This is a genomic window from Frateuria flava (assembly GCF_017837635.1).
Taxonomy (GTDB): domain Bacteria; phylum Pseudomonadota; class Gammaproteobacteria; order Xanthomonadales; family Rhodanobacteraceae; genus Frateuria_A; species Frateuria_A flava.
The window spans coordinates 170433-219743 of sequence record NZ_JAGJRS010000022.1 but is presented as its reverse complement, the minus strand read 5'-3'; the positions used below and the strand labels follow the sequence as shown (position 1 = coordinate 219743).

Annotated in this window: 52 protein-coding genes and 2 pseudogenes (1 of these 54 cut by a window edge); 35 read left to right on the top strand and 19 right to left on the bottom strand. The window is 67.8% G+C overall.

What is annotated here, in order from left to right; all coding sequences use genetic code 11:
- Positions 1–105: 105 nt before the first annotated feature.
- From merC to J7I44_RS17045, 6 genes are all read left to right on the top strand, one after another.
- Positions 106–504: an organomercurial transporter MerC gene (gene merC / locus J7I44_RS12980; protein ID WP_209621525.1), complete on the top strand. Its 399-nt coding sequence runs from the start codon at positions 106–108 to the stop codon at positions 502–504.
- Entirely contained in the window at positions 486–707 is a 222-nt protein-coding gene (locus J7I44_RS16895) for a GDCCVxC domain-containing (seleno)protein (protein WP_342451983.1), read from the top strand. Before merC ends, J7I44_RS16895 begins: the two co-directional genes overlap by 19 nt.
- Positions 708–1917: 1210 nt before the next feature.
- The gene (locus J7I44_RS12975) at positions 1918–2316 is read left to right on the top strand and encodes an Imm10 family immunity protein (protein WP_209621521.1); all 399 of its coding nucleotides are present in this window, start codon (positions 1918–1920) and stop codon (positions 2314–2316) included.
- 60 nt (positions 2317–2376) lie between these two features.
- Complete coding sequence (locus J7I44_RS12970) at positions 2377–2724, top strand: hypothetical protein (RefSeq protein WP_209621517.1); 348 nt, start codon at positions 2377–2379, stop codon at positions 2722–2724.
- A 68-nt stretch (positions 2725–2792) separates the two neighbouring features.
- On the top strand, positions 2793–3272 hold the full coding sequence (locus J7I44_RS17050) for a HEAT repeat domain-containing protein (protein ID WP_209621514.1): 480 nt from the start codon (positions 2793–2795) through the stop codon (positions 3270–3272).
- Entirely contained in the window at positions 3199–3624 is a 426-nt protein-coding gene (locus J7I44_RS17045) for a DUF1871 family protein (RefSeq protein ID WP_425599757.1), read from the top strand. Before J7I44_RS17050 ends, J7I44_RS17045 begins: the two co-directional genes overlap by 74 nt.
- A gap of 271 nt (positions 3625–3895) precedes the next feature.
- Here the strand turns inward: J7I44_RS17045 and J7I44_RS12955 are convergent.
- Positions 3896–4138 (bottom strand): annotated as a pseudogene (locus J7I44_RS12955) (transposase); the annotation flags it as partial.
- Between the two features lie 351 nt (positions 4139–4489).
- On the opposite strand from J7I44_RS12955, the gene J7I44_RS12950 reads away from it, so the two are divergent.
- The 5 genes from J7I44_RS12950 to J7I44_RS12930 all read left to right on the top strand — a co-directional run bounded on the left by J7I44_RS12950 (position 4490) and on the right by J7I44_RS12930 (position 7113).
- The gene (locus tag J7I44_RS12950) at positions 4490–5089 is read left to right on the top strand and encodes a hypothetical protein (RefSeq protein ID WP_209621508.1); all 600 of its coding nucleotides are present in this window, start codon (positions 4490–4492) and stop codon (positions 5087–5089) included.
- 64 nt (positions 5090–5153) lie between these two features.
- On the top strand, positions 5154–5459 hold the full coding sequence (locus J7I44_RS12945; protein WP_209621504.1) for a winged helix-turn-helix domain-containing protein: 306 nt from the start codon (positions 5154–5156) through the stop codon (positions 5457–5459).
- Between the two features lie 57 nt (positions 5460–5516).
- On the top strand, positions 5517–6251 hold the full coding sequence (locus J7I44_RS12940; RefSeq protein ID WP_209621501.1) for a di-trans,poly-cis-decaprenylcistransferase: 735 nt from the start codon (positions 5517–5519) through the stop codon (positions 6249–6251).
- A 60-nt stretch (positions 6252–6311) separates the two neighbouring features.
- Entirely contained in the window at positions 6312–6662 is a 351-nt protein-coding gene (locus J7I44_RS12935; protein ID WP_209621499.1) for a hypothetical protein, read from the top strand.
- Entirely contained in the window at positions 6649–7113 is a 465-nt protein-coding gene (locus tag J7I44_RS12930) for a hypothetical protein (protein WP_209621497.1), read from the top strand. The genes J7I44_RS12935 and J7I44_RS12930 overlap by 14 nt, the downstream gene beginning before the upstream one ends.
- Positions 7114–7159: 46 nt before the next feature.
- Here J7I44_RS12930 and J7I44_RS12925 read toward each other — a convergent pair whose 3' ends face one another.
- Positions 7160–8152 (bottom strand): LLM class flavin-dependent oxidoreductase, encoded by a 993-nt coding sequence (locus J7I44_RS12925; protein WP_209621494.1) that lies wholly within the window; start codon positions 8150–8152, stop codon positions 7160–7162.
- Positions 8153–8432: 280 nt separating this feature from the next.
- On the opposite strand from J7I44_RS12925, the gene J7I44_RS12920 reads away from it, so the two are divergent.
- Complete coding sequence (locus tag J7I44_RS12920) at positions 8433–9362, top strand: HDOD domain-containing protein (RefSeq protein WP_209621491.1); 930 nt, start codon at positions 8433–8435, stop codon at positions 9360–9362.
- 6 nt (positions 9363–9368) lie between these two features.
- On the opposite strand, the gene J7I44_RS12915 is transcribed toward J7I44_RS12920, so the two are convergent.
- The 3 genes from J7I44_RS12915 to J7I44_RS12905 form a co-directional block, all read right to left on the bottom strand.
- The gene (locus tag J7I44_RS12915; protein WP_209621488.1) at positions 9369–9887 is read right to left on the bottom strand and encodes a hypothetical protein; all 519 of its coding nucleotides are present in this window, start codon (positions 9885–9887) and stop codon (positions 9369–9371) included.
- A 205-nt stretch (positions 9888–10092) separates the two neighbouring features.
- Positions 10093–11205 (bottom strand): FAD-dependent oxidoreductase, encoded by a 1113-nt coding sequence (locus J7I44_RS12910; protein ID WP_209621484.1) that lies wholly within the window; start codon positions 11203–11205, stop codon positions 10093–10095.
- A 65-nt stretch (positions 11206–11270) separates the two neighbouring features.
- Complete coding sequence (locus tag J7I44_RS12905) at positions 11271–11417, bottom strand: oxidoreductase-like domain-containing protein (protein ID WP_209621480.1); 147 nt, start codon at positions 11415–11417, stop codon at positions 11271–11273.
- Between the two features lie 160 nt (positions 11418–11577).
- Here J7I44_RS12905 and J7I44_RS12900 point away from each other — a divergent pair, with 160 nt between their 5' ends.
- From J7I44_RS12900 to J7I44_RS12860, 9 genes are all read left to right on the top strand, one after another.
- The gene (locus J7I44_RS12900) at positions 11578–12075 is read left to right on the top strand and encodes a hypothetical protein (RefSeq protein ID WP_209621477.1); all 498 of its coding nucleotides are present in this window, start codon (positions 11578–11580) and stop codon (positions 12073–12075) included.
- A gap of 309 nt (positions 12076–12384) precedes the next feature.
- Complete coding sequence (locus J7I44_RS12895; protein ID WP_209621474.1) at positions 12385–12804, top strand: CBS domain-containing protein; 420 nt, start codon at positions 12385–12387, stop codon at positions 12802–12804.
- 24 nt (positions 12805–12828) lie between these two features.
- On the top strand, positions 12829–13101 hold the full coding sequence (locus J7I44_RS12890) for a hypothetical protein (RefSeq protein WP_209621471.1): 273 nt from the start codon (positions 12829–12831) through the stop codon (positions 13099–13101).
- A 207-nt stretch (positions 13102–13308) separates the two neighbouring features.
- The gene (locus tag J7I44_RS12885; RefSeq protein WP_209621468.1) at positions 13309–14085 is read left to right on the top strand and encodes a class I SAM-dependent methyltransferase; all 777 of its coding nucleotides are present in this window, start codon (positions 13309–13311) and stop codon (positions 14083–14085) included.
- Positions 14086–14222: 137 nt separating this feature from the next.
- Complete coding sequence (locus tag J7I44_RS12880) at positions 14223–14954, top strand: DUF72 domain-containing protein (protein ID WP_209621465.1); 732 nt, start codon at positions 14223–14225, stop codon at positions 14952–14954.
- Positions 14955–15192: 238 nt separating this feature from the next.
- On the top strand, positions 15193–15930 hold the full coding sequence (locus J7I44_RS12875; RefSeq protein WP_209621462.1) for a DNA-formamidopyrimidine glycosylase family protein: 738 nt from the start codon (positions 15193–15195) through the stop codon (positions 15928–15930).
- Between the two features lie 2 nt (positions 15931–15932).
- Complete coding sequence (locus tag J7I44_RS12870; protein WP_209621459.1) at positions 15933–16898, top strand: cation diffusion facilitator family transporter; 966 nt, start codon at positions 15933–15935, stop codon at positions 16896–16898.
- A 7-nt stretch (positions 16899–16905) separates the two neighbouring features.
- Complete coding sequence (locus tag J7I44_RS12865; RefSeq protein ID WP_209621456.1) at positions 16906–17487, top strand: alpha-ketoglutarate-dependent dioxygenase AlkB; 582 nt, start codon at positions 16906–16908, stop codon at positions 17485–17487.
- A gap of 123 nt (positions 17488–17610) precedes the next feature.
- Entirely contained in the window at positions 17611–18963 is a 1353-nt protein-coding gene (locus tag J7I44_RS12860) for a hypothetical protein (protein WP_209621453.1), read from the top strand.
- Between the two features lie 140 nt (positions 18964–19103).
- On the opposite strand, the gene J7I44_RS12855 is transcribed toward J7I44_RS12860, so the two are convergent.
- The 4 genes from J7I44_RS12855 to J7I44_RS12840 form a co-directional block, all read right to left on the bottom strand.
- Entirely contained in the window at positions 19104–20771 is a 1668-nt protein-coding gene (locus tag J7I44_RS12855) for a M28 family metallopeptidase (RefSeq protein ID WP_209621450.1), read from the bottom strand.
- Positions 20772–20962: 191 nt separating this feature from the next.
- Positions 20963–23755: a PAS domain-containing hybrid sensor histidine kinase/response regulator gene (locus J7I44_RS12850; protein ID WP_209621447.1), complete on the bottom strand. Its 2793-nt coding sequence runs from the start codon at positions 23753–23755 to the stop codon at positions 20963–20965.
- Positions 23756–23886: 131 nt separating this feature from the next.
- Positions 23887–25821: a hybrid sensor histidine kinase/response regulator gene (locus J7I44_RS12845; RefSeq protein ID WP_209621444.1), complete on the bottom strand. Its 1935-nt coding sequence runs from the start codon at positions 25819–25821 to the stop codon at positions 23887–23889.
- An 85-nt stretch (positions 25822–25906) separates the two neighbouring features.
- A complete protein-coding gene (locus J7I44_RS12840) occupies positions 25907–26515 on the bottom strand; it encodes a class I SAM-dependent DNA methyltransferase (protein WP_209621442.1) in 609 nt (202 codons plus the stop codon).
- Positions 26516–26620: 105 nt separating this feature from the next.
- Between J7I44_RS12840 and J7I44_RS12835 the strand changes: the two genes are divergently transcribed.
- Complete coding sequence (locus J7I44_RS12835; RefSeq protein WP_209621439.1) at positions 26621–26914, top strand: hypothetical protein; 294 nt, start codon at positions 26621–26623, stop codon at positions 26912–26914.
- Between the two features lie 135 nt (positions 26915–27049).
- Here J7I44_RS12835 and J7I44_RS12830 read toward each other — a convergent pair whose 3' ends face one another.
- The 3 genes from J7I44_RS12830 to J7I44_RS12820 all read right to left on the bottom strand — a co-directional run bounded on the left by J7I44_RS12830 (position 27050) and on the right by J7I44_RS12820 (position 30308).
- A complete protein-coding gene (locus tag J7I44_RS12830; RefSeq protein WP_209621435.1) occupies positions 27050–27964 on the bottom strand; it encodes a sensor domain-containing protein in 915 nt (304 codons plus the stop codon).
- Entirely contained in the window at positions 27964–28326 is a 363-nt protein-coding gene (locus J7I44_RS12825; protein ID WP_209621432.1) for a PadR family transcriptional regulator, read from the bottom strand. Before J7I44_RS12825 ends, J7I44_RS12830 begins: the two co-directional genes overlap by 1 nt.
- Positions 28327–28445: 119 nt before the next feature.
- Positions 28446–30308, bottom strand: a complete 1863-nt coding sequence (locus J7I44_RS12820; RefSeq protein WP_209621428.1) for a PAS domain-containing protein — start codon at positions 30306–30308, stop codon at positions 28446–28448.
- A gap of 248 nt (positions 30309–30556) precedes the next feature.
- Here J7I44_RS12820 and J7I44_RS12815 point away from each other — a divergent pair, with 248 nt between their 5' ends.
- A complete protein-coding gene (locus tag J7I44_RS12815; RefSeq protein WP_209621426.1) occupies positions 30557–31513 on the top strand; it encodes a hypothetical protein in 957 nt (318 codons plus the stop codon).
- 25 nt (positions 31514–31538) lie between these two features.
- Here the strand turns inward: J7I44_RS12815 and J7I44_RS12810 are convergent, their stop codons facing one another.
- The 6 genes from J7I44_RS12810 to J7I44_RS12785 form a co-directional block, all read right to left on the bottom strand.
- Entirely contained in the window at positions 31539–31916 is a 378-nt protein-coding gene (locus J7I44_RS12810; protein WP_209621423.1) for a response regulator, read from the bottom strand.
- Entirely contained in the window at positions 31916–33403 is a 1488-nt protein-coding gene (locus tag J7I44_RS17040; RefSeq protein WP_209621419.1) for a sensor histidine kinase, read from the bottom strand. The genes J7I44_RS12810 and J7I44_RS17040 overlap by 1 nt, the downstream gene beginning before the upstream one ends.
- Positions 33400–34026, bottom strand: coding sequence for a TOL_0243 family YfiR-like periplasmic protein (locus tag J7I44_RS12800; protein WP_209621418.1), 627 nt, complete (start codon positions 34024–34026; stop codon positions 33400–33402). The genes J7I44_RS17040 and J7I44_RS12800 overlap by 4 nt, the downstream gene beginning before the upstream one ends.
- 23 nt (positions 34027–34049) lie before the next feature.
- Positions 34050–35939 (bottom strand): TOL_0244 family TonB-dependent receptor, encoded by a 1890-nt coding sequence (locus J7I44_RS12795; RefSeq protein ID WP_209621415.1) that lies wholly within the window; start codon positions 35937–35939, stop codon positions 34050–34052.
- Between the two features lie 255 nt (positions 35940–36194).
- On the bottom strand, positions 36195–36638 hold the full coding sequence (locus J7I44_RS12790; RefSeq protein ID WP_209621412.1) for a DNA-3-methyladenine glycosylase I: 444 nt from the start codon (positions 36636–36638) through the stop codon (positions 36195–36197).
- A 50-nt stretch (positions 36639–36688) separates the two neighbouring features.
- Positions 36689–37741 carry an NAD(P)-dependent alcohol dehydrogenase gene (locus tag J7I44_RS12785; protein WP_209621409.1) on the bottom strand — a complete coding sequence of 351 codons (1053 nt, stop codon included), beginning with the start codon at positions 37739–37741 and terminating at the stop codon, positions 36689–36691.
- 369 nt (positions 37742–38110) lie between these two features.
- On the opposite strand from J7I44_RS12785, the gene J7I44_RS12780 reads away from it, so the two are divergent.
- The 8 genes and pseudogenes from J7I44_RS12780 to J7I44_RS12745 all read left to right on the top strand — a co-directional run.
- A complete protein-coding gene (locus J7I44_RS12780; protein ID WP_209621407.1) occupies positions 38111–38446 on the top strand; it encodes an ArsR/SmtB family transcription factor in 336 nt (111 codons plus the stop codon).
- Positions 38447–38450: 4 nt separating this feature from the next.
- Entirely contained in the window at positions 38451–38939 is a 489-nt protein-coding gene (locus tag J7I44_RS12775) for an ArsI/CadI family heavy metal resistance metalloenzyme (RefSeq protein WP_209621405.1), read from the top strand.
- A 16-nt stretch (positions 38940–38955) separates the two neighbouring features.
- Complete coding sequence (locus J7I44_RS12770) at positions 38956–39342, top strand: arsenate reductase ArsC (protein WP_209621403.1); 387 nt, start codon at positions 38956–38958, stop codon at positions 39340–39342.
- A gap of 2 nt (positions 39343–39344) precedes the next feature.
- Positions 39345–40004 carry an aquaporin gene (locus J7I44_RS12765; protein ID WP_209621401.1) on the top strand — a complete coding sequence of 220 codons (660 nt, stop codon included), beginning with the start codon at positions 39345–39347 and terminating at the stop codon, positions 40002–40004.
- A 461-nt stretch (positions 40005–40465) separates the two neighbouring features.
- Positions 40466–41464, top strand: coding sequence for a sulfate ABC transporter substrate-binding protein (locus J7I44_RS12760; RefSeq protein WP_209621399.1), 999 nt, complete (start codon positions 40466–40468; stop codon positions 41462–41464).
- A gap of 1 nt (position 41465) precedes the next feature.
- Entirely contained in the window at positions 41466–42290 is an 825-nt protein-coding gene (gene cysT, locus J7I44_RS12755) for a sulfate ABC transporter permease subunit CysT (RefSeq protein ID WP_209621397.1), read from the top strand.
- The gene (gene cysW / locus J7I44_RS12750) at positions 42287–43147 is read left to right on the top strand and encodes a sulfate ABC transporter permease subunit CysW (RefSeq protein WP_209621395.1); all 861 of its coding nucleotides are present in this window, start codon (positions 42287–42289) and stop codon (positions 43145–43147) included. Before cysT ends, cysW begins: the two co-directional genes overlap by 4 nt.
- 184 nt (positions 43148–43331) lie before the next feature.
- A pseudogene (locus J7I44_RS12745) lies at positions 43332–44378 on the top strand (sulfate/molybdate ABC transporter ATP-binding protein); the annotation flags it as partial.
- Between the two features lie 90 nt (positions 44379–44468).
- Here the strand turns inward: J7I44_RS12745 and J7I44_RS12740 are convergent.
- Positions 44469–45611 (bottom strand): OprO/OprP family phosphate-selective porin, encoded by a 1143-nt coding sequence (locus J7I44_RS12740; protein ID WP_209621388.1) that lies wholly within the window; start codon positions 45609–45611, stop codon positions 44469–44471.
- Positions 45612–45854: 243 nt separating this feature from the next.
- Between J7I44_RS12740 and J7I44_RS12735 the strand changes: the two genes are divergently transcribed.
- From J7I44_RS12735 to J7I44_RS12720, 4 genes are all read left to right on the top strand, one after another.
- Entirely contained in the window at positions 45855–46769 is a 915-nt protein-coding gene (locus tag J7I44_RS12735) for a peptidylprolyl isomerase (RefSeq protein WP_209621385.1), read from the top strand.
- Between the two features lie 418 nt (positions 46770–47187).
- Positions 47188–48114, top strand: a complete 927-nt coding sequence (locus tag J7I44_RS12730; protein ID WP_209621382.1) for an EamA family transporter — start codon at positions 47188–47190, stop codon at positions 48112–48114.
- Between the two features lie 114 nt (positions 48115–48228).
- The gene (locus J7I44_RS12725; protein WP_209621378.1) at positions 48229–49149 is read left to right on the top strand and encodes a 23S rRNA (adenine(2030)-N(6))-methyltransferase RlmJ; all 921 of its coding nucleotides are present in this window, start codon (positions 48229–48231) and stop codon (positions 49147–49149) included.
- Between the two features lie 63 nt (positions 49150–49212).
- A protein-coding gene (locus J7I44_RS12720) for a Slp family lipoprotein (protein ID WP_209621376.1) crosses the window boundary here: on the top strand, positions 49213–49311 show its start. Its footprint extends 417 nt past the window's final position; only the first 99 of its 516 coding nucleotides appear in the window; it begins with the start codon at positions 49213–49215; its stop codon lies off the right edge, out of view.

Here is a 49311-nt window from a genome sequence, read left to right as displayed (position 1 = left end):
GTCAGCCGGGGCCTAACAATTCGTCCAAGCCGACGCCGCTTCGCGGCGCGGCTTAACTCAGGTGTTATGCGCCTAAAAAACAACTTCGCAAATTGAGGTCATGAATTGAGCGTCACACGTGTACTCGACAAGACCAGCAGCTTGGGTGCGCTGGTTTCTGCAATGTCCTGCGCCGGCTGCTTTCCCGCGTTGGGGTCGTTGGGCGCTGCCATCGGCCTCGGCTTCCTCGGGCAGTACGAGGGTTTTCTGTTCCACAAGTTGCTGCCCGGCTTGGCGGTACTCGCGCTCTTGGTAAACGCCTGGGCGTGGTATCGGCATCGCCAGCTCGCACGCGGCTTGCTCTCTGTGCTTGGCCCAGTCGCTGTATTGGTTGCGCTGCTGGTGGTCTGGAGCCAAGGCTGGAGCATCTACCTATTCTACGCAGGTATTGCGCTCATGCTGTTCATGTCAGTCCTAGATCTGCTTCGCCCCGTCAAGGTGCCAACGTGTCGCGTGTCGAGCTAAATTCAGTTCTTACCTGCCCGGAGTGTGGTGCCAGCGCGCAAGAGACCATGCCAACCAATGCGTGCCAGTGGTTCTACGAGTGCAAGGCGTGTCACGCTTTGCTCAAGCCGCTCCCCGGAGACTGCTGTGTTTTCTGTTCGTACGGTTCGGTCAAGTGCCCGCCCATCCAACAGGGCAGTTCATGCTGTGGTAGCGGCGCATAACAACTCGGTCAACCGGACGCAAACCCGCTGCGCGGGTTGCGCCGGTTACCTCGGGCGTTAGCTTCCACATGCAGAGACTCCTCGCCCTTATCCTCGCAATCGCCATCGGTGGGTGTTCGACCCAAGGGGTACGCTCGTACGGCACTGTGAGCAGCAAAGCGCAAAACGTGTCTGTGCAAGAGCTGCTGGGTAACCCGCGGCTCTTTAATGGCAAAGAGGTTCGCGTTGTCGGAGTCGGCGATTTTGACCTCGGCTTCGAGGGCGTGTCGGCGGTCTATACGAGCAGAGATGACCTCCGACATAGGACGTTTAGCTACATAAGCATCAGCTCCCTCAAACCAGGCTTGCGCGCAAATAAGGAAGCCATCGAAGGGCTGTCAGGAAAATTCGTCCTCGTCGAGGGCGTCTTTCACCTCGAGCCGAAGTATTGGAGTACCACCTTGTGTTTTGGTGCCTGCTCTCCAGCAGGTCGGCTAAGCAACGTCAACCGCATTCAAGCCTGGTAACACAGGCAAGCTAACCAATCTTTCAAGCGGACGGCCTCGCCGCCGCTTAACTCCAGCGTTAGGTCGTAATGTCACCAGAGTTATTCGCTGACATCTATTTGCTTCCCACCGAAGTTGGCGGCAGGCAGGGACCGTTAGTTTCTGGCGAGTGGCGTACGGTCCTTGGCATCAACAACGAGCACTGGTCTGCTTGCCTCACCTTTGAGGGGCAGCCGGCACCTGGTGAATCCTTCTACGCGGGTGTGCAACTTCTGTTTCCTGAGCTGGCTTTGCCATACTTCAGTGTCGGTGCCAAGTTCACAGTTTGGGAGGGTGGCACCAAAGGCACTGGGCGGGTTGTGTCGCTAGCAACCTAACTACTTGTTCAAGGCGGACGGCTTCGCCGCCGCTTAACTCCAGCGTTAGGCCCGTCAGGAAAGATAATGGCGATTGGCAAGAACAGCAGCATAGAACTGAAAGACTGCCCCGCTTGTCGCGGCAGCGGTAAAGTCAAATGCCCTGACTGCCACGGCAAGGGAAAGCCTTACGACTGCCAAACCTGCTGGGGCACATCTAGTGAGCCACGAGAGGGCCGTAGTGTTCCTTGCTCTAGGTGCAAAGGCGCAGGCCATGTCACGCGCATTTGATCTGGCAGACGGGCCTAACAATTCATTCAAGCCGACACCGTTTCACGGTGCGGCTTAATTCAGGCGTTAGGCATTGGAATGACTGTCCTCGCATTTGAAGCATCAAAAATCGCAACAGTTGACCCGGATGGACATTGCCATCTCGTTGGCTTTGCCAGTAACAGCGCTGACCCGCAAAACTACCTCATGCTCCAGAGATCTTTTTCGCATGACGAGCGTGATTGGACATCCGGCCAAGACACTTACTATTTTGAGCTTTCGCAGCATGATCATGCTCGCTACGGAGGTATCGCGGCACTCCACCTTTCACGAAAGCAAATTGAAGTTTCGTTTGAACCAGAAACAATCAAACTGTTAGGCGGAATTGCTCAAGTTGTCGTCACTTTCAGTGTGCCTGACAGCGAATATGTTGCGCTCAGTCAAGAATTGCAGACAATTTTTGCAGGCACTGGCAGGTTAGTCGCGTCCAATGCCTAACAATTCATTCAAGCCGACGCCGCTTCGCGGCGCGGCTTAATTCAGGCGTTAGGTGTGCTTGTGAGCAATTCGCTGCTGACAAAACTCGAAGCTGCTCTAGCGGACACATCTGGCGTCTACGTCAATACCGGCGTTGATGCGCAGGCATATCTCTCTGGCTTGGCTGCGGATATTCGGGCACATGTCTGCACGCCCTTCCCGCTTACCGCGACGGTCATGCCTCCCGGCTTTCCGGACGTGGATGTTGGTACCGCCATTTCCGGCCAGTGTGTTGCCCACAATTCCTCCGGCTACTGGCTGGTGTATCGGCCAGAACAAGATCAGTTCTATTGCTTCTGGGGCACAGACCGCGGCAATCTCGGGGCGCATGGTGTGTTCGGTAGTCCGCTCTACTGTTGGTCAGCGTGAGCACACCTAACAATTCATTCAAGCCGACACCGCTTCGCGGCGCGGCTTAACTCAAGCGTTAGAACTCCATGTCGCTTCCAACAGTCGATGAGCTCATTGCGCTCTATAGCGAAGCCAAGGGTAGCGACCTTGGCCGAGCAGAGCATCGCCTGTTTCAACAGTACGGACTTGAGTCGCTCGTCCCGTTGCTTGCTAGTGCCTATCCACACATCCGCCGCTCCCATGGTCGGGCGAGCATTTTGTTTTGGCTCCCTCGATATGCTCGGGCACGCCAAGATGTAGTCTCACTGGCGCTATCTGCGCTCGCTGACCGCTCAACAATCGTGCGCGAGTACGCTTGCTCAATCCTGGCCTATTCGCTGCGTCATGACGTCATTCCTCAGCTCACGTCGCTGCTGGCGCATCAAGACCCTAAAACACGTGCATCGGCAGCTGCCGCCATAGACGCCATCTCAAACAAAAACCATCACTACTATGTCGACCGAAGCCACTCCGGTAGTACATTCTGGGGCGTCAATCCAGGCGACGTTCCCGGTCGGTCGTTCTAACCACTCATCCAAGCGGACGGCTTCGCCGCCGCTTAATTCCAGCGTTAGGCCTTTCATGCGAACACGCGAAGACTTTGATGCGGCTCTTCTTATCGTCGCGTCGGTTGTGCGGTCGTGGGACCCATACCGCCTTGGAGGTTCAGGCGCACCACCCGATGAGTTCGACGCGGAGATCGCCAAGGTGGTTTCCTGCATTCCTCGCATTTCAAACGCCGCGACAGCAGCGGCAGCTTTGTCATCGGTCTTCTCGGCATCCTTCGAGCCAGAGCTTTTTTCTCCTGCTAAATGTGTGGCTCCTGGGCAAGAGCTCTTTGCTAAGCTGTCGGCAGCGGGCCTTGTGGCATCGGCCTAACAGTGCGTTCAAGGCGGACGGCTTCGCCGCCGCTTAACTCCAGCGTTAGGGAGCAGGTGAAAGGTGATGGCTAGTTCGAGATTCTTGTTCCTCGCTGTTTTTGTGTTCCTGCCGTCGATTTCCGCGGCTAGAACAACCGCAGAGCAGGCGCGAACCATGCCCATGCGGCAGCGACGTCCCCCCGCTTTCAGTAGCGGTCGGGTTTAGAGTCCGGGGTTGATCGTATCCGTGTTTGCCAAGCGTTGTGCATAGGCCGCTGGCGTCATGCCACCCAGGGCAGCCTGCGGCCTCGCTTGGGCGCCCGCTTCTCGGCGCCGATGTAGCCGGCATCGCCGAACACGTGCCGCTCCTTGCCGTGCAAGAGGTTCGCTACCTCGGTCACGGCCGCCACGTTCGCCGCAGTGCTCACCACCGAGTGCACCTGTCCGGTGCACTCGTCCACACCGATGTGCGCCTTCATCCCGAAGTACCACTGCTGGCCCTTCTTCGTCTGGTGCATTTCCGGGTTTTGCTGCCTGGCGCGTGCCAGATCGATCCGCCCTGCAACGGCAGTCAGACTGCATTTCCGAAAGCGGTCTTGGGATGGGTCTGATGCGGACATGGGGATGAACCGCCTCCGGCGATCTCATTCAACGATCGGATCAGCCAGCACCGGGGAGCTCAACGGCTTTCTCGTATGAAGCGCGCCCGCATGATCGGTTGCGCGGGGCGCCACGCCCGCGTTGATCCGCCGATTCGCCATATCGCACACTTGCTTGACTGATCGAGAATGCTTGCAGCCGGACCACCGGGCATCCGCCGTCGACGGCCGACTTTTCACTACAAAGTGCTTGACGATAGCATCCGACAGGCCTAGTTTCGGGCCATGGAGAACCGCCGCCTTCGAAGCACGGTTTCGCTCCATGAGCATGCCGCGGAGAATCTTCTCTTTATCCGCGACGCCATGGAGCGCGCCAGTTCCTTCACCGCCGTGCCCGGTTGGGGCGGCGTCGTCATGGGTTTGGCGGGTCTGGCGGCCGCGATCATCGCGCCGGTGCAGCACAGCCGGCTCGCATGGTTGCTGACCTGGCTGGCGACGGCGGCGGTGGCCGTGGGCGTGGGCTTGCTCGGGGTGCTGTTCAAGGCGCGCAACGAGGGTGTTCCCCTGTTGTCCCGTCCGGCGCGCCAGTTTGCGCTGGGCTTCGTGCCGGCGATCTTCGTGGCCGCGCTGCTCACGATCGTGTTGTACCGCGCGGGGCTGGATGCGCTGCTGCCGGGCATGTGGCTGCTGCTCTATGGCACGGCCGTGATTGCCGGCGGCACGTTCTCGATCCGCATCGTGCCGTTGATGGGGGTACTGTTCCTTTTCCTGGGCGCTGTCGCGCTCTTTACCGCTCCGCCGGTACCTGCCATCTGCCTGGGCCTGGGGTTCGGTGGACTGCATGTGGTGTTCGGCGTGCTCATTGCGAGAAAGTACGGTGGTTAAGCGATCGACCGCGAGATGGGAAACCCGGCACGCCCGCCCGGCATTGGTGCCGGTGGAGGGCGCGGTGGAGCGCACGGTGGATCTTGATCGGCTCATCCACGAGCGGCTGCGGCTGGGAATCGTCAGCGCCCTGGCGGTAAACGACCGGCTTGGGTTTACCGATCTGAAGAGCCTGCTCAACACGACCGACGGCAACTTGAGCGTGCACGCGCGCAAGCTCGAGGACGCCGGTTATGTGGCCTGCCACAAGGGATTCGACGGGCGCATCCCGCGCACCGAATTCCGCATCACGCCGAAGGGCCGCAAGGCGCTGGAGGCGTACCTCAATCATATGGAAGCACTGATCGCCGCAACCCGCTCCGGCGAGTAACCGGGCCGGCGCGCGGCGCCTTGGCGCGAGCCTCAACTTTGTACTACAGAGTGCTTGATGGATATGGAAAACCTGCATGTGGCGATCATCATGGACGGCAACGGCCGCTGGGCCGAGGAGCGGGGATGGCCGCGCAGCCGGGGACATCGTGCGGGCGCCGCGGCGGTGCGTAGCGTGGTGGAAGCCTCGCCGCGACTGGGGATCACCACACTGACGCTGTATGCGTTTTCGTCGGACAACTGGCGCCGGCCTGCGCCGGAAGTGGCCACGCTGATGGCGCTGTTCCGTAACTTCCTCGATTCGGAGGCCGGTGCCTGTCGCCGCGAGGGCGTGCGCCTGAGCGTGATCGGGCGACGCGACCGTCTTTCCGCTGCGCTGGTCACGACCATCGAGCAGGCCGAAGCGACGACCGCCGGAGGCCAGGTGCTGAACCTGCGGCTTGCGGTGGACTACTCCTCACGGGATGCGATCGCCGCTGCGGCAGCCCTGCACCAGGGCGCGGTGGCCAGCCGCGAGGGGTTCCGCACGCTTCTGGCCCGCTCGCAGCACGGGGACCCGTGTACGCCCGACGTGGATCTGCTGATACGCACCGGGCGCGAGCAACGGCTCAGCGATTTCCTGCTGTGGGAGTGCGCCTATGCGGAGCTCTTGTTTTCCAGCGTGTTGTGGCCGGATTTCACGGGCGATGACCTGGGCCAGGCCGTCGAGACGTTCAGCCACCGCAACCGCCGGTTCGGCAGCGTGCCGCAGGCATGCGTGGCCGAGCCGGTACGCAAGACCGCATCCCGATGAACGATCCCGCCCACGGACGGGATCGCCCTGCCCTTCCACCCTTGGCGTGAGGTTGCATCCATGGATTACCCGGACGCGCGCGATGTCATCGGCGACGCCATCCGCTATTGGGAGCGTCACCGGATCGTCTACAACGTCGTTCTGCTCGTGGTGGTGGCAGCCATCTTCAGCGCGAACGCGAGCGCTTTCGATCGAGTTCTTTCGCTCGATCTGTTCCTGCAACTTTTCCTGCTCGCGGTGATGGCGAACGTGGCCTACTGCGCCGCCTACCCGGTCGACCTCACCGTGCAGTGGTCCACGCTACGCACCTCCTGGCTACGGGTGCGCTGGGTCCTTTTTGCGATCGGCCTGGGTTTCGCGGCGACGCTTGCGCAGTTCATCGCGCGCGGCTTGCTGGGTGGGCACGCCTGAGCTCTGGCGTGGGAAAACCGGCGGATGTTTTTCAGCGGAGGCAAACATCATGCGAACGCCGTTTCATCGCAACACTTACCTTTCGGCCGCCTGCGTGGCGCTGGTGGCGACGATCCTCCTCGTTTGGCTAAGCCTCGGCGTGGGCATCATCGGCGCCGATGGCGATCCGGCCAACCGCATGTATGTCGGCGTGGTGGCGATCGGTGCCGTCGGCGCGACGATTGCGCGCCTCCATCCGATCGGCATGGCGCGCGCGCTGGCGGCCATGGCGTTCGCTCAGGCGCTGATTGGCGCGTTCGCGCTTCTCGAGGGGCTGGGGCTTCCATGGAGCGGCCCGGTGGAGATCGTGTTGTTGAACGGCTTTTTCGTGGCGCTGTTCGCGGGCTCGGCATGGATGTTTGCGCAGGCGGCGCGGAGCGGACCGGGATTGAATGAGCCGGGGGTACGGTAGCGCAGTGGGCCTGCCCTCACGCATCGCGCGCCTGCAAGGCTGAGCGTCAGCCCGGTAGCTGCGCGCGGGCCTGCATCGCACGTTCGAACGAGCGCCGCCGCAGGGCGTGGTCGAAGATGTTGGCGGTGAGCAGCAACTCGTCTGGCTGATGGCGGGCGATGAAATCGGCCAGGCCCTGTCGCACGGTGGCCGGACCACCGACCACCGCACAGGCCAGTGCCCGTTCGACGCCGAGTTTTTCGGTGGGCGTCCAGTACGCCTCGATGTCGTCGATGGGCGGTGGCACCAGTCCTGGCTGGCCGCGGCGAAGGTTGATGAAGCTCTGCTGCTGCGTGGTGAACAGGCGGCGTGCTTCGGCGTCGGTGTCGGCCGCAACGACGTTGATGCCGAGCATCGCGTAGGGCTGCGCAAGTCGCGGCGACGGGCGGAACTCGCTGCGGTAGATCGACAGTGCGCTGTCCATCGCGTCGGGCGCGAAGTGCGAGGCGAAAGCGAATGGCAGCCCCAGCGCGGCGGCCAGTCGCGCGCTGAACAGGCTGGAGCCGAGCAGCCACACCGGCACGTCCAGGCCTGCGCCGGGAACCGCGCGCACGGCCTGGCCCGGCCGGGCCGGCTCGAAGTAGTGCAGCAGTTCGAGGACGTCGTCGGGGAAGGCCTCGGCGCCGTCGGCGTAGCGGCGCAAGGCGCGCATGGTCGCCTGGTCGGTGCCCGGCGCACGGCCCAGGCCAAGGTCGATGCGGCCCGGATACAACGCGGCGAGCGTGCCGAACTGTTCGGCCACCTGCAGCGGGGCGTGGTTGGGCAGCATCACGCCGCCGGCACCCACGCGGATGGTCGAGGTGCCACCGGCGACGTGGCCGATCAGCACCGCCGTGGCCGCACTGGCGATGCCGGGCATGTTGTGGTGCTCGGCAAGCCAGTAACGCCGGTAACCCAGTTGTTCGCCCAGTCGCGCCAGATCCAGCGTGTTGGCGAACGCGGCGCTGGCATCGCTGCCTTCGGTGATGGGGGCCAGGTCGAGGATCGAGAAGGGAATCATGCGAGGGTCCTGCGCGGGGTTTCCAGGATGTGGGGCCGCGGGGCGGCCTTTGCCAGTGCACGGAAGACGGGGGCGAGGGCGCTTTGACACCGGCTGCGTCCATGCTCGGCAATGAACCCAGCGTCGCTGACTACATTTGTGCGCGCGGCGGCCGATACAGCGCGAAGCACGCCATGGAACCTGCCTCCGGATGATTGCCATGTGGCGGCGATTTTTCGCCGCAAGGAAAACGCCGCTCCGCCCTGCCCCCGCACCGCCCGTCGCGAGGATGGCGACCGACGTGCCTGTCCGCGAGGCCGGCCCGCCGCTGGCGGACGTGGAGGATCGCTTCCATCGCTTCGTGCTTGGCCTGCCAGCGGCCGCAACCGACACGGCCAGCACCGCCGAGCAGGCGACCTTGCGGCGGCTGGAGGCCATCGGCGAGCGCTTCAACGTCAGCGGACTGCCGCGTCTGCCCAGTGTGCTGCCGCAGTTGCTGCGTGCGCTCAGGAACGACAACCTGGCCGGCTCGCAGCTGGCGGCGATGATCGGTCGCGATCCGGTACTCGTCGGCGAGGTGATGCGGGTCGCCGGCAGCGCGCATTTCCGTTCGGCCCAGCCGATCCACAGCCTGCAGCATGCCGTGGTGCTGCTGGGCCGCGACGCGCTGCGCCAGGTCGCCACGCTGCACGTGATGAAACCGATCCTGCAGGCCAGCGCAGGCATGCGCGGGCACATGGCCGGCCCGTGGTTGTGGGAACACGCCGAGCGTTGCGCGCACGCGGCGGCGTTCCTCGGTCGCCATGGCGGCTGCGACCCGTTCGAGGCGTTCCTGGCCGGAATGGTCTGCCATACCGGCACTGGCGCGATCGTGCGCCTGCTGGACCAGGAAGCGCCGCCGTCGCTGGGGCCGTTCTCGCCCCCGTTCCTGGCCGGCTGCATGCGCATCGGCGCGCGGCTGTCGCTGCGCGCGGTGCGCCATTGGGACATGCCCGCCAACGTGATCGGGGCACTGGTCGAACGCGTCGACGCCCCGCAGGCGCCGGCCTCGTCGCTGGGCAAGGTGCTGGCCTGCGCCGACCCGCTGGCAATGGTGCAGCTGCTGGTCGAACGCGGCCTGCTGGATGCCGAGCTGGATTACAGCGGCACCTGGCCGAGCAGCTTCCCGGAGCCGGTCATGCGGCGCGGGCAGATGGACCTGCGCCGACAGTTCATGCCGGCGCAGGACTGAGCGGCATCAGTGCGGCGTGGCGTCCACGTCCGCGCGCAGCTGCCGGGCGATGTCGTCCGCGCCGGTGGCCAGCAATGCGCTGAGCGCCTTGGCATAGTCGGCGCGGGCGGGCGCCGGCATCGACGGCGACACATGGTAGGTCTTGTCCGAGCCCAGGCCGCGCGCGTGGATGGCGCAGTGCGTACCCAGCTCCAGCGTGACACTGGCTGGCGTGGCCTCGGTGTCCACGCGCATCTCCGCAAAGACCTGCTCGCACTGCACCACCAGGTCAGTGAAATAGCTCCCTTCCAGCGCCTGGCGCAGACGCGCCTGCAGCACCTCGGACACCGGCGGCGTGGGCTTGAGCGTCAACGCATCATCCAGGCCGCGGACCTCAACGTCCTGCGTATCCTGTTCGACCTGCAGCCACGGCGCCGAGGCCGGCGTCACCAGGCTGCCCAGCGCCACCGGCACGCGCGTGTCCTGCGAACCCCCACATGCGGCCAGCAGCAAGGCTGCACCGGCCACCCATGCAAACTTCTTCATATGGACTCCCCCAAGAGCGAATTGCCTGAACGAATCTACAGGCGCCCCGCCGCTTGATCAACGCAGGCGGGCGGCAAACGCGAGCCAGTGCACGTTTGGACGTCTGATTGCCAAGCGGAGGGACCGGGGGTGGCGGCCGCACCGCGAACCGCGTTTCCGGTGGCTCGTCGTGCGCAAAGGCGGTGGGCTGAAGCCCACCCTACGCTCAGCCGCGCGTGCGCACGGGGTGATCCAGGCCGCCGGCCACGCGCAGGAACTGGCGTCGCGCGGGGCCGAAGTGCATCAGGCGCGGCACCAGCACGTCGCGCAATTCGCGCAGGGTCGCAGGGCGCCCATGCATCAGCCGGGTCAGCGCGCCCACGCGCCGCACCACCTGGCGATGCACCCGGTGGCGCAGCTGCGCATAGCTGGCCAGGCGTGACAGCCGCCCGTGGAGCGCATCAGCCGCACAGTCGGCGAAGACGTAGGCGTCCTCGATGCCCAGGTTCATGCCGCGCGCGCCCAGCGGCGAGTGGATGTGCGCCGCATCGCCACCGAGCAGCACGCGGCCCACGCCGGCGCGCTCGGCCACCCGGTGCGCGATGTGGAAGTGCGACTTCCACAGTACGTCACCGCACACGGTGCCGGCCGGCAACGCGGCCAGCGGCTCGGCGCTGTTGCCGATCAGGCGCCAGATGTCGTCGCGTACGCGCATCGCAAACAGAAAGCCGTCCGGGAGCAGAAACAGATGCACCCGGTCCGGATCGAGCGGCACGGCCAGGTGCAGGTCCCACAGTTGCCAGGTTTCCGGCAGTTCGTCGCCGGGAAAGGCCAGCCCCAGCGCCTGGCGCACCGTGCTGTGCGCCCCATCGGCACCGTACACCAGCGGCGCCTGCGCGCACTCGATGCTGCCGTCGGCGTGCACCAGCTGGACAGTGACGCTGTCGTCGCCCTGCAACAACGCGTCGAGCTTCACCCCGCGCTCGATGGGGACGCCCTGCGCTTCCAGCGCCTCGGCCAGCAGCGCTTCGGTGCGCGACTGTGGCAGCGCGAGCAGTGAACGGTCGGTGTCGAGCAAGGGCGAGATCGGCACGGTCACGTCCTCGCGCCCGGGCTGGTGCAGCGACAGCCCGCGCACGATCCAGCCCTCGGCCAGCATGCGTGCGGTCACGCCGGTGTCCTCCAGCAACTCCTGCGTGCGCGGATTGACGGCGAGCGCCTTGGAGTTGCGGCTGGGAGCGGCCGCCTTGTCGACGATGCGTACGGGAATGCCGCGCCGGGCGAGCAACAGCGCAGCCGCCAGTCCAGTGGGACCGGCACCGGCGATCATCACAGGCATGGCGTCCGACGGCATGCCCGAAGACTATCAGCATCGATGGCGGCGGCAGGCCAACGCCGGCGGCGTCAGGGTGACGGGGCATCCGGATGGCGAACGCGCCAGGCCGCGAGCGCGGCGCGGTAGCGTTCCAGCGCCTCGTCGTAGCGATCCAGCACGCAATTCACGCAGCCCTCGCCGCAGCAGTCGGCCGGATCGGGCTCGCTCGGGGGCACCGGCGGTGGATCGTCAGGAGGGAACGGATGCGCCATGGTACCGATAGTAAGGCCGTGCTCACGCGGTGGACACCCGCAACCCACGCCCCGCCCACCCGGATTCCTCAAGGATGGTGGCCGGGCCGTCCCCGCGCCCGCCACCCCACGCGCGAGGAGCGCCATGAAGACCCGCCACGTGTTCAGCTCGCCCGATGTTGCGACCGCAAAGATCCTCATGCAGGCCGCACGCGCCGCCGGCGTGCCCGAGGAGGACATCTCGCTGATCGCCCGCTCGGACATCGAGCTGGAAGCGGCCCCCGAGCAGCACAAGGAGGCCGGCAGCGACTTCTATCCCGCCGCACTGCGCGGGGTGGTCGGCGGTGGCGCGGTCGGGTTGCTGGCAGGGCTGGTGGCAGTGGCGATCCCGCCGGTGGGTATCACGGTGGCGGGCGTGGCCGGGCTGACCGTGGCCGGCGCGCTGACCGGTGGCTGGACCGGAGCGCTGGTGGGTGCCTCCGTACCCGATCCGGTTCGGCGCAAATTCGAGGACGAGATCGAGGCAGGCCGCATCCTGGTCGTGCTGGACGGCGACAAGGATCTGCTGGCGCATGCCGCGCCGGCGCTTGCGCGGGCGGGTGGCACCCCGCTGCCGTTCGATGAGCCGACGGCGCTGACGTAAATGCGGATCTGCGGCCTCTCTTCCTGCGGAGAGAGGGAGCTCAAGCGGAGCGTTCGCGCGCTCGCTTTTCCCGCTAGCCACGGCCCCTCACCCCAGCCCTCTCCCCCGCGGGGAGAGGGACCTCAAGCGGAGCGGTCGCACGCTCGCTCTTCCCGCAAGACCGACCCCTCACACCTGCCCTCTCCCGGAGGGGAGGGGCGCTCAACGCTTGCATTGCACGCTCCTTTCATGGTCTGCGCACATCGCATTCAACCGGGCGCGAGGAACATGCCTTCTGTTCCGCCTCCCCGATGCCGCCCCGGAGTAGCCATGGACCTCGACCGCGTGATGACCCGCAACCCGAAGTTCTGCCTGACCACCTCGCCGCTGGACGAAGTCGCCCGCGCGATGCGCGACGAGGACGTCGGCGAGATCCCGGTGGTCGACCTGGATCGCCAGCCGGTAGGCGTGATCACCGATCGCGATATCGTCGTGCGCACGCTGGCCGCCGGGCGCAATCCGCTGGAAGTACGCGTGCAGGACTGCATGACCGCGCCGCCGATCGTCATCAAGGAGGACGCGAGCCTGGAGGACTGCGCCAGGTTGATGGAGCGCCAGCAGATCCGACGGGTGCCGGTGGTCGATGCCAAAGGTGCGCTGTGCGGCATCGTCTCGCTGGCGGATCTGGAGCGCACGGATGCCCGCTCACTGCAGCAGGAAGTCACCCGCGCCGTATCCCAACCCCACTGACCGTTCATCGGAGGAGTCCTTGCCATGAAGATCCGTCTGCTGTGCTGGAGCCTGCTGCTGGCCTCCTCGTTCGCGCTGGCCGCCTGCAACAACGGCACCAATGACAACGCCGAACCGGGTGCGGCGACCCCATCGACCGCGCCGGCCACGACGCCGACCCAGCCGACGACGCCGATGACCCCGCCGCCTGCGTCCACCGCGATGACGCCGCCGGCCACGATGCCGCCGTCCTCGTCGACCGCGGGCATGCCGGCGCCGACCTCGACCACGCCCAACTCCTCCGGTGGCGCCTACTGAGCGCACGCCGGACGACGGGCAGGAGGCATGCAGGGCCAGGGATGGCCTGAAGCGGGATCGGCCAAAGCACACGGGCCTGGTGCCAGCCGGACCGGTTCGTCACGTCGCGCAGGCCGGTGCGCGAGGGCACCAGTTCCCCCCAGAAGTCACGCCCCCCGCGGCCAGGCCAGGCGCACAATCGCAGACCCAACCCCGAAGGAGCCTGACATGCGCACGCTCGTCCTCGCCGCCGTGATCGCCCTCGCCCTGCCCGCCGTCCATGCCGCCCCTGCGACGCAGGATGCCGCGCAGCACGCGCAACCGCCCTATCTCGCCGCCGCCATCAACGACCCGGGCCGCCAGGCCGATCGCGCCGACGACGCACGCCGCAAGATCGCCCAGGTGATGGCCTTCGCCGAGGTCAAGCCGGGCGACAAGGTGCTGGAGCTGATTCCCGGCAGCGGCTACTTCACCCGCGTGTTCAGCGGCGTGGTCGGGCCCAAGGGGCACGTCTACGCGTTGTGGCCGAACGAGTACGCCGCCGAGGCGCAGTCGGACGTGGCCAACCTGCGCAAGCTCACCCAACAGCCGCACTACGCGAACGTCAGCGTGCTCACGCAGCCGGCGGCGAAGCTCGATGCGCCCGAATCGGTCGACGTGGTGTTCACCTCGCAGAACTACCACGACTACCCGGACAAGTTCATGGGCAACGTCGATCCGGTCGTGCTCGACAAGCAGGTGTTCAAGGTGCTCAAGCCGGGCGGCGTGTTCGTGGTGATCGACCACGTGGCGCCCGCCGGATCGGGCATGCGCGACACCGACACCCTGCATCGCATCGACCCGGCGATCGTGCGGAAGCAGGCCGAATCGGTGGGCTTCGTGTTCGACGGCGAGAGTGATGCACTGCGCAACGCGGCCGACCCGCACGACATCAAGGTGTTCGACAAGTCGATCCGCGGGCATACCGACCAGTTCATGTACCGGTTCCGCAAGCCAAAAGGCTGAGGCCACGTGGCGCGGTGCGCTGTTCGCAGGAGCCCACGCGTGGGCGATGCCCGGGCCTCGGCGGTCTGCCGCGGAGCGTCGCCCGCAAGCGGGCGCCGGCAAAGACAAAAAGTCCCGGCCGGGCCGTCGGTGGTCGCGTGACCGCCGTCCGCATCGGTTGTGCCGGCTGGTCGATCCCGAAGGCGCACGCCGCGGCCTTCCCGGCCGAGGGCAGCACGCTGGAGCGCTACGCGCAGGTCTTCGACTGCGTCGAGATCAACTCCAGCTTCTACCGACCCCACCGCCCGGCGACCTGGCGCCGCTGGGCGGACAGCGTGCCGGAGGATTTCCGCTTTGCCGCCAAGATGCCCAAGGCGATCAGCCACGAGTGCCGCCTGCGATCGTGCGATGGACTGGTGTCGGGGTTCCTCGACCAGGTCGGAGAACTGGGCGGCAAGCTTGGCTGGCTGCTGCTGCAATTGCCGCCGAGCCTGGCGTTCGAGACATCGGCCGCCCTGCCCTTCTTCGAGCGGCTGCGGGACAGCTACGGCGGGGCGCTGGCATGCGAGCCCCGGCATGCCTCGTGGTTCACGGCGGCCGTCGACCAGGCCTTGCGCGACCTGTCGATCTCGCGCGTCGCGGCCGATCCCGCGCGGGTGCCGCGCGCGGCGTTGCCGGGCGGCGACCGCCACCACATCTACCTGCGGCTGCACGGATCGCCCCGCACCTACTACGACGCGTACGCGCCCCAGGCGCTGCAACGCGTGGCGCGACGGTTGCGCCGGGCACCGCACGCCTGGTGCATCTTCGACAACACGACGCTGGGCCACGCAACAGCCAACGCCCTCGACCTGAAGCGCATCCTCGACTCCCCGCAGGAGCGCGCTTGAGCGCGACCGCCATCCCCGGTCGTACCTGGCGACCGCACCCAAGGTGGGCTTCTCACAGAACACAGCCACTAGACAGTGAAGCGGGCGCCGCGTTTGCAGGAGCGCACCCTGTGCGACCACCATGCCCGATCACCCATCGCGGTCGCGCACAGGGTGCGCTCCTACAAGACGCGGCGTTCACTCGGACGTGCCCCCGAACCGCCCAGAATCGACGCAAGGCAGCCACGACAGGTGATCCGTGCCCGAAGGCCCTTCGATCGTCATCCTGCGCGAAGAAGTAGCGCCCTTCACCGGGCGAACGATCCGGCGTGCCGAAGGCAACGCCAAGATCGACATGGCGCGGCTGGTCGGCCAGCCGGTCGTGGCCTTCCGCAGCTTCGGCAAGCAGACGCTGATCGAGCTGCCGGACGTGACCATCCGCATCCACCTGCTGATGTTCGGCAGCTACCGCATCGACGAGCGCAAGGAAGCCGCCCCGCGACTGAGCCTGCAATTCGACGAGGGCGAACTGAACTTCTACAGCTGCTCGGTACGGCTGCTGGAGGGCGACCTCGACGAGCTCTACGACTGGCGCACCGACGTGATGTCCGACGCCTGGGACCCCGCACTCGCACGCAAGCGCCTGCGCGCGATGCCCGACACCCTCGCCTGTGATGCGCTGCTGGATCAGGACGTTTTCGCCGGCGTGGGCAACATCATCAAGAACGAGGTGCTGTTCCGCATCCGCACGCACCCGCTCTCGACCATTGGCGCGCTGCCGGCGCGCAAGCTGCGCGAACTGGTCGAACAGGCGCGCCAGTACAGCTTCGAGTTCCTCGCGTGGAAGCGGGCCTTCGTGCTGCGCAAGCACTGGCTGGCGCACAACAAGAGCATCTGCCCGCGCGATCACGTGAAGTTCCACCGCGCCTATCTGGGCCGAACCAACCGCCGCAGCTTCTTCTGCGAACTGTGCCAGCGGCGCTACGTGGAGAGCTGAGGATGTCATCGTCATCGTCCAACTCGCGGCTGGTCGTCTACGCCGCCCTCGCCGGCAACCTGGCCATCGCCATCGCCAAGTTCGTGGCGGCGGCGCTGTCGGGCAGTTCGGCGATGCTCAGCGAAGGCGTGCATTCGCTGGTCGATACCTCCAACGAGCTGCTGCTGCTCTACGGCATGCGCCAGGCCGCGCGTCCGCCGGACGCGGTGCACCCGTTCGGCCACGGCCGCGAGCTGTATTTCTGGAGCTTCATCGTCGCGCTGCTGGTGTTCGCGCTGGGCGCGGGCGTGTCGCTGTTCGAGGGCGTCAACCACCTGCGCCATCCGGAGCCGATGAGCGATCCGACGATCAACTACATCGTGCTGGGCGTGTCGATGGTGTTCGAGGGCGCGTCCTGGTACCTGGCCCTGCGCGAGTTCCGCGCGGTCAAGGGGTCGATGGGTTACTTCGAGGCCTTCCGCAAGAGCAAGGATCCGACCACCTTCACCGTGCTGCTGGAGGATTCCGCGGCGCTGCTGGGCCTGCTGATCGCGCTCACCGGCGTGGTGTGCGCGCGCGTATTCGACATGCCCGAGCTGGATGGCGCGGCCTCGATCGGCATTTCGATCGTGCTGGCGATCGCCGCGGCCCTGCTGGCGCGCGAGAGCAAGGGGCTGTTGCTGGGCGAGCCGGCACATCCGCAGTTGCGCGAGTCGCTGCTGGAGATCGCCGCCAACGATCCGGGCGTGGGCCACGTCAACGGCGTGCTGACCGTGCAGATGGGGCCGCACACCGTGGTGGCGGCGTTGAGTGCCGAGTTCGAGGACCAGCTCACGACCCCGCAGATCGAGCAGTGCATCAACCGCATCGAGAAGGCGGTCAAGAGCTGCCACGCGGAGGTCACGTCGCTGTTCGTCAAGCCCCAGACGGCCGAAACCTGGCGCGCGCGCCAGCACGCGATCGCGCGGGAAAACGCGCCGCAGGAGTGAGGCCACCATGGCCCAGTTCTCGCTGTTCGCCGCCGGCCCGCAGGTGCTCTTCGACGACCCCAGCGGCCGGGTTGTCTACATCCCGGAGGTGGTGCCCGCCGATACCTCGCGGGCGTGGTTCGCGCAGCTGTTCGAAGGCATCGCCTGGCGCGGCGGCCGCCGCATGATGTACGAGCGCGAGGTGGACGTGCCGCGCCTGCGCGCGCACTTCGAGCTGGCCGATCCCGACCTGCCCGCGCCGCTGCACGAGGCGCTCGCGGCGGTGCGCGCCGTGGTCGATGCGCCGTTCACCAGCGTGGGCCTGAACCTTTACCGCGACGAGCACGACAGCGTGGCGCCGCACAACGACAAGCTCGAAGACCTGGTGCGCGGCCATCCGATCGTGCTGCTGTCGCTGGGCGCCACTCGCGAGATGGTCATCCGCGCCAAGCACCCGCCACGGCGCGTGCTGCACCTGGACCTGGTCGCGGGCAGCCTGTTGTCGATGGACTACGCCAGCCAGTTCCACTACGACCACGGCATTCCCAAGCAGCGCGCGCCGATGGGGCCACGGATCAGCCTGGCCTTCCGCGTGCGGCCGCCGTCGTAGGGCGGGCTTCAGCCCACCGTTGCCGTGCGCGACGGGGTGGCGACGCCCACCCAGGTAGCCGTCCAGGCTGCTGCACCGGGCCGGTTTTGGTACAGACTCGGCGACACGCGCGGAGTCCCGACCATGTCCTGCCGCCTTGCCGCCTGCGTTGCCTGCCTGCTGCTTACGATCGGCGTGGCCGCCATGCCCGGGCAGGAGCAGCCGGCGATGACGCCGGAGCGCTGGTACGCCCTGCAGATGCAGGCGGCCGACAAGGCCGACCGCATCATGCGCCAGGCCGACCGCCAGAAGACCCTGCTGGGGCGCTACGAGACCATGCTGTCGGCGATGTTCGAAGGCGACCGCAACCCCGCTTTTCCGGTGATCTTCAGCCAGTACCTGGCCTGGTACCAGACCTACATCGGTGACTACCCGAACGCGGCGGCAAGCTTCTCGGCGCAGGGCGTCCAGCAGCCGGACGACCATGCGCCGCCGCTTGCCTCGGGCATGCACGCGCAGCCGGCCGTCGACGCGATCGCCCGGCTCGCCCGCGGCCGGCAGGCGGTCTTCTTCAACGAGGCCCACCACCTGCCGCTGACCCGCACGCTGACGATCGAGCTGCTCGCCCGATTGCGCGAGGAAGGATTCGACACCTTCGCCGCCGAGACCCTCTACGCGCGCGACGACGCGCTGCAGGCACGCGGCTATCCGATCGAGGGCAGCGGCTTCTACACCAACGAACCGCTATGCGCGGAGATGGTGCGCACCGCGCTCAGGCTGGGCTACCGCGTGGTGCCCTACGAATCGGACAGTGGCGATGGCGGCGACGCACGCGAGCGTTCGCAGGCGCGCAACCTCTACGAGCGGGTGTTCAAGACCCAGCCGAAGGCACGGCTGGTGGTCGACGCCGGCTACGGCCACATCCGGGAAAGCGGCAAGTACCTTGGCGGGCAGTCGATGGCCGAGCACCTGCGCAAGCTGGTCGACATCGACCCGCTCACGGTCGAGCAGACCATGCTGGTGCCGCATGCCGATGCCACCCACGACCACCCCTACTACACGGACCTGGTGGCACGCCTCAAACCGACCCGGCCGCTGGTGTTCATCGGCGGGGATGGCAAGCCGTGGGCCCTGCGCGAGGGCTACGACGTGAGCGTGCTGTTTCCGCCCCAGGTCCTGCGCCGTGGCCGGCCGACGTGGCTGGCGCTGGATGGCCTGCGCAGGCCGTACCGCGTGGATGGCGAGGACCTCTGCCGGGCCGACTATCCCTGCCTGGTCGAGGCGCGCTACGCCGACGAGCCGGATGCCGCGATTGCCGCGGACCGGCTGGTGTTCGATCCGCCGCCTGCCTCCGGGCCGGCGGGTCGCGGCCTGCGGCCAACCGGGGGAGCGTCGGTGAGCGAGCTTTATCTGCGGGCGGGCCGTTATCGGTTGGTGGCGACGGATGCGCGGGGGCGCGTGCTCGGGCGTCGATCGGCCCGTGTGCCAGGGGGCTAGCGTGTGGGCTGGGGCGAGGCTGCCCCCATCCGCCCTTCGGGCACCTTCCCCCGTGGGACGGGGGAAGGACCGCGTGTGCGGCTTCAGGGAATGATCCTTAGCCGCGAAGGGGACAGGCGGATGTCGCGCTCCCGCCAGCGTTATTTGCGCTGGTCGGCCGTCTTCTCGCGCACCGCGCGGAACTCCGAATCCTTCGACCATTCCGGCCAGACGTCGGAGTCGGCCAGCTCATAGCCCAGCTGGTAGAGCAGCCGCAGGTCGTGCGCCATGCCGGTGAAGGTCCAGCTGGCCTGCCATTCGTCCGAGGGCTGGTGGTAGTGCTGGCGGTTGTAGCGCTTGCCCGCGGCCTCGCCGGCCGCCTTGCCGCCCTTGACCAGGTCGTTGCCCGACTCGAAGGAGATCGCCGGCACGCCCTGCTTGGCGAAGGAAAAATGGTCCGAACGGAAGAAGCTGCCCGCTTCCGGATGCGGGTCCGGCGCGTAGCTCATGCCGTACGTTTTGGCCAAGGCAATGAGGCGATCGAGCAGACCGAGCTTCGCGTTGCCGGAGATGGAGAAGTTGCGCGCGGGGCCGCCCGGGTCGAGTGCATCGGTGTTGATGTCGGCCACGGTCTTGCCGACCGGATACAGCGGATGCGTGGCGTAGTACTCCGAGCCCAGCAGGCCCTTCTCCTCCGCGGTCACCGCAAGGAAGACCACCGATCGCTGCGGCCGCGGTGCGTGCGCGAAGGCCCGCCCCAGCTCGATCAGCGCGGCGGTGCCGGTGGCGTTGTCGACCGCGCCGTTGTAGATGCGGTCGCCCTTGGCATCGGGTGCGCCCACGCCCAGATGGTCCCAGTGGGCGCTGTAGATCACCGTCTCGTCCGGGCGCCTGGCGCCCTCCACGCGACCGACGATGTTCTGCGAGGTGATCACCTTCGCATCGACGTCGTAGTGCGCCGAGAAGGTCACGCCGTCGAGCGTCACCGGCCTGAAGTCGCGCGTCTGCGCCCGCTTCTTCAGCGCCGCGAAGTCCAACCCCGCGGCCTTGAACATCTGCACCGCCAGGTCGTGCTGGATCCAGCCTTCGAGCGTCGGGTGCTCCGCGGCCGGCTTGTCGCGCACGATGTCGAACTGCACGTTGGTGTTGGAGTTCTTCACCGTCGCCCAGCCGTAGGAGGCCGGCGCGGTTTCATGCACCACCAGCATGCCCAGCGCGCCCTGGCGGGCGGCTTCCTCGTACTTGTAGGTCCAGCGGCCGTAGTAGGTCATTGCCTTGCCGCCGAAATCGCCCCGGCCGCTCTCGAAGTCGGGGTCGTTGACCAGCACCACGCCGATCTTTCCCTTGAGGTCGACGCCCTTGAAATCGTCCCAGTTCCGCTCGGGTGCGTCGACGCCGTAGCCGACGAACACCAGTGGCGCGTGGTTGATGTCGACCTTGCGGCTGCCGTCCATCGATGCGCGCACGGCGATCTGCTCGCCCTGGGTCAGCGCGATGTTCCTGCCGTCTTCGGTCAGCGAGAAGCTGGGCGTGCCGACGATTTCAAACCGGCCCAGCGGCACCGGTTGCGTCCAGGTGCGCTTGCCGTCGACCACGGCGCCACCGGGCTGGAGGCCCGCCGCCTTGAACTGGGCGACCACGTAGTCGACCGTCTTCGTCTCGCCCGGCGTGGCCGGGCCGCGGCCCTCGAAGGCCTCGGAGGACAGCGTCCTGACCTCCTGCGACAGGCGGTGCGGATCGAACGTGGGCAGGTCGGCGGCCCAGGCGGGGCTGGCGAGCGCGGGCACGAGCAGGGCCGCGGCAATGGCGTAAGCGAGCGATCGTTTCAAGGCGAGCACCTTTGCGAGGGGACACCCCTTGCATGGTAGGCAGGCGGGACGCGGATTCCTACCGCCCCTGGCCAGCCGCATTTCGCCGCAGTCCACTGGTGGGCGATGCTCCTGCGTGCCGACTGGAGCATTGCCCACAAGTGGATTCCTACAAGGGCGTGGCGGCCGGGCTGAAGTGAGCGGTAGTCCCGCTAGCCGCCGAGCACCGCTCGCACCTTGCGCTCCAGCTCGTCGTTGCGGAACGGCTTCTGCACCACGCGCTCCTCGCCGACGCCGGCCAGTGCGGTCTGGTCCGCGTAGCCGGTCACGAACAGCACCGGCAGGTCCGGCCGGCGTGCGCGCGCCTGCTGGGCCACCTCGACACCGTTCATGCCGGGCATGGCGAAGTCCGCAACCAGCAGGTCCACCTGCGGCGAACGATCGAGCAGATCCAGGGCCGCGCCGCCGGATCCGGCCTCCAGCACGTCGAAGCCGAGCTGGCGCAGCCGCGCGGCGGTGACGTCGCGGACGGCGCAATCGTCATCCACCAGCAGCGCGACCCGCCGCTGCGCCAACGGCTCGGCAGGGGTGTGGTGGTCGGACGCAAGCTCCGTGATGGCGGCACCCGCCTGCGCGCGCGGCAGGTAGACGCGCACGGTGGTGCCCGCGCAGGGACGGCTCTCGATGCGCACGCCGCCGCCGGACTGCTCGGCAAACCCGAGCACCTGCGCCAGCCCGAGACCGGAGCCCTTGCCCACGCTCTTGGTAGTGAAGAAAGGCTCGAACGCGCGCGCCCGCACTTCCTCGCTCATGCCGGTACCGGTGTCGGTGACCGAGATGGCCACGTAGTCGCCCGCGGCCGGCTCACCTGGTTGCCGCGGTTCCCCGGCAAGCGTGGCGTTGGCCGTCTCGATCGTCAGGCTGCCGCCGACCGGCATGGCGTCGCGCGCGTTGATCGCCAGATTCAGGATCACCAGCTCGATCTGGGTCGGATCGACCAGCGCGCTCCACAATCCCGGTTGCAGGTGGGCCGCCACCGCGACGCTGCCGCCCATCGTGCTGCGGAGCAACTCGCTCATGCCCTGGACGGTGCCGTTGAGGTCGACCACCTTGGGCTCCAGCCGCTGACGGCGGGAGAACGCCAGCAGCTGCGAGGTGAGCGTGGCACCACGCAACGCGGCCTGGCGCATCAGTTCCAGTCGGCGCCGCACTTTCGGCTCGTCGACGGTCATCTCGATCAGGTCCAGGTTGCCCAGCACGATGGTCAGCAGGTTGTTGAAGTCGTGCGCGACGCCCGAGGTGAGCTGGCCGACCGCCTCCAGCCGCTGCATCTGGCGCAGCGTCGCCTCGACCCGCTCGCGACCTTCGATCTGGTTGCGCAGCTGGCGGTTGGCCGCCTCCAGTTCGTGCGCGGCGAGTTTTTCCTGGGTGACGTCGCGGCCAACCGCGTAGATGCGGTCGTACTCGGCGACCGCGGTCCAGGCGATCCAGCGCCAACCGCCATTCTCGCAGTGCATGCGGTTTTCGAAGGGCGGCGCCTGGTGCCCGCGGCGCAGGCAGGCCAGCACGGCGTTGGCGGCCGCGCGGTCTTCCGGGTGGATGAAGTCCAGGAACGGCCGCGTGAGCAGGGTCTCGGTGTCGTAGCCCAGGATGCGTGTCCAGGACGGGTTGATCACCTTGAAGTAGCCGTCGAATCCGGCCACCGCGAACAGGTCGCGGCTGAGTTCGAACACGCGCTCGCGCTCGCGCCCGATCTTGAAGGCCTCCTCCTGCAATGCGCGATTGCGGTCTTCCAGCGCCGTCCGCTGCTGGTGCGCGCCGGTGACGTCCTGGTTGACCCCGATCATCCGCCGCCGCCCGTCGGAGCCGGTCACCGGCGTGCCCTTGGAGAGGATCCAGCGGGTCTGGCCGTGCGCGCGGATTCGGAACTCGATGTCCACCGGCTGGCCGCTCTCGGTGCTGCGGCGCACGGCCTCGTCGACGGCGATGCGGTCTTCCGGGAAAACGGTGGCGAGCCAGGCTGCGTCGGGAGTGATCCCGGCGTCCGGGTCGAGCCCGAACAACACGTACATCTCCCGCGACCAGCTGGCGTCGCCGGACGGCAGCTCCCATTCCCACACGCCGATCTTGCCCACCCGCTGGGCCAGCTGCAGCCGCGCCTCGCTGGCGCGCAACGCGTCTTCGGCACGGCGGCGGTCGGTGATGTCCATCAACACGCCCATCGCGGTGGCTGGCTGGCCATCGACGACGTGGATCTCCGCACGCAGCAGCAGTGCACGCTGCTCGCCATCGGGACAGTTGTAACGGAACTCCATTTCGACGAACCGCTCGCCGCGCGCGAGCGCATCGACCATGCCGGCGTGCACACGCTCGCGCTCGCCGGGCGGGTAGCCGGCGCGCACCTGTTCCACCGTCGGCGTGGCGTCCTCGGGAAAACCGAGCAGCCGGTTGAGTTCGGGCGAGCCGACCATGGTTTCGTTGCGCAGGTCCACTTCCCATACGGCCATGCGCCCGGCCTCGATCGCCAGGCGCAGCCGCGCCTCGCTGGTTTCCAGCGCCGCACGCAGCTGTCGCCATTCGCTGACGTCCTGCAACGTGCCGGTGTAGCGCACGGCGCGCACCTGGCCGTCGACCGGCGCGAACAGCGCCTCGCCATGGGCCACGACCCAGCGAACCTGGCCGTCCGGGTGCACGACGCGGTATTCGTAGGGCACGCTTTCGCGGATCTTCGGATCGAGCGCACGCAGGAGCAGGCCGTGCGTGCGCGGCAGGTCCTCAGGATGGGTGCACGCCTGCAGTTGTTCGAGCCGCAGCGGCTCGTCACCCGGCGGCAGGCCGCAGATCTCGCGGGCGCGGGGGGAGTAGACGAAGGTGTTGTCGAGCAGGTTCCAGTCCCAGATGCCCAGCTTGGCGGCGCGCGTCGCCAGCTCCAGCCGGCGCGCCTCGCTGCCAAACGGCGATTCGGCGCGCGCCTGGGCAGAGAACGGACCCGCGCGGTGCTGCATGAGAATCCCTCGTACCTACGGCCAGCCAGGGCACTTTAGCGCAGGCAGGACACAGCCACGTGAGATCCGCTCACGCAGTTTCCGCAGTTGGGCTTCAACGCACCAAAGCAGTCATGCCGGAAAGCGGCCGCTCAGCCGGCCTCTTCCTTGATGCCCAGCTGGCCGGCGGCATCGCCGATGGCCCGATGCAGTTCGCGCCGGGTGAAAGGCTTGCTCAATCGCACCAGGCCTGGAAGCGGCGCACCCGGCAGATCGGCATAGCCGGACGCCAGCACGATCGGCAGGCCCGGCGCGCGCTCACGCAATAGCCCGGCCAGCCGGATGCCGGTCATGCCGGGCATGGCCTGGTCGGTGATGACCAGGTCGACCTCGCCGCCGGCGTCGAGGTACGCCAGCGCCTCCTCGGCCGAGCGCACGGCGTGTACGACATGCCCGAGATCCTCGGCCATGGCCATGGTGCTCAGAAGTACCAGGTCGTCGTCGTCCACGATCAGCAGCGTCAGCGGGTCGGCGGCGTGCAGCGGCGCATCGGCGTCACCGACCGCGACCGCAGAGGGGGCGGCCTGGGCCGTAGCGACCGGCAACCAGATTTCGACCGTGGTGCCCCTGCCCGGCTGGCTCTGCAGCAGCAGGCGCCCGCCCGATTGCTCGGCCAGGCCAAAGGCCATCGACAGGCCCAGGCCAGTGCCCTTGCCCACGCCCTTGGTCGTGAAGAACGGTTCGGTGGCGCGCATGACGGTGGCCTCGTCCATGCCGTGGCCTTCGTCGGCGACCCACAGGCAGACGTACTCGCCAGACGGGAGCGCGGTCGAGTGGCCCTCGCCCACGTGCTCGCTGCTCGCACCGATCTCCAGCCGGCCGCCCTGCGGCATGGCATCGCGGCCGTTGACGGCAAGATTGAGCAGCGCCAGCTCCAGCTGGTTCGGATCGATCAGCACCCGCGGAAGCTGCAGCGGGAAGCTGGTGCCGATGCGGATCTCCGGACCCAGCGAACGGCGGATCAGTTCGGCCATGCCGTGCACCAGCAGCGGCACGTCGACCGGACGCGGGTGCAATTCCTGGCGTCGCGCGAAGGCAAGCATGCGCTGGGTCAAGGCCGCGCCGCGCTGCGCGCCGGCCATGGCGTTGTCCAGCAACAACTGGGCGCGCGGGGCCGAAGGCAGCCACTTGCGCAACAACTCCAGGTTGCCCATCACGGCCATCAACAGGTTGTTGAAGTCGTGCGCCACGCCGCCGGTCAGGTGGCCGATGGATTCGGATTTCTGCGCCTGGAAGAGCGCTTCGCGCGCGGCTGCCAGCTCTTCCTCGGCACGCTTCTTCTCGGTCACGTCGCGGGTGATCTTGGCGAAGCCCACGACGCGGCCATCGGCATCGGTCAGGCGGTCGATCACCACGTGCGCGAAGAACAGGGTGCCGTCCTTGCGCTTGCGCCAGCCCTCGCCTTCGTAGACACCCTGGGTGCGAGCGACGGCGAGGTTGCGCGACGGCTTGCCGGCGCTGGCGTCCTCGTCGGCGTAGAAGTGGCTGAAGTGCTTGCCCAGGACCTCGTCGGCGCGATAGCCCTTGATGCGCTCGGCGCCGGCATTCCAGCTGGCCACGTGGCCTTCGGGATCGAGCAGGTAGATCGCGTAGTCGCGCACGCCCTGCACGAGCAGGCTGAACTGCTGCTCGTTGCTGCCGAGCATCTCATCCGCCTGGTGCGGCCAGGGAAGGTCGCGGGCCAGGAAAACGTAACCTTCCAGTTGGCCCGCCTTGTCGCGCACGGCTTCGAGGATGGATCGCATCCACAGCCGCTGGTCGTATTTGCCCAGGCGCCAGCCGGTCTCCTCGTCGCGCCCCTCGTCCCTGGCCGCCTTGAGCGCGTGTTCGGGCAGCCTGGCGGATCGGCCTTCTGGGGTATGGAGTGCGGCGAACGGCTGTCCCACGATCTCGCCAGCGGTGTAACCGAAGATGCGTTCGCCCCCCGCGTTCCAGCTGGCGATGCGCCCCTGCGGATCGAGGAAAACCATGGCGAGCGCGTCCAGCGCCTGCACCATCCGGCTGTAGTTTTCCTCACCTGTCGACATGCTTGCCTCTCTGCCCAAACGATCTGCCATTGCCGTAGGCAGACTGCGGATTATGAGGTCTGCCCTCATCCTCGCTGTGAAATGCCTAGCCCGCCATCTGCGCCCGTTCCAGCGCCGCCACGTGGCGCTCCAGACGTGGCCCCAGATAGCAATGTGACCCGCAGGGGAGCAGTCCCACCTGCGCAAACTGCCGAAGGTACCAAGCGGGCGGCCGCGAGATAAACCCTTCGCGGTCACCCACTACGTCGTCGCGGCTGGTGAACACCTCCAGGAATGCCACGCCCTCGAGCATCTCGCCGATGCCGGCGAGGCCCGCGCGGATTTCCGCCGGCCGCAGGTAATGCAGCACGTCGGTGCACACGATCAGGTCGAAACGCGCTTCGAAGCGCAGATGCTCGAGCTGGCCGAAGCGCGCCAGCCCGACGTTGCGGCTGCGCCCGTAGCGGGCCACCACGTAGGCGCTCGCATCCAGTCCGCGATACGCCACGCCGGGCCGCAGGGCGCGCAGCGGCGCGCGCCAGGGCGCTTCACCACAGCCGACGTCCAGCACGTTGCGCAGCGGTCGGCCCAGGTAGTACTCGGCCTGCGCGACCGCCAGCGCCACCTTGCGCTTCAGCTCGGCAGCGGAGGCGACGGCATGGCGCGGGTCGCGATACCACTTGTCGAAATAGGCGCGGTCGTAGGTCTTGGACATGGGCGGGCGGTTGCGGGAAAAGCCCATGGTACGGCCTGGCAATCACCCGACGCATACATGGGGCACTCCAGCATTTTTGCAACCGCCCCGCCTGGAGCCCGCGCCATGTCCATGATTCGCCTGCGCCTGATCGGCAACCGCGATGCCGCCGATTCGATCATCACCATGCTGCATGGCATCGACGGTATCGAGCACGTCGAGGAGATCGAGGACTTCATGCTGGGCGTACGCGACGATTCCAGCTCGGCCAACCTCGTGGACGACAGCGAGGGCCGGGTCTTCATGGTCGAGGTCGACGCCCCGGACGACATGCACGCCGACGCCGTGCGGGTGGTCGCCGAAGCCGAGGCGCGGCGGCTGGATGCCGGCCTGGAGATCGTCGACGGCGAGGATTTCTAGTTCGGATGCGTAGGGTCGTTCGCCCATGTGCGGTGCGGATTGCGACCCGTTGACCGTAGGAGCCCGCTTGCGGGCGATGCTCTGCCTAAACCCGCGGGATAGCATCGCCCGCAAGCGGGCTCCTACAGGGTTCGCTCAGCCGCGCACCAGCAGGTGTCGCGCAACCTGTCCGTGCATGCGACCCAGCCCGCGCACGAGGTGCAGCGTGGCGAACAACAGCATCACGCCGAGGACGCACAGCCCGATGGCGTCGATCCAGCCCGGCACGTGCTCGCCCCAGCCCCAGTCGATGACCACCCGGTGGTCGACGAACAACCGCGACAGGTCGCCCCGGTTGACGATCCAGGCCACCGGCGCACCGATGAAGCCTACCGACACCGACACCAGCGTCACCGCGATCGTGAAGTAGACGATGCCGAGCGGGAGCATCAGCAGCATGTAGAGCAGCGTGGTCCAGGTACGCGCATCGGTGAACATCGCACCGATGCGTTTCATCAGCGTCAGCTCACGCGTCGGATACGGCGGGCGCCGCGGCATGCGGGCGCCCAGCATGGCTTCGACGATGCGCCCCTCGACCAGCGAGAGCACCCGTACCGAGCCGAAGAACAGCACGATGAACGGCAAACCGACGATCAGTACCGACAGGCCCGCCGACAGCGACACCCCGGTGACCGCCCAGGTGAAGTAGAAGATGCCCGTGGCCAGCGCCAGCACCATGTAGAACAGCGCGCCGTAGGTACGCGGGTCGGCTGCCACGCCGAAGAAGCGACCGGCCAGCGAGCGGCGCTTCGGCGGCGGCGGCGGGCGCAGCGCGCGCTGGATCCGGATCTCCTGGTCGCGGTACAGCTCGGCCACCTCCTCCGGTGCGCCGTAGCTGCCCACGACGTGGGCCAGCATGTCTGCCTCGCTGCGCGCCGGCTGCTCGGCGAGCTCGGCGCGCAGGTGCTCCTCCGCGTCGTAGAGCGCGTCCTGCACCAGTGCCGGGTCGGCGCCGCGCAGCGCGGCGCGCAGCTGGTCGAGGTATTCGTTGATCGTGCGCGGTGCGTTCATCACACCTCTCCTTGAAGGACCTTGTCGACGGAATCACGCGTGGCGTTCCAGGCCGCGACCCATTCGCGCAGCACCTCCCGCCCCGCTGGGGTAACGCGGTAATAGCGGCGCGGCGGCCCGCTCACTGAAGGCTCGACCTCGCTGGCCAGCAGCCCGGCCGCCTCCAGGTTGCGCAGCACCGGGTACAGCGCGCTCTGCTTGCCGGCCAGCACGCCCTCGCCCAGTTCCTCCAGCCGCTTGGCGATCTGGTAGCCATACAGCGGCTGCCTCGATTGCTCCAGCACCGCCAGCAGCACCAGCGAAACCGTGCCGGCGGAGAGCTCCTTCTGGAATTTCTTCAGATGGCCGACCCGATCGTCCACGCGCTCGCCTGCACTGCCACTTGAGTTGGTGTGCAGGTTATTGCGAAGTTCGTACTAGTACATGGGTCTGAAGTCATGCCAGCGCAGCACGACCGCACGGTTTTCGCCTGGCGCCACGATCAGGAGCTGCCGGCGAGCCGCTCCATGGGTACCGACACATGCACTTCGAGCCCCTCGGGATGCCAGTTGCGGGTCAGCTCGCCAGTCAGCTGGTCGCGCAGGGTCAGATCGACCAGGCGGGTACCGAAGCCGGTGCGCCGTGGCTCGTGCACGGCGGCCCCGCCCCGCTCGCACCAGTGCAGGACGAAGCGGTCGCCGGCACGTTCGCCCCACACCTTGACCCGCCCTTCGGGTACGGCGAACGCGCCGTACTTGGCGGCGTTGGTGGCGAGCTCGTGGATCGCCAGGGAAAGCGGCATGACCGCACGTGGTTCGATCGGGACATCGTCGCCGGCCAGCTCGACGCGGTCGTAGCCCTCCAGCGCGTAGGGCCTGAGCAGGCGGCGGGTGAGCCCCAGCACGGTGGCGCCCGTTTCGGCCGGCTCCTCGTCGCGTCCGTGGGGTCGTGCGTAGTCGTGCGCCTCGCCCAGCGCCATCAGCCGATCCATCAGCTCGTTGGCGAAGGGACGGCTCTGGGGAAACTGCCGTACCGTGAGCGCCACCAGGCCCGCGATCACCGCAAAGATGTTCTTGATGCGATGGCTGAGCTCCTTGCCGGCCAGTTCCAGCTGTTCGGCGGAGGCCTTCCGCTCGTGGATGTCGGTGCAGGTGCCCATCCAGCCCAGGATTCGGCCGGCCTCGTTCCGCACCGGGTGCGCGCGCCCCAGCATCCACCGGTAGGCGCCGCTGTGGTGCCGCATGCGGTACTCGATCTCGTAGGGCTCGCCCGTCACCAGGCTGTGCCGCCAGCGCTCGAAGGTCCGCTGGCGGTCGTCCGGATGGAACAGGCAGGCCCAGGCGTCTCCCTCGGTCGTGCCGGGCGCCGCGCCGGTGAACTCGTACCAGCGCCGGTTGAAGAAGTCGTGGTAGCCGTCGGACCGCGCGGTCCAGATGATCTGGTCGACCGAGTCGACGATGGTCGCGAGCGACGCGCGGCTTTCCTCCAGTGCCTGCTCGATGCGCTTGCGCTCGGTGATGTCGAGGAAGAGCACCGCGAACCGCTCGCCACCGAGCGGGTGCGCGCGGGCCTCGAACGAGCGGAACTGCAGCGCCGGCACGTTGACCTCGAATACGGAGGGCGTGCCCGTGTCGACCACGCCGCCGTACAGCTGGATCACGCTGAACGGAAATCCCGGAATGACCTCGCTGACCGGACGCCCCAGCACATCCCGCGCATCGCGGCCGGTCTGGCCGGTGAACGCCTCGTTGACCTCCAGGAATACGAAATCGACCACCCCGCCGTGCTCGTCGCGCACGGCCTCGGCGATGAAGAAGCCTTCGCGGATGCTGGCAAACAGTTCCCGGTAGGTCCCCTCCTGCAACTCTGCGCCGGCCGCCGCTTCGGCGCGGTGCAGGCCGCCGGCATCGGCCGGGGCTCGGACATGGCGCACGGCACCCGTGGTCTCATGGCCGAACTGGAACGCTCCGACCTGTTCCCCGCTGGCCGCGCGCAAGGGGAAGTAGCTCATCTCGTAGCTTTTGCGGCTTCCCTCGGCGCCATACTCGCCCGTCTGCTTGAACGACTCGCCGCCGAGCGCCCGGCTCCACACCGCTTTGACTTCGGCCTGCTGCCGGGGCATGTCGGCAAGCAGTTCGAGCATCGAATCACCCGGCCGGGGGTGTATGCCGAAGATCCGCTCGAACTCGTTCGCGCTGGCCTTGTTGATAGCCAGGAGGCGGTAGTCGAGGTCGGCCACCTGGACCATGGCCGGGCTGGCATCGATGACCTGCTGGAGGATGTCCAGTGCCGGAGGCGCTTCCGGCGGCCCATTTTCCGCCGGGCGGGAAGGACGCGTCGTCGGCTGGGCCTGTTGTGGGGTCATCGTGCCAAGGCGCCTTCGGTTGGCGTGGTGAAGTCCTCCGGAACGAGCGCAAAGGTGTGTCCGGCCCCCGAGGCATGTGCCTTCGCAGGCTACATGGCCTTCGCCTGTCGCGGCGATACTGCGCGCCGATCAACATGGTCGATCCGCAGTCAACGAGGCGTAGGCTTGCAGTGAATTGCGGCGCCCCGTCGCCAGGAGAACGTTTTCGTGGCAAAACAGCACAGTCGTCTGCGCGAGAGGGAGGTGCCGTGTCTCTTCGCTTCGTCGGTCTGGGCCTGATCCCGACGCTGGCGGGCTGTTCCGACCTGGAAAGCAGCGCCGACGTGCAGGCCCTCCAGGCCGCGGTGGCACCGCTTCATCTCGACGATCCTCGCAGCGATGTCAGGACGCACGTGGCACAGCTGGACTTTCGCCCGATCGGACTGCGTGATCGTGGCCATTGCACGGGGTACACCGGAACCGATGCCCGGCTGCTCAGGCTGCAGGCCCATGTGGGCATACGATGCCTGCGGGGAGCCACGCTGCGCCCCGGCTACCCTGAGCACAACCGGCGGGTCCACGTGGCACGCGGCTACGCACGCGCCTATAACGCGATTCTGGCCGACGTGACCAACGGACATTTCGCCAGGCGCTTTGCGGCCGATCGCCTGACCTGGACCGTGCCCGACCGGTTCGATGTCCGGCTGCCTGATACGGGCTGGTCGGGCAACCGCTCCTGGGAGATAGACGCATTCTGGGACGGCCAGCGGCTGGGGCCCTGCCGGCAAGCGGAGAAAAGCCACCCGCCATGCGGCAGCTTTGTGAGGATCCTTCCCGGACCCGGGCATGGCGATCCCGGGCGCAGACCCAGCCGGCTGTCGAGCAGCCGCCGTGACGGCTCGGATTTGTGGTTCACGTTGACCCCGACCAGCCTGCGCGCGGAACACTTCCCGGGGCTGAGGTACCTGGGCTCCACGACCAAGGAGCACTACTTCGCGATGGAGTCGCCCTACATCGGCTATATCGTCTGCTGGGGGAACACCGACAGGTATATCGTCCCCGCGGTGGATCCCGGTTTGCCGGACAGCCACGCGCTGACCTGCTGGACGTCGTTCGAGCTGGCCAACCGCATGGAGGTGAACGTGCAGGTGTGGGGCGCCAGCCTGCGAGACGTGGCCCTGCTGCTGAGCCGGCTCTACGCGCAGGCCCGGGCGATGAGCGCCTGACGACGCCCAGGCCGAGTGTCCGCGGTCAGGCTTCCAGCGCGGCGTTGACCATGCCCGGCAACGTTTCCAGCGAGAAGGGTTTCTGCAGCACGCGGTAGACCACCGACTGCAGCGCCGGCGGCAGCGGCGACGGGGCGTAGCCGGTCATCAGGATGACCTTCAGGCCCGGGCGCAGGGTGCGGGCGGCTTCGGCGACCTGATAGCCGTCGATATCCGGCAGCTTGATGTCGCTCAGCAGCACGTCGATGCGCACGTCCGATTGCAGGGCCTGCACGCCGGACGTGCCGTCGCTGGCCTCCACGACGCTGAAGCCGGCTTCCTGCAGGCCTTCCATGACAAGTTCACGCAGGAACGCCTCGTCTTCGACCAGCAGGATATGGGGGGCGGTGTCTGCAGTGGGCATTACGCTTCCTCGGGGAGAGTTTCGCGGGGGACGCGGGGAAGGATGATGTGGATGGTCGTGCCATGGCCGAGGCGGCTCTCGATCTGCGCCACGCCATTGGATTGCTCGATATAGCCCAGGATGGTGCTCAGGCCAAGGCCGGTGCCCTTGCCCACCGGCTTGGTGGTGAAAAACGGGTCGAACGCCTTGCGGCGTACGTCCTCGCTCATGCCCACGCCGGTATCGATCACGCGCAGGCGGACGTAGTCGCCCGCGGCCAGCCCGTCCACCGGATGGGCCGCATCCACCTTCAGGTCGTCGGTGCAGATGCAGATCGGGCCGCCGTCGGGCATCGCGTCGCGCGCGTTGATCACCAGGTTGAGGATCGCATTCTCCATCTGGTTGGCGTCGCACAGCACCGGCCAGTGCGATTCGAGCCGATAGTCGATGCGCCAGCTGGAGCCGACCGAATGGTCCAGCAGCGGCTGGATGCTGCGCACCAGTTCGTCCAGCCGCACCGACTTGGGCGAGAGCGGCTGGCGGCGGGCAAAGCTGAGCAGGCGCTGGGTCAGGCTGGCGGCGCGGTCGATGCCGTCCTGGGCCATGTCCAGGTAGCGCTGGATCTGGCGATGGCGAGCCTGGCGCTCCTCGAACAGCTCGCGGTCCCGCGCCGGCATGTCCTGGGCCGCCGGACCGGCAGCGACGCCTTCGCGCTCGAGCTGGACCTCCCGCTCGATCACCGGGTCGGTGTGCTGCAACTGCTTGTTGAGGCGCGCGAGGCTGCCGCGGATGATCATCAACAGGTTGTTGAAGTCGTGCGCGACGCCCCCGGAAAGCTGGCCAATCGCCTCCATCTTCTGGCTCTGGCGCAGAGCCTCCTCGGTGCGTGCGCGATGTTCCATCTCGTCGCTCAGCCGCTCATAGGCCGTGGCCAGCTCGCGCGCACGTCGCTCCAGCGCCGCGTTGGCGCGCATGAGCACGCGATGGGCGACGGCCAGCGCGAACAGCATCAGCACGGCCATGAGGGTCAGCAGCGCCACGCCGCTGTAACGGGCCAGTTGCATGATCAGCGGCGTTTCGGCGGCGCGCAGGTACACGCTGCCCACCGCGGTGCTGCCCTGTTGCGCGGGTACGGCCACCACCAGGCCATCGCGCGGCAGTCGTCCACCGTTGGCGAGGCTGTCGGCCAGCGGTCGGCTGCCTGCGCGCTGGAAACCGGCCACCTGGCGATGTGCCTCGTTGTAGACGGCAGCCGCGTCCAGGCGCGGGTCCAGCATCAGCGCATTGACATATTCCTGCGCGGTGGCGCGGTCGTTGAATGCGATCGCCGCGGTGACGCTGGCGGCCAGGATCTTGGCCTGCACGGTGAGCTGGCGGCGGTGCTCGGCGTGCGAGGAGTGGTACTGGTAACCGGCCGCGAGCGCGCCGGCCAGCAACAGCAGGCCGGCGGCGATCAGCGACATGACGGGCCGGAACACGAAAGGCTGGCCCGGGCCCTGCCGCTTCACGACGCCTCCCTCACGGCCAGGGCGAGGTTGAGCAGCTTGGAACTGATGGTGATGTGGTTGCGCGCGGCAGCGCCGGTGTCGATCACGAAGCGCACGCGGCCGCGATCGATCACGAACTTCACGATGCCGCCATCGGCGTGCGGTTCCGTCGAATCGACCACGGTGAGCACCGGCTTGCCATCGACCGCTTCGAGCGCCTCCTGGACGGTCTGCGACGCGAGGCGGCTGATGAACACGATCTGGCACTGGCTATCGGGCGTGAGTGTCTCCAGCCGGTGCACCTCGAACGGGTGCGTGCCCAGGCTGCGTCCGGCGACCGCTTGCTGAAGGTAGGCGTCGAAGGAGGCATCGCCGGCCACGCAGATGCGGAAGGGCTGTTGCGGCGATTCGAACGTCGCCGGCGGCCAGTTGACGAACGGCGCGAGCTTGTAGAGATACGTCGCCTTGACCGCGTATTCCAGCGAAACGGCTGGCTGCGGATGCGGCGCGGGCTGCGGCGAGGCCTCGCAGGACGCGCATGCCAGCAGCAACGCGAACAGGCAGGACGGCGTGCGTACGCCAAGCCGGGCGAGCAGCCCGGCGATGCGGGCACGGACGCGGGTGCGGCGGCTGCGGGGCGGCATCTGCTGGTGCATCCGGCCGCGCGTCAGAAGTTCAGCCGCGCATCGAGCCACACGCCGCGGCTGATGCGGTTACCGTCGGGATACTCCTGATGCCACGCATGCAACAGGTTCGAACCGGACAAGGAGAGCTCCAGCTTGTCGTTCACAAGCCAGCCCAGGCGCAGGTCCAGCTCCACGTAACCGGGCACCTTCGGATCGGGCAGCGCGTCGATGCCACGCAGGTCGGCGTACAGCGTCCAGCTGTCGGAAAGGTTCATCATCGACCGGATGAAGCCCTGGTACTGGGGATCGTCGCCGGCCTGCGCCACGCCAAGCAGGCCACTGGCGCCCGGCTTGAAGCCCAGGTGCTGGCGCTGCGCATCGAAGCCGGCGCCCAACTGCCACCAGTCGCTGATCGCGGAGCTGCCCCATGCCTCCACGCCGTAGGTGCGACCCTCCATGCCGTTGCCCCAGATCAGCGGCAGCCCCGTGGGCGACAGCTCGATCGTCCTGAGGTCGTCATAGACGTTGTAGTACAGCGACACCGACACGGTCGCGCGGGTGGCGACCTGGCCGCGCCAGCCGGCCTCGTAGGCAGTGAGCTTCTCGCGCTTGAACGACGGATTGCCGGTGAGGAAGACGGCCGTGCCGAGCTTCTCGATCACGTCTTCGTCGAACGGCGTGGGTGTGCGCACCGCGCGCGAGGCGGCGGCCCACAGCATCGTGCTGCGGCCGGGTTGCCAGGACAGCCGCAGGTTGGGCATCAGCGACACGCCCGAGTACGGGTCGTCCTCGGCCTTCAGACCCAGCGTGAGCTCGGTTTCGTCATTGATCGCCACCTGGTCCTGCACAAAGGCGTTGGCCAGGTTCTGCGTGTTCCTGGCCGGGTCCCACAGCAACGAACTGGCCTCTGCGATACGCGGCGTGATGTCGTAGCGGTAGATGCGATCGCCCAGCCCCCACAGCAGTTGCTGGCGGTCGCCCACGGCCAGGCTGTGCTGCAGTTCCAGGTCCAGCGTGTCCAGCGCGAAACCGCTGCCGCCGTCGTTGCTGTCGCGGCGGTGCACATGGTCGTAGTAGGCCTGCAGCTGGAGGCCCGAGGTGTCGCTGATGGTGTGCTGCCAGCGCGCCAGCACGTCCGCCTCGGTGTTGCGCGCATCGGAACCGCCGGGCTGGTCGGTGCGGCCGTCGTGCAGGTCGCCCTGCACCATTACCGTGTCGTCCGGGCTGCTTTGGACGTCCACACGGAAACCGACCTGGGGGCTGTTCCAGCCGTTGCGTGCGGGCCGCCCGTTGGCATCGTCCAGTTCATGGCGACGCACGTGGCGTGCATAGACGCGGTAGTGCGCGTGCTTGCCGAGCTTGCCGCCGTACTGGACGGCTGCACTGGATTCCAGGTTGCCCACGCGGACGGCCAGCAGTCCGCCGTCGGATTCGGCGCTGTTGCGCGTGATGATGTTGATGACCCCGTTGACCGCGTTGGCGCCCCACAGCGCCCCGCCCGGGCCGCTGATCACCTCGATCCGCTGGATGTTCTCCGGCAGCACGAACTGGTCGTCCCAGTACATGCCCGAGAAGATCGGCGAATACACGCTGCGGCCGTCGATCATCACCAGCAGCTTGTTGGGGAAATTCTGGGCGACGTTGTTGCCGCTGAATCCGCGGGCCGTGATGTGGTAATTGCCGGGGCTGGTCTGGAACACCTCCAGGTTGGGCGCCAGCCGCAGGATGTCGGGCAGGTTCCGGGCGCCGGAGCGCATGATGTCGTCATGGCTGATCACGTAGACAGCCGCGGGCGCTTTGCTCAGCGGTTCCGGGTTCTTGGTCACCGAGGAGACGACCACCTTGCCCAGGTCCTCCAGCGTGAGGCTGCCCAGATCCGTCGGCTGGGCCACCAGGCACATTGCGCGGGTCGACAGCGCAAGCAGCGTCATCGTGACGGCACCGCGCGCCAGCACACGTTTGCCCGCGCTCGTGCGAACGCTTCCTTGCGGAGTGGGTTGCGGGCAGCGCATCAGAGCGATCCTTCCAGGGCAGTTGTACAACATCATCTTGTTCTTGGTGCGCCGAGCGACCGCAACGGCATGCTCGCCGGCGCTGGCCCGCGTCGAGCCCGGTTCGAATGGCGGACAGTGTACCGATAACGGCGCAGACGCACCGTGTCCACGCGCAAGGATGCGTGTGGAGGATCACTCTGCCCCGCCGCCAGCCAGCGCCCGCACGAACCAGCGAATGGAAGGGGCGCCGATGTAGTGCGCCCAAGTGTCGATGTCGCTAACCCGGGCTTCGGGGTCGTCGCCAAGCGACTGCAGATACGCCGCCACACTGCCGAACTGCCGGCTGCGCGCCTGCAGATCGCGCGCGTTGCGCAAGCTCGCGCGGATCTTTTTCGGGTTGCGGATCATGCCTTCGGCAGCCAGCAGTTCATCCAGGCATGCGTCCGGCCAGGCAGCGACCGCGGCCAGCGCGAAACCGGCAAATGCCTGCCGGATGGCGGGCCAGCGCGCGCGGACCACGGCTGGCCGGAAGCGGGCCTGGAACACGGCGGCGGTGAGCAGCTCGAAGATCTCATCGTCGCTGCGCGCCGGTCGGCCACCCAGCGGGTTCCAGCCTTCGACGACCGGAAGCGTCATGGCGGGATCGGTCCTGCGCGCGGCGCGCGCGCAGGACCGTTGCGATGGCGTCAGGCGGCCAGCGAGGCGTTGTCGATCACGAAGCGGTACTTCACGTCGCTGCGCTGCATGCGGTCGTAGGCCTCGTTGATCTGCTGCGCGGGGATCATTTCGATGTCGGCGACGATGCCGTGCCCGGCGCAGAAGTCGAGCATCTCCTGCGTCTCGGCGATGCCGCCGATCAGCGAGCCGGCGATCGAGCGACGACCGAAGATCAGGTTGCCGACGTTCGGGCTCGGATGGGCGCGCTCGGGCACGCCGACCAGGCACAGCGTGCCGTCGCGCTTGAGCAGGCGGGTATAGGCGTCCAGGTCGTGGCTGGCGGCCACGGTGTTGAGGATGAAGTCGAAGCTGCCGGCGTGCCTGGCCATGTCCTCGGCGTTCTTCGAGATCACCACTTCATCGGCGCCCAGGTCCAGCGCATCCTGCCGCTTCGATTCGGAGGTGGTGAAAGCGACCGTGTGCGCACCCATCGCGTGGGCGATCTTGATGCCCATGTGACCCAGGCCGCCGATACCGACGATGCCGACCTTCTTGCCCGGACCGGCGCCCCAGTGGCGCAGCGGCGAGTAGGTGGTGATGCCGGCGCACAGCAGCGGCGCGACGGCGGCGAGCTGGTCCTCCGGGTGGCGGATCTTCAGCACGAAGCGGTCGCTGACCACGATCTGCTGCGCGTAGCCGCCCAGCGTATGGCCGGGCGCGTCCGGCGTCTTGCCGTTGTAGGTGCCGGTGAAGCCGTTCTCGCAGAACTGCTCCAGCCCCTCGCCGCAGGAGGCGCAGTGCTGGCAGCTGTCGACCATGCAGCCCACGCCGACGGTGTCGCCGACCTTGAAGCCGGTGACCTCGCTGCCGACCGCGCTGACGTGGCCGACGATCTCGTGACCGGGCACGCAGGGGTACAGCGTGCCAGCCCATTCGGAGCGGACCGTGTGCAAGTCCGAGTGGCACACGCCGCAATAGGCGATGTCGATCTGCACGTCGTGCGGGCCCGGCTGGCGGCGCTCGATATCGATCGCCTCGAGCGGCTTGTCGCTGGCGTGGGCACCGTAGGCTTTGGTCTTCATGGTGTGGTCCTGTGCAGGTGGAAAGAAGGTGGCGACCGGATCGCAGGCGCTTCGCGCGACGCAGGCGTGTTCCCGGGGCGCTGGCCGTCGAGCGCCGGCGTTGGCGTTCGCGAACGCCGGCAACGTCGTCAGCGCCACGGCCCCGACGGTTGCCAAACCACCAGTGTGCGCGTGCCGGCCGCAGGGAGTTAGTGGAAGTCGCGGACAGGCGTCCATGACGTTGGCTCACGAATCGGGCGCCATGAACGGCCCGATCCTTCGGTTTGTATGGGCAGCACGCGGGTGCTTCAACGCTCGGTGGGCTCGAACAGCCAACGTCGGAAGCATCTGCGCTTGACGAGCGCGTTTTATTTCCATAATTTTGGAATCATGGAAATCAAAGACGCCCTCGCCGCGCTGAGCGCCCTCGGCCACGAATCGCGCCTGGCCGCCTTCCGCCAGCTGGTACAGGCCGGCCCGGAAGGCCTGTCGGTGGGCGAACTGCGCGAGCACCTGGCGCTGCCACCGGCCACGCTCAGCGCACACCTCAACGTACTGCGCGCTGCCGGACTGGTGATCGACCAGCGCGAAGGCCGGGTGATCCGCGTGCGCGCCGACTACGCGCGGATGGATGCGCTGCTCGCCTACCTCACCGAAAACTGCTGCGCCGGCTCCGCTGAATGCGTTCCGACGCAGGCCTGCAAGCCACGCCGCAAGGAAACCTGACGCCATGAACCGCTTCCACGTGCACCTGAACGTCGCCGACCTGGCGAGCAGCATCCGCTTCTATACCGCGCTGTTCGGCGCCGAGCCGACCGTGCGCAAGGACGACTACGCCAAGTGGATGGTCGAGGATCCGCGCGTCAACTTCGCCATCTCCAGCACCGGCCGCGAAGCGGGCATCGATCACCTGGGCATCCAGGCAGACAGCGACGAGGCACTCGCGGCGCTCGGCCAGCGCCTGGATGCGGCCGGCGGCGCGCTCGTGCCGGAGGAAGCGACCGTCTGCTGCTATGCCCGCTCGGACAAGCTGTGGACCGAAGACCCGCAAGGCACGCGCTGGGAAACCTTCCACACCCTCGGCGAGGCGACCACCTATTACGCCGGCGAGGCGCCCTGCGCGACCAATGGCACCACCTGCAGCCCGGACCTGCGGGTGGTGAAACCGAAGGTCGCCAAGGGCGCTTCCTGCTGCGCCGCGGACTCCGGCTGCTGCTGAGCGCACGAACCCATCCATGAAAAAGCGCGTCCTGTTCGTCTGCGTCGAGAACGCCAACCGCAGCCAGATGGCGGAAGCCTTCGCCCGCCTCCATGGCGGCGAGGCGATCGAGGCCTGCAGTGCCGGCTCGGCACCCTCTGGCCGCATCAACCCGCGCGCGGTCCAGCTCATGGCGGAACTCGGGTACGACCTCGCCACCCATGCCTCCAAAGCGCTGGACACGGTCGTGGGCGACTTCGATGCGGTGGTCACCATGGGCTGCGGCGACCGCTGCCCGTGGATACCCGCACGCCGGCGCGAGGACTGGCAACTGCCCGATCCGAAAGACCTGGACGACGACGGCTATCGCGCGGTGCGCGACGCGATCTGCGCCCGCGTGCAAGCGCTGCTGGCGTCGCTCTGACCATGCTCGCGCGCAAGCTTCTGGCCGAGTTCATCGGCACCGCGCTGCTGCTCGCCACCGTGGTCGGTTCGGGGATCATGGGCGTGATGCTTTCGCCCGGGAACACCGGGGTGGCCCTGCTCGCCAACGCGGCGGCAACGGCCGCGGCGCTCTACGTCCTCATCGTGCTGTTCGGACCGATCTCCGGCGCGCACTTCAACCCGGCCGTGACCCTTGCCCTGTGGCTGCGTGGCGAACTGCGCGGCCGCGAAGCGCTGGCCTATGTGCTCGTGCAGGTCGCGGCCGCCATCGTCGGCGTGCTGCTCACGCACGCCATGTTCGAGCTGCCGCTGCTGCAACCGGGCACACACGTGCGAACCGGCGCCGCGCAATGGTTGAGCGAGGGCGTGGCGGCCTTCGGCCTGCTGCTGACCATTCTGCTCGGGATGCGGCATCGACCGGCCGCGGTGCCGGCGCTGGTGGCCAGCTACATCTTCGCCGCGTACTGGTTTACCGCGAGCACGTCCTTCGCCAACCCGGCGGTCACCCTGGCCCGCTCGCTGACGTGCACGTTCGCGGGCATTCGCCCCGTGGACGTGTCCGGGTTCGTGCTGGCGCAGGTCGCCGGTGCACTGGCCGCCGTTCCCGTGGCCGCCAAGCTGGACAACCCCACGGACGGTTGAATCCGGCGGGCTGTCCCGTTGCGTCTTCGGCGCATCCCGACGTCGGGAAAGAACGGCCGTTTGTTATCGAAAAGTGGACGGAATCGTCGACGCCAAATGCCACGAATGCCTAGCGGATGCTTAACGGCAGCTGTGTTGCAGTTCGCCTTGAGTACGCCGCTCCCCCGAGGTGGAAACCATGCACGACGCACTCGACATCCGCACCGCTCCCCGGCGCCGTGCCGACACGCCCGCCGCGGCAAGGGCCCGTCGTCCAGGCGCTCGCCGGCGCTTCCCGCGAGAAGCGTTCGATGACTGGGACAGCTCTCGCCACCGCGCGCTTGCGCCGGCCTGATCCGGCGTAACCGCGCTCCAGGGGAAAACACACCACCACGCCACCCTGCGCTCCGCCGCAGAACGGGTGCCTGCGCCTGCGGCGAGGGCATCGCGTGCCCCCACCATCCGTTCGTCAGGGAGATTCCATGAACAAGCTGATTGCCATCTGCGCCGTACTCGGCGCGCTGGCCGCGGGTACCGCCGCGGCGAAGACCGTGACCCTGCTCAACGCGTCCTACGACCCGACGCGCGAGCTCTACCGCGACGCCAACGCCGCCTTCGCCGCGCAGTGGAAGGCGCAACATGGCGACAGCGTGACCATCCGCATGTCCCACGGCGGCTCCGGCAAGCAGGCGCGCGCGGTGGTCGACGGCCTGCCCGCGGACGTGGTGACGCTGGCGCTGGCGCACGACATCGACGTGCTGGCCGACCGCGGCCTGATACCCGCCCACTGGCAGCAGCGGCTGCCCGACAACAGCGCGCCCTACACCTCGACCATCGTGTTCCTGGTGCGCAAGGGCAATCCGAAGAAGATCCGCGACTGGTCCGACCTGGTGCGTCCGGGCGTGCAGGTGATCACGCCCAATCCCAAGACTTCCGGCGGTGCGCGCTGGAACTTCCTGGCCGCCTGGGGCTACGCGCTCAGGCAGGCCGGCGGCAGCGAAGCCAAGGCGAAGGCCTTCGTGCACGCGCTGTACAAGCACGTGCCGGTGCTCGACACCGGGGCGCGCGGCGCCACCAACACCTTCGTCCAGCGCGGCATCGGCGACGTGCTGCTGGCGTGGGAGAACGAGGCGATTCTGGCCAGGCAGGAGATCGGCGGCGCGGACGTGGAGATCGTGGTGCCCTCGATGAGCATCCTGGCCGAGCCCACGGTGGCGCTGGTCGACCGCAACGTGGACAAGCACGGCACCCGCGCGGTGGCCGAGGCTTACCTGAAGTTCCTCTACTCGCCGCAGGGCCAGGAGATCGCCGCGAAGAACCACTACCGCCCGCGCTCGCCGCAGGTGATGGCGAAGTACGCGAACCAGTTCCCGCAGGTACACCTGTTCACGCTCAAGGACCTGTTCGGCGACTGGCACCAGGCCAATGCGAAGTTCTTCGCCGACGGCGCGATCTTCGACCAGATCGGCCCGGGGACCTGACATGAAGCGACGCATCCTTCCCGGCTTCAACCTGAGCCTCGGCTACTCGCTCACCTACCTCGGCCTGATCGTGCTGCTGCCACTGGCGGCGCTGGCCTGGAAGGCCTCGGGACTGGGCATCGGCGGCCTGATCGAGCTGCTGCGGGTGCCGCGCACGCTGGCGGCGCTCAAGCTCAGTTTCGGCGGCGCCACGCTGGCCGCCGCAATCAACGTGGTGGTGGGCCTGCTGGTCGCCTGGGTCCTGGTGCGCTACCGCTTTCCGGGCCGGCGCCTGTTCGATGCGGCGGTCGACCTGCCCTTCGCGCTGCCCACCGCGGTGGCCGGCATCGCGCTGACCGCGCTGTACGCGCCCAATGGCTGGATCGGGCAATGGCTGGCCGCGCTCGGCATCAAGGTCGCCTACACGCCGTCGGGCGTGCTGGTGGCGATGGTGTTCGTCGGCTTCCCGTTCGTGGTGCGCACGCTGCAACCGGTGCTGGAGACGCTGGAGCACGACGTGGAGGAGGCCGCCGAGACGCTGGGCGCCCGGCGCTGGCAGATCTTCCTCAAGGTGATCCTGCCGATGCTGGTGCCGACGCTGCTGACTGGCTTCGCGCTGGCACTGGCGCGCGCGGTGGGCGAGTACGGTTCGGTCATCTTCATCGCCGGCAATATCCCGATGAAGTCGGAGATCGCGCCGCTGCTGATCGTGCAGAGCCTCGAACAGTTCGACTATGCCGGCGCGGCGGCGCTGGGCGTGGCGATGCTGGCGTTCTCCTTCGTGCTGCTGCTGGTGATCACGCTGTTGCAGCGCTGGAGCCATCGCTGGGCAGAGGTGGCGCCATGAGCCGGCCGCCTTCGCGTTCGTTCGGTTGGCCACGCCTCCTGGGGCGGGGCCTGCTCACGCTCGCCGCGGTGGCGTTCCTGATCGTGTTCCTGCTGCTGCCGTTGACGGCGGTGTTCGTCGAGGCCTTCCGCCAGGGCGCCGGCGCCTTCTTCGACGCGATCAGCCAGGACGAGGCGCGCTCGGCGATCTGGCTGACCGTGCTGGTGGCGGCGATCGCCGTGCCGGTGAACCTGGTCTTCGGCATTGCCGCGGCCTGGGTGATGGCGCGCTTCGAGTTCCGCGGCAAGTCGCTGCTCGGCGCGTTCATCGACCTGCCGTTCTCGGTCTCGCCGGTGATCTCCGGCCTGGTCTACGTGCTGCTGTTCGGCGCGCAGGGCTGGTTCGGGCCGTGGCTGGAGGCGCACGGCGTGAGCATCATCTTCGCGGTGCCCGGCCTGGTGTTGGCGACCATGTTCATCACCCTGCCCTTCGTGGCGCGCGAGCTGATCCCGCTGATGCAGGCGCAGGGCAACGAGGAAGAGGAAGCGGCCCGCGTGCTCGGCGCCAACGGCTGGCAGATGTTCTTTCGCGTGACGCTGCCGAACATCCGCTGGGCGCTGCTCTACGGCGTGCTGCTGTGCAATGCGCGCGCGATGGGCGAGTTCGGCGCGGTATCGGTGGTGTCCGGGCACATCCGCGGGCTGACCACGACCATCCCGCTCGAAGTGGAGATGCGCTACAACGAGTACGACTACGTGGGTGCCTTCGCGGTGGCGTCGCTGCTGGCCTTGCTGGCGCTGGTGACGCTGGCGATCAAGACCGCGCTCGAATGGCGCTATGGCGACGAGATCGCCTCGCATGCGCCGGGTGGGCGGTGATGTCGCCCTTCATCGCACGCATGCAGATGGCGGTCGCGCACAGGTGCGCTCCTGCAGAGGCATGCGTGGGCGCGACCACCTGTAGGAGCGCACCTGTGCGCGACCCCGGCCCCCACGCTCGCCATCGGCTCCCAACGCGCGCTCCACACCCCTGGATGGACTCCCTGCACCCCGGAGACGACGCATGACCCTCGAACTGACCCGCCTCAACCGCCGCTTCTCCGATTACCCGGCGCTCAACGATGTCAGCCTGTCGATCGCGCCGGGTGAGTTCCTGGCGCTGCTCGGCCCGTCCGGCTCGGGCAAGACCACGCTGCTGCGCATCCTCGCCGGGTTGGACTATCCGGAGAGCGGGCAGGTGAACTTCAACGGCAAGGACTATCTCGCCGCCGCGCCGCGCGAGCGCAACGTCGGGCTGGTGTTCCAGCACTACGCGCTGTTCCGCCACCTGACCGTGGCCGAGAACGTGGCCTTCGGCCTGCGCGTGCGGTCGCGGCGCGCGCGTCCGAAGCGCCAGGAGATCGAAGCGCGCGTCGAACAATTACTCAAGCGCGTGCAGCTTGACGGCTTCGGCAAGCGTTTCCCGTCGCAGTTGTCCGGTGGCCAGCGCCAGCGCGTGGCACTGGCCCGCGCGCTGGCGGTGGAGCCGGACCTGCTGCTGCTCGACGAACCCTTCGGCGCACTCGACGCTCAGGTGCGCGTGACGCTGCGCCGCTGGCTGCGCCGGCTGCACGAGGAGCTGGGCTTGACCACCGTGTTCGTCACCCACGACCAGGAGGAAGCACTGGAACTGGCCGACCGCATCGCCGTGATGAACCGCGGGCGCATCGAGCAGGTCGGCACGCCGCGGGAGATCTACCAGCAACCGGCCACGCCGTTCGTGTGCGAGTTCATCGGCAAGGCGAACCGGTTGACTCTGCGCCGCGAGGGTGCACGCTTTCTCGCCGGCGGCTGGATCTTCGCCGACGAACCATGGGCCGGCGAGCACACCCGGGCGATGGCCTACGTGCGCCCGGAACACCTGACCCTGTCGACCACGCCAGTACCCGGCGCGTGGCGCGCGCGCCTGCGCCATGTCTATCTCGCCGGCAGCGTGGCGCACCTGGACCTGGACGTGGCCGCACTCGACCATCCGCTGGAAGCCGACATCGCCAGCGAAGACCTGGCGCGCATGGGATTGCAGGCCGGCGCACAGCTGTACGTATCGCCCAGCCACGCAGTGATCTTCCCGCTGGACCATGACGGCAAGCCGGTCGCCGAAGACCGCTGGCTCTGGCGGGCCGGCGTCGTCAGTCCGCCGGTCCGCCTGCCGATCAAGCGCTCAGAAGTTGAGCTGGGCGCGCATCGCGTAGATGGTGGGATCCAGCGGTAGGTTGCCGCGGTCGCTGAAGGCGCGGATCACGTTGGCCTGCAGCTTGAAGTGGGTGTTGATGTACCAGTTCAGGCCCAGCGTCCAATCGTGTTCGCGCCCGCCCATCACCGCACCGTCGTCCAGGTCGAGGGTGGCGTAGCGCAGCGCCAGCTCGAGCGCGCCCCAGGGATGCTGCGGCGTGAGGCCGGCGACCGAGCCGGTCTTGTAGCCGCGCGATTCGCCGGTCAGCGCCCAAGTGCCAAACACGTAGTAGCCGCGCGCGTGGAAGTCGCGCAGGCCGGGGCGGATCGCCTGCATCGCCAGGTATTCGCCCTGCAGCAGCATCGGACCATGGATCCAGGCCGCTTCCAGGCCCTGGCGATCGAGCCGGTCGACGCCCAGCAGCGTGCCGGTGTCGACCAGGCGCACCGGCGTCAGGTTCACCTCCGGGCGGGCGCGGATGCGGCCGGTGCGGTCGTCACGCAACTCGCGCGAGGCGGTCAGGCCCAGGTGCACGACCTCGCCCTGCTCCTGCACCGGGTTGTATACGACGCGGCCGGCGAAGGTTTCGCCGGCGGCATCGTCGTTCAGATCGTGGCGCGTGAAGAACCCCACCTGCAGCAACCAGTGCGGGATGCCCTGGTAGAACCAGTCGACGCCGACACGTCGGCCTTCGTGCACCGCCTGCTCGGGCAGGCTGCGCTCCATGAAGGTCACGTTGCTGGTGGAGGTGTTGCCGTCCTCCCAGCCCACCGGCGTCTTGAACTGGCCGAGGCGGAAGCGGCCCGCCCTGGTTTCCAGGCCGATGTAGTTGTCGACCCAGCTGTTGGACTGGAAGTCGTAGCCGGCGTTGATCGTGAAGACGCCCTTTTTCTCGACGTAGAGATTGAACTCCTGTCGTCGCCAGGTGTGCGCGTCGTCGAACCGGTCGCTGCCGTCGGGCATGCGGTCGTCGGTGAACTGGTTGAGGTCGTACTGCAGCAGGCCCTTCAGGCCGGCGTTGACGCCGTTGCCCAGCTCCACGCTGGTGGGCCAGGAGTCCGGATCGCCCGCGAGCGCCGGTTGGACCAGCCCGCAGGCCAGGGCGGCGGCGGCCAGGATACGTAGACGCATGATCGCTCCCATCGATAGCGAGACCCCTGCTTCGGAAGCAGGAATAACAGGGCGCTGGTTAGCCGTTCATCCACCTGGCGTTCCGCACCGGTGATACGTGCGGTTAACGAAAAACGAAACCGGCGCCAGCAAGGCCGGCATTGTCCCACGCCGCCGGCGGAACGCGTAGACACGGCAACCGCACGGGTGGCGGGAACGCTATAAGCTCTCCAACCTCATCCATGCCTGCAGGGGAACCCAAGCATGCGCCATACGCTTCTCGCCTTCACGCTCGCCAGCCTCCTCGCCCTGCCCGCGCTGGCCGACGAAGCCAGGCCCACGCCGACCACGAAGGAACTGCTGGCCCAGTCCCGGCCGCAGGAATGGCGCACGCCCGACCCGTCCAACCTGCTCGACATGAAGCTGCCCGGCGGGCACGTGCTGATCGAGCTGGCGCCGGACTTCACCCCGCTGCACGCAGCCAACATCCGCACGATGGCGCACGAGCATTACTTCGACGGCCTGGCGATCGTGCGCGTGCAGGACAACTTCGTCACCCAATGGGACGACCCGGCCGCGGACGACGAGGACAAGGCCCGCATCAAGCCGCTCGGAACGGCGAAGAAGACCCTGCCGCCGGAGTTCACCCGCGCGATCGATGCAAAGCTCGAATGGACGCCGCTGCCCGATGGCGACGTCTATGCGCCGCAGGTGGGCTTCTCCGAAGGCTTCCCCGTGGCGCGCGATCCGGCGTCCGGCCGCGAGTGGATCGCGCATTGCTACGGCACGGTCGGCGTGGCGCGCGACGTAGGGCCGGAAACCGGCAACGGCAGCGCGCTCTACGCGATCATCGGACAGGCCCCGCGCGGACTGGACCGCAACCTGGCGGTCGCCGGCCGCGTCATCGACGGCATGGAACGGCTCTCGGCGCTGCCCCGCGGACCGGCGCCGATGGGGTTCTATACGGACAAGTCGCAGCGCCTGAAGATCGAATCCCTGCGCCTGGTGGCGGACATGCCCAAGGCGGAGCGCCCGAAGATCGAGGTACTGCGCACGGACAGCCCCACCTTCGCCAGGCTGGTCGAGGCCAAGCGCAACCGGCGCGATGCGTTCTATACGGTGCCGGCGGGGAAGATCGATCTGTGCAGCGTCGTGATTCCCTCGCGCGAGGCGAAGTAGTCGGCGATCGAGCGACCCGGTTGCGTACGCACCCCGCTCTGCCCGAACCGCCTCCCTCTTGTCAGCATCCCTTCCCGGAAGAGCGCGTTCGAACGGGTGGTGTGAGGGAGGCGCTTCGACTTCGGCGCTACGCGCCTACGCTCTGCGCGAACGATGCAGGCCCCCCGCTCCCGGCGAAACAGGGCTGGGGTGAGGGTCCGGTGGCGCGCATCATGCCGCCCGAGCCCTCGCTCGCCGTGGGTGGCCTAAGCATTGCTGCTTTGAAGGCAGCGCTTCGATGGGTTGCTACGCGCCTGCGCCCGGTAGATGGAAGGGGCGACAGAACGTTCGCCCTGAGCGAAGCGAAGCGAAGTCGAAGGGCCCCTCCTTGCCGCCCCTCCACCTACAATGCGCGCCTCCCCCAAGCGCGACGCTCCCCATGCAAGCCATCAGCAAGGCCCGCCTGCAGATCCACTTCTGCGTGGTGCTGTGGGGTTTCACCGCGATCCTGGGCAAGCTGATCACGCTGCCGGCGGCGTCGCTGGTGTGGTGGCGCATGTTGCTGGTGACCCTCGCGCTGGTGGCCACGCCGCGTGTCTGGCGCGGGCTGAAGGCAATGCCGGCCCGGCTGCGCTGGGCCTATGCCGGCATCGGCGTGCTGGTGTCGCTGCACTGGCTCACCTTCTATGCGGCGATCAAGCTCTCCAACGCTTCAGTCGGCGCGACCTGCATCGCGCTGGGGCCGGTGTTCCTCGCCTTCGTCGAACCGTGGATCGCGCGCCGGCGCTTCGATCCGCGCGAACTGCTGCTCGGGGTGGCGGTGGTGCCGGGCGTGGCCATGGTGGTCGGCGGCGTGCCTGTCGCGATGCGCATGGGGCTCATGGTGGGCGTCGCTTCGGCGCTCCTGGTGGCGCTGTTCAGCGCGTGCAACAAGCGACTGGTCGAACACGGCGACCCGCTCACCGTGACCTGCCTGGAGCTGGGTACCGGCACGCTGTTCCTCGGCCTGCTCGCGCCGCTGCTGCCGCATGCCGGCAACGCCTTCGTGCTGCCCGGCCTGCATGACGGTGTCCTGCTGGTCCTGCTGGCCTTCGGCTGCACGCTGCTGCCGTTCGCGCTGGCGCTGGTGGCGCTGCGCCACCTGAGCGCGTTCGGCACGCAGATGGTGACCAACCTGGAACCGGTTTACGCCATCGTGCTGGCCGTGGTGCTGCTGGGCGAGCAGCGCGAGCTGGCCTGGCCGTTCTACCTGGGCGTGGCGGTGATCCTGGCCGCGGTGTTCGTGCATCCGTGGCTGAGCCGCCGCAAGGAGCCGGCGCAGCCGGAGCTGCTCGGCGTGAGCGAGTCGCACAGCACGGGCGACTGAACCCCGGCCTCCTGCAGGAGCGCCCCTGGGCGCGACCGCTGGCCTCCCGACTCCGTGCAGTCGCGCCCAAGGGCGCGTCTGCAGGGGACAGGAACGGGCCTCTATACTCCGCCGATGAATTACCGCCACGCCTACCACGCCGGCAATTTCGCCGACGTCCTCAAGCACGTCGTGCTGGCCGCGCTTATCGACGCGCTCAAGGCCAAGCCCACGCCGTTCGCCGTGATCGACACCCATGCGGGCAGCGGCTGCTACGCGCTGGAGGGCAAGGAGGCGGAGAAGACCGGCGAGTGGCGCGAAGGCGTGGGCCGGCTGCTGTTCCCGGACGTCGGCCCGCACGCGAGCAGCGGCGGCACGCTGCCGCCGCTGCTGCGGCACTGGCTGGACGGCCTGCTGTCCCTGCCCGGCAACGAGCAGGGCCTGAAGCTCTACCCCGGCTCGCCGCTGCAGGCGGCCAGGGCCATGCGCGCGAACGACAGCGCCCAGCTGTGCGAGCTGCAGCCGGAGGAAGCGACGCGCCTGCGCGAACTGTTGCACAGCGACAAGCGCATGCACGTGCACCAGCGCGACGGCTACGAGGCGCTCAAGGCGCTGCTGCCGCCGAAGGAAAAGCGCGGCCTGGTGCTGATCGATCCGCCCTACGAGGCGCAGGAGGCCGAGTACCGGCTGATCGAGCAGGCGATCAAGGGGGCGCTGGTGCGCTGGCCCACGGGCGTCTATGCCGTGTGGTATCCAATCAAGCAGCGCAGTCAGGTGCAACCGTTCCTGCGCTGGCTCGGCCATTGTGGCGCCCGCCGCGTGTTGCGCGCCGAGCTGCTGGTGCATCCGGACGACTCCCCGCTGCGGCTCAATGGCTCGGGCATGGCCATCCTCAACGCGCCGTGGAAGCTGGATGAGACCCTGCGCGAGCCGCTGCGCGCGCTGTCCCGGCTGCTGGCGCAGGGGCGCCCGGCCGAATGGCGGCTGGACTGGCTGCTCGAGGAAGGCGCGGCGCCGCCGCCCTCGCCGCTACCGCGTTCACACGGCCGCCGCTAAGCTCGCTCCGGACCGCGGCGGCATCCCGCCGCGCCCTTTCTTCGCCAAGGTCAGGAGCCCGCCATGCGCATCCGCCTCGCTTCGATCACGTTCCGCTCGCTCGTGCCCGCCACGTTGCTGATGCTTGCCGCCTGCGCCCCCGCGCCGATCTACAAGCCCGCC

What these genes read in the sequence shown, in the direction of transcription:
- J7I44_RS12775 (WP_209621405.1), top strand. Translation starts at nt 38,451, where the DNA reads ATGAACCGCTTCCACGTGCACCTGAACGTCGCCGACCTGGCGAGCAGC.
- J7I44_RS12950 (WP_209621508.1), top strand. Translation starts at nt 4,490, where the DNA reads ATGGAGAACCGCCGCCTTCGAAGCACGGTTTCGCTCCATGAGCATGCC.
- J7I44_RS12895 (WP_209621474.1), top strand. Translation starts at nt 12,385, where the DNA reads ATGGACCTCGACCGCGTGATGACCCGCAACCCGAAGTTCTGCCTGACC.
- J7I44_RS12835 (WP_209621439.1), top strand. Translation starts at nt 26,621, where the DNA reads ATGTCCATGATTCGCCTGCGCCTGATCGGCAACCGCGATGCCGCCGAT.
- J7I44_RS12735 (WP_209621385.1), top strand. Translation starts at nt 45,855, where the DNA reads ATGCGCCATACGCTTCTCGCCTTCACGCTCGCCAGCCTCCTCGCCCTG.
- J7I44_RS12850 (WP_209621447.1), bottom strand. Translation starts at nt 23,755, where the DNA reads ATGCAGCACCGCGCGGGTCCGTTCTCTGCCCAGGCGCGCGCCGAATCG.
- J7I44_RS17050 (WP_209621514.1), top strand. Translation starts at nt 2,793, where the DNA reads ATGTCGCTTCCAACAGTCGATGAGCTCATTGCGCTCTATAGCGAAGCC.
- J7I44_RS12865 (WP_209621456.1), top strand. Translation starts at nt 16,906, where the DNA reads ATGGCCCAGTTCTCGCTGTTCGCCGCCGGCCCGCAGGTGCTCTTCGAC.
- J7I44_RS12925 (WP_209621494.1), bottom strand. Translation starts at nt 8,152, where the DNA reads ATGATTCCCTTCTCGATCCTCGACCTGGCCCCCATCACCGAAGGCAGC.
- J7I44_RS12740 (WP_209621388.1), bottom strand. Translation starts at nt 45,611, where the DNA reads ATGCGTCTACGTATCCTGGCCGCCGCCGCCCTGGCCTGCGGGCTGGTC.
- J7I44_RS12795 (WP_209621415.1), bottom strand. Translation starts at nt 35,939, where the DNA reads ATGACGCTGCTTGCGCTGTCGACCCGCGCAATGTGCCTGGTGGCCCAG.
- J7I44_RS17045 (WP_425599757.1), top strand. Translation starts at nt 3,199, where the DNA reads ATGTCGACCGAAGCCACTCCGGTAGTACATTCTGGGGCGTCAATCCAG.
- J7I44_RS12800 (WP_209621418.1), bottom strand. Translation starts at nt 34,026, where the DNA reads ATGCCGCCCCGCAGCCGCCGCACCCGCGTCCGTGCCCGCATCGCCGGG.
- J7I44_RS12760 (WP_209621399.1), top strand. Translation starts at nt 40,466, where the DNA reads ATGAACAAGCTGATTGCCATCTGCGCCGTACTCGGCGCGCTGGCCGCG.
- J7I44_RS12910 (WP_209621484.1), bottom strand. Translation starts at nt 11,205, where the DNA reads ATGCCTGTGATGATCGCCGGTGCCGGTCCCACTGGACTGGCGGCTGCG.
- J7I44_RS12940 (WP_209621501.1), top strand. Translation starts at nt 5,517, where the DNA reads ATGGATATGGAAAACCTGCATGTGGCGATCATCATGGACGGCAACGGC.
- cysW (WP_209621395.1), top strand. Translation starts at nt 42,287, where the DNA reads ATGAGCCGGCCGCCTTCGCGTTCGTTCGGTTGGCCACGCCTCCTGGGG.
- cysT (WP_209621397.1), top strand. Translation starts at nt 41,466, where the DNA reads ATGAAGCGACGCATCCTTCCCGGCTTCAACCTGAGCCTCGGCTACTCG.
- J7I44_RS12725 (WP_209621378.1), top strand. Translation starts at nt 48,229, where the DNA reads ATGAATTACCGCCACGCCTACCACGCCGGCAATTTCGCCGACGTCCTC.
- J7I44_RS12860 (WP_209621453.1), top strand. Translation starts at nt 17,611, where the DNA reads ATGTCCTGCCGCCTTGCCGCCTGCGTTGCCTGCCTGCTGCTTACGATC.
- J7I44_RS12830 (WP_209621435.1), bottom strand. Translation starts at nt 27,964, where the DNA reads ATGAACGCACCGCGCACGATCAACGAATACCTCGACCAGCTGCGCGCC.
- J7I44_RS12840 (WP_209621442.1), bottom strand. Translation starts at nt 26,515, where the DNA reads ATGTCCAAGACCTACGACCGCGCCTATTTCGACAAGTGGTATCGCGAC.
- J7I44_RS12870 (WP_209621459.1), top strand. Translation starts at nt 15,933, where the DNA reads ATGTCATCGTCATCGTCCAACTCGCGGCTGGTCGTCTACGCCGCCCTC.
- J7I44_RS12885 (WP_209621468.1), top strand. Translation starts at nt 13,309, where the DNA reads ATGCGCACGCTCGTCCTCGCCGCCGTGATCGCCCTCGCCCTGCCCGCC.
- J7I44_RS12900 (WP_209621477.1), top strand. Translation starts at nt 11,578, where the DNA reads ATGAAGACCCGCCACGTGTTCAGCTCGCCCGATGTTGCGACCGCAAAG.
- J7I44_RS12765 (WP_209621401.1), top strand. Translation starts at nt 39,345, where the DNA reads ATGCTCGCGCGCAAGCTTCTGGCCGAGTTCATCGGCACCGCGCTGCTG.
- J7I44_RS12770 (WP_209621403.1), top strand. Translation starts at nt 38,956, where the DNA reads ATGAAAAAGCGCGTCCTGTTCGTCTGCGTCGAGAACGCCAACCGCAGC.
- J7I44_RS12975 (WP_209621521.1), top strand. Translation starts at nt 1,918, where the DNA reads ATGACTGTCCTCGCATTTGAAGCATCAAAAATCGCAACAGTTGACCCG.
- J7I44_RS12820 (WP_209621428.1), bottom strand. Translation starts at nt 30,308, where the DNA reads ATGACCCCACAACAGGCCCAGCCGACGACGCGTCCTTCCCGCCCGGCG.
- J7I44_RS12890 (WP_209621471.1), top strand. Translation starts at nt 12,829, where the DNA reads ATGAAGATCCGTCTGCTGTGCTGGAGCCTGCTGCTGGCCTCCTCGTTC.
- J7I44_RS12780 (WP_209621407.1), top strand. Translation starts at nt 38,111, where the DNA reads ATGGAAATCAAAGACGCCCTCGCCGCGCTGAGCGCCCTCGGCCACGAA.
- J7I44_RS12915 (WP_209621488.1), bottom strand. Translation starts at nt 9,887, where the DNA reads ATGAAGAAGTTTGCATGGGTGGCCGGTGCAGCCTTGCTGCTGGCCGCA.
- J7I44_RS12785 (WP_209621409.1), bottom strand. Translation starts at nt 37,741, where the DNA reads ATGAAGACCAAAGCCTACGGTGCCCACGCCAGCGACAAGCCGCTCGAG.
- J7I44_RS12845 (WP_209621444.1), bottom strand. Translation starts at nt 25,821, where the DNA reads ATGTCGACAGGTGAGGAAAACTACAGCCGGATGGTGCAGGCGCTGGAC.
- J7I44_RS12935 (WP_209621499.1), top strand. Translation starts at nt 6,312, where the DNA reads ATGGATTACCCGGACGCGCGCGATGTCATCGGCGACGCCATCCGCTAT.
- J7I44_RS12810 (WP_209621423.1), bottom strand. Translation starts at nt 31,916, where the DNA reads ATGCCCACTGCAGACACCGCCCCCCATATCCTGCTGGTCGAAGACGAG.
- J7I44_RS12730 (WP_209621382.1), top strand. Translation starts at nt 47,188, where the DNA reads ATGCAAGCCATCAGCAAGGCCCGCCTGCAGATCCACTTCTGCGTGGTG.
- J7I44_RS12790 (WP_209621412.1), bottom strand. Translation starts at nt 36,638, where the DNA reads ATGACGCTTCCGGTCGTCGAAGGCTGGAACCCGCTGGGTGGCCGACCG.